This is a genomic window from Sorangium sp. So ce363 (genome assembly GCF_051520435.1).
In the GTDB taxonomy this organism is placed as follows: domain Bacteria; phylum Myxococcota_A; class Polyangia; order Polyangiales; family Polyangiaceae; genus Sorangium; species Sorangium cellulosum_B.
The window spans coordinates 10213592-10271262 of the sequence record NZ_CP150333.1 but is presented as its reverse complement, the minus strand read 5'-3'; the positions used below and the strand labels follow the sequence as shown (position 1 = coordinate 10271262).

46 protein-coding genes (1 of these 46 cut by a window edge) are annotated in these 57671 nt (G+C 71.6%); 32 read left to right on the top strand and 14 right to left on the bottom strand.

Features of this window, described 5'->3' with window-relative positions; all coding sequences use genetic code 11:
- On the top strand, positions 1-140 hold the end of the coding sequence (rpsI, locus tag WMF12_RS38600) for a 30S ribosomal protein S9 (protein WP_437711475.1). 253 nt of this gene lie to the left of the window's left edge; only the last 140 of its 393 coding nucleotides appear in the window; its start codon lies beyond the left edge, outside the window; it ends in the stop codon at positions 138-140.
- A gap of 180 nt (positions 141-320) precedes the next feature.
- On the opposite strand, the gene WMF12_RS38595 is transcribed toward rpsI, so the two are convergent.
- Positions 321-2426, bottom strand: coding sequence for a peptidoglycan DD-metalloendopeptidase family protein (locus tag WMF12_RS38595; RefSeq protein ID WP_437853251.1), 2106 nt, complete (start codon positions 2424-2426; stop codon positions 321-323).
- Between the two features lie 117 nt (positions 2427-2543).
- Between WMF12_RS38595 and WMF12_RS38590 the strand changes: the two genes are divergently transcribed.
- Positions 2544-3416: a tetratricopeptide repeat protein gene (locus WMF12_RS38590; protein ID WP_437853249.1), complete on the top strand. Its 873-nt coding sequence runs from the start codon at positions 2544-2546 to the stop codon at positions 3414-3416.
- A 3-nt stretch (positions 3417-3419) separates the two neighbouring features.
- Positions 3420-4676: a DUF2062 domain-containing protein gene (locus WMF12_RS38585; RefSeq protein WP_437853247.1), complete on the top strand. Its 1257-nt coding sequence runs from the start codon at positions 3420-3422 to the stop codon at positions 4674-4676.
- A 1228-nt stretch (positions 4677-5904) separates the two neighbouring features.
- Here the strand turns inward: WMF12_RS38585 and WMF12_RS38580 are convergent.
- Positions 5905-6357, bottom strand: coding sequence for a DNA-binding protein (locus WMF12_RS38580; protein ID WP_272102708.1), 453 nt, complete (start codon positions 6355-6357; stop codon positions 5905-5907).
- Positions 6358-6871: 514 nt separating this feature from the next.
- Complete coding sequence (locus WMF12_RS38575; RefSeq protein WP_437741715.1) at positions 6872-7003, bottom strand: hypothetical protein; 132 nt, start codon at positions 7001-7003, stop codon at positions 6872-6874.
- A 1723-nt stretch (positions 7004-8726) separates the two neighbouring features.
- Here WMF12_RS38575 and uvrC point away from each other — a divergent pair.
- The 3 genes from uvrC to WMF12_RS38560 all read left to right on the top strand — a co-directional run bounded on the left by uvrC (position 8727) and on the right by WMF12_RS38560 (position 14408).
- Positions 8727-10955: an excinuclease ABC subunit UvrC gene (uvrC, locus tag WMF12_RS38570; protein WP_437853245.1), complete on the top strand. Its 2229-nt coding sequence runs from the start codon at positions 8727-8729 to the stop codon at positions 10953-10955.
- A 281-nt stretch (positions 10956-11236) separates the two neighbouring features.
- Entirely contained in the window at positions 11237-12574 is a 1338-nt protein-coding gene (locus WMF12_RS38565) for a serine/threonine-protein kinase (RefSeq protein WP_437853242.1), read from the top strand.
- A 64-nt stretch (positions 12575-12638) separates the two neighbouring features.
- Positions 12639-14408: a VanW family protein gene (locus WMF12_RS38560; RefSeq protein ID WP_437853240.1), complete on the top strand. Its 1770-nt coding sequence runs from the start codon at positions 12639-12641 to the stop codon at positions 14406-14408.
- 85 nt (positions 14409-14493) lie between these two features.
- Here the strand turns inward: WMF12_RS38560 and WMF12_RS38555 are convergent, their stop codons facing one another.
- Positions 14494-15522, bottom strand: a complete 1029-nt coding sequence (locus tag WMF12_RS38555) for a tryptophan--tRNA ligase (protein WP_437853238.1) — start codon at positions 15520-15522, stop codon at positions 14494-14496.
- A gap of 325 nt (positions 15523-15847) precedes the next feature.
- Here WMF12_RS38555 and coaBC point away from each other — a divergent pair, with 325 nt between their 5' ends.
- Together coaBC and WMF12_RS38545 are read left to right on the top strand one after the other, a co-directional pair.
- Complete coding sequence (coaBC, locus tag WMF12_RS38550) at positions 15848-17197, top strand: bifunctional phosphopantothenoylcysteine decarboxylase/phosphopantothenate--cysteine ligase CoaBC (protein ID WP_437853236.1); 1350 nt, start codon at positions 15848-15850, stop codon at positions 17195-17197.
- Positions 17194-17997, top strand: coding sequence for a CPBP family intramembrane glutamic endopeptidase (locus WMF12_RS38545; protein WP_437853234.1), 804 nt, complete (start codon positions 17194-17196; stop codon positions 17995-17997). The genes coaBC and WMF12_RS38545 overlap by 4 nt, the downstream gene beginning before the upstream one ends.
- Before the next feature lie 22 nt (positions 17998-18019).
- On the opposite strand, the gene WMF12_RS38540 is transcribed toward WMF12_RS38545, so the two are convergent.
- The 4 genes from WMF12_RS38540 to WMF12_RS38525 all read right to left on the bottom strand — a co-directional run bounded on the left by WMF12_RS38540 (position 18020) and on the right by WMF12_RS38525 (position 23032).
- On the bottom strand, positions 18020-18769 hold the full coding sequence (locus WMF12_RS38540; protein WP_437295193.1) for a YebC/PmpR family DNA-binding transcriptional regulator: 750 nt from the start codon (positions 18767-18769) through the stop codon (positions 18020-18022).
- Positions 18770-19077: 308 nt separating this feature from the next.
- Complete coding sequence (locus WMF12_RS38535) at positions 19078-20292, bottom strand: ammonium transporter (RefSeq protein ID WP_437853232.1); 1215 nt, start codon at positions 20290-20292, stop codon at positions 19078-19080.
- A gap of 141 nt (positions 20293-20433) precedes the next feature.
- Positions 20434-20880: a universal stress protein gene (locus WMF12_RS38530; RefSeq protein ID WP_437853230.1), complete on the bottom strand. Its 447-nt coding sequence runs from the start codon at positions 20878-20880 to the stop codon at positions 20434-20436.
- A complete protein-coding gene (locus WMF12_RS38525; protein ID WP_437853229.1) occupies positions 20855-23032 on the bottom strand; it encodes a DUF2079 domain-containing protein in 2178 nt (725 codons plus the stop codon). Before WMF12_RS38525 ends, WMF12_RS38530 begins: the two co-directional genes overlap by 26 nt.
- 147 nt (positions 23033-23179) lie before the next feature.
- Here WMF12_RS38525 and WMF12_RS38520 point away from each other — a divergent pair, with 147 nt between their 5' ends.
- Positions 23180-23818 (top strand): hypothetical protein, encoded by a 639-nt coding sequence (locus WMF12_RS38520; RefSeq protein ID WP_437741705.1) that lies wholly within the window; start codon positions 23180-23182, stop codon positions 23816-23818.
- A gap of 61 nt (positions 23819-23879) precedes the next feature.
- Here WMF12_RS38520 and WMF12_RS38515 read toward each other — a convergent pair whose 3' ends face one another.
- From WMF12_RS38515 to WMF12_RS38505, 3 genes are all read right to left on the bottom strand, one after another.
- Positions 23880-24863 (bottom strand): lysylphosphatidylglycerol synthase transmembrane domain-containing protein, encoded by a 984-nt coding sequence (locus tag WMF12_RS38515; protein WP_437853227.1) that lies wholly within the window; start codon positions 24861-24863, stop codon positions 23880-23882.
- 112 nt (positions 24864-24975) lie between these two features.
- Positions 24976-25941, bottom strand: a complete 966-nt coding sequence (locus WMF12_RS38510; protein ID WP_437873940.1) for a glycosyltransferase family 2 protein — start codon at positions 25939-25941, stop codon at positions 24976-24978.
- Positions 25942-26509: 568 nt separating this feature from the next.
- The gene (locus WMF12_RS38505; protein ID WP_437853221.1) at positions 26510-27337 is read right to left on the bottom strand and encodes a hypothetical protein; all 828 of its coding nucleotides are present in this window, start codon (positions 27335-27337) and stop codon (positions 26510-26512) included.
- A 363-nt stretch (positions 27338-27700) separates the two neighbouring features.
- Between WMF12_RS38505 and WMF12_RS38500 the strand changes: the two genes are divergently transcribed.
- The 16 genes from WMF12_RS38500 to WMF12_RS38425 all read left to right on the top strand — a co-directional run bounded on the left by WMF12_RS38500 (position 27701) and on the right by WMF12_RS38425 (position 45239).
- Positions 27701-29662: a serine/threonine-protein kinase gene (locus WMF12_RS38500; RefSeq protein ID WP_437853219.1), complete on the top strand. Its 1962-nt coding sequence runs from the start codon at positions 27701-27703 to the stop codon at positions 29660-29662.
- A gap of 47 nt (positions 29663-29709) precedes the next feature.
- On the top strand, positions 29710-30009 hold the full coding sequence (locus WMF12_RS38495) for a hypothetical protein (protein WP_437853217.1): 300 nt from the start codon (positions 29710-29712) through the stop codon (positions 30007-30009).
- A complete protein-coding gene (locus tag WMF12_RS38490) occupies positions 30006-30830 on the top strand; it encodes a sigma-70 family RNA polymerase sigma factor (protein WP_437853215.1) in 825 nt (274 codons plus the stop codon). Before WMF12_RS38495 ends, WMF12_RS38490 begins: the two co-directional genes overlap by 4 nt.
- 27 nt (positions 30831-30857) lie before the next feature.
- Positions 30858-31820 carry a hypothetical protein gene (locus WMF12_RS38485; RefSeq protein WP_437853213.1) on the top strand — a complete coding sequence of 321 codons (963 nt, stop codon included), beginning with the start codon at positions 30858-30860 and terminating at the stop codon, positions 31818-31820.
- Between the two features lie 32 nt (positions 31821-31852).
- Positions 31853-32968 carry a hypothetical protein gene (locus WMF12_RS38480; protein WP_437853212.1) on the top strand — a complete coding sequence of 372 codons (1116 nt, stop codon included), beginning with the start codon at positions 31853-31855 and terminating at the stop codon, positions 32966-32968.
- A gap of 25 nt (positions 32969-32993) precedes the next feature.
- Positions 32994-34541 carry a PGRS family protein gene (locus WMF12_RS38475; protein ID WP_437853210.1) on the top strand — a complete coding sequence of 516 codons (1548 nt, stop codon included), beginning with the start codon at positions 32994-32996 and terminating at the stop codon, positions 34539-34541.
- Positions 34542-34742: 201 nt separating this feature from the next.
- Positions 34743-35888 (top strand): hypothetical protein, encoded by a 1146-nt coding sequence (locus tag WMF12_RS38470; RefSeq protein WP_437853208.1) that lies wholly within the window; start codon positions 34743-34745, stop codon positions 35886-35888.
- Positions 35889-35908: 20 nt separating this feature from the next.
- On the top strand, positions 35909-37468 hold the full coding sequence (locus WMF12_RS38465) for a PGRS family protein (RefSeq protein WP_437853207.1): 1560 nt from the start codon (positions 35909-35911) through the stop codon (positions 37466-37468).
- 201 nt (positions 37469-37669) lie between these two features.
- On the top strand, positions 37670-38746 hold the full coding sequence (locus WMF12_RS38460) for a hypothetical protein (protein WP_437853205.1): 1077 nt from the start codon (positions 37670-37672) through the stop codon (positions 38744-38746).
- A 17-nt stretch (positions 38747-38763) separates the two neighbouring features.
- Complete coding sequence (locus WMF12_RS38455) at positions 38764-40323, top strand: PGRS family protein (RefSeq protein ID WP_437853203.1); 1560 nt, start codon at positions 38764-38766, stop codon at positions 40321-40323.
- Positions 40324-40529: 206 nt separating this feature from the next.
- Entirely contained in the window at positions 40530-40853 is a 324-nt protein-coding gene (locus WMF12_RS38450) for a hypothetical protein (protein WP_437853201.1), read from the top strand.
- Between the two features lie 138 nt (positions 40854-40991).
- On the top strand, positions 40992-41342 hold the full coding sequence (locus tag WMF12_RS38445) for a hypothetical protein (RefSeq protein ID WP_437853200.1): 351 nt from the start codon (positions 40992-40994) through the stop codon (positions 41340-41342).
- Between the two features lie 308 nt (positions 41343-41650).
- Positions 41651-42427: a PP2C family protein-serine/threonine phosphatase gene (locus tag WMF12_RS38440; protein WP_437853198.1), complete on the top strand. Its 777-nt coding sequence runs from the start codon at positions 41651-41653 to the stop codon at positions 42425-42427.
- Position 42428: 1 nt separating this feature from the next.
- Positions 42429-43148, top strand: a complete 720-nt coding sequence (locus WMF12_RS38435) for a PEGA domain-containing protein (protein WP_437853196.1) — start codon at positions 42429-42431, stop codon at positions 43146-43148.
- A gap of 550 nt (positions 43149-43698) precedes the next feature.
- On the top strand, positions 43699-43950 hold the full coding sequence (locus tag WMF12_RS38430; protein WP_437853194.1) for a hypothetical protein: 252 nt from the start codon (positions 43699-43701) through the stop codon (positions 43948-43950).
- 545 nt (positions 43951-44495) lie between these two features.
- The gene (locus WMF12_RS38425) at positions 44496-45239 is read left to right on the top strand and encodes a DUF434 domain-containing protein (protein WP_437853192.1); all 744 of its coding nucleotides are present in this window, start codon (positions 44496-44498) and stop codon (positions 45237-45239) included.
- 16 nt (positions 45240-45255) lie between these two features.
- Here WMF12_RS38425 and WMF12_RS38420 read toward each other — a convergent pair whose 3' ends face one another.
- Positions 45256-46215: an NAD-dependent epimerase/dehydratase family protein gene (locus WMF12_RS38420; protein WP_437853190.1), complete on the bottom strand. Its 960-nt coding sequence runs from the start codon at positions 46213-46215 to the stop codon at positions 45256-45258.
- Positions 46216-46850: 635 nt separating this feature from the next.
- On the opposite strand from WMF12_RS38420, the gene WMF12_RS38415 reads away from it, so the two are divergent.
- Entirely contained in the window at positions 46851-47921 is a 1071-nt protein-coding gene (locus tag WMF12_RS38415) for a sulfate/molybdate ABC transporter ATP-binding protein (protein ID WP_437741684.1), read from the top strand.
- Positions 47922-47972: 51 nt separating this feature from the next.
- Positions 47973-48929 carry a cysteine synthase A gene (cysK, locus tag WMF12_RS38410; RefSeq protein ID WP_437741683.1) on the top strand — a complete coding sequence of 319 codons (957 nt, stop codon included), beginning with the start codon at positions 47973-47975 and terminating at the stop codon, positions 48927-48929.
- A gap of 4 nt (positions 48930-48933) precedes the next feature.
- Here the strand turns inward: cysK and WMF12_RS38405 are convergent, their stop codons facing one another.
- Together WMF12_RS38405 and WMF12_RS38400 are read right to left on the bottom strand one after the other, a co-directional pair.
- On the bottom strand, positions 48934-49092 hold the full coding sequence (locus tag WMF12_RS38405) for a hypothetical protein (protein ID WP_437853188.1): 159 nt from the start codon (positions 49090-49092) through the stop codon (positions 48934-48936).
- Between the two features lie 240 nt (positions 49093-49332).
- The gene (locus WMF12_RS38400) at positions 49333-49866 is read right to left on the bottom strand and encodes a hypothetical protein (protein WP_437853186.1); all 534 of its coding nucleotides are present in this window, start codon (positions 49864-49866) and stop codon (positions 49333-49335) included.
- An 89-nt stretch (positions 49867-49955) separates the two neighbouring features.
- On the opposite strand from WMF12_RS38400, the gene WMF12_RS38395 reads away from it, so the two are divergent.
- From WMF12_RS38395 to WMF12_RS38375, 5 genes are all read left to right on the top strand, one after another.
- Positions 49956-51020: an AAA family ATPase gene (locus WMF12_RS38395; protein WP_437873939.1), complete on the top strand. Its 1065-nt coding sequence runs from the start codon at positions 49956-49958 to the stop codon at positions 51018-51020.
- The gene (locus WMF12_RS38390) at positions 51017-53155 is read left to right on the top strand and encodes a hypothetical protein (protein WP_437853184.1); all 2139 of its coding nucleotides are present in this window, start codon (positions 51017-51019) and stop codon (positions 53153-53155) included. Before WMF12_RS38395 ends, WMF12_RS38390 begins: the two co-directional genes overlap by 4 nt.
- Complete coding sequence (locus WMF12_RS38385) at positions 53152-54390, top strand: ATP-binding cassette domain-containing protein (protein WP_437853182.1); 1239 nt, start codon at positions 53152-53154, stop codon at positions 54388-54390. The genes WMF12_RS38390 and WMF12_RS38385 overlap by 4 nt, the downstream gene beginning before the upstream one ends.
- Complete coding sequence (locus WMF12_RS38380) at positions 54387-56138, top strand: ABC transporter permease (RefSeq protein WP_437853180.1); 1752 nt, start codon at positions 54387-54389, stop codon at positions 56136-56138. The genes WMF12_RS38385 and WMF12_RS38380 overlap by 4 nt, the downstream gene beginning before the upstream one ends.
- Positions 56139-56433: 295 nt before the next feature.
- Positions 56434-57627: a serine/threonine-protein kinase gene (locus tag WMF12_RS38375; protein WP_437853178.1), complete on the top strand. Its 1194-nt coding sequence runs from the start codon at positions 56434-56436 to the stop codon at positions 57625-57627.
- Positions 57628-57671: the final 44 nt, after the last annotated feature.

Sequence of the window (57671 nt, the reverse complement as noted above, 5' to 3'; positions counted from 1 at the left end):
GCGCCCTCTGCGAGCTCGATCCGGAGCGCAGGCCGTCGCTCAAGCGCGCGGGCTTCCTCACGCGCGACGCGCGCAAGAAGGAGCGCAAGAAGTACGGCCAGCCCGGCGCCCGCAAGCGCTTCCAGTACTCGAAGCGGTAGCAGGCCTGGGCCGCCGCCCATCGGGATGGACGGCATGGCAAGGACATCGAGGACGCGAGGGTTTCCCCCTCCGCGTCCTCTGTGCGTTTTGTCTGCCCGATGCCGCGAAGGCGCCGAGGACGGGACAGCTTGTCCCTCGGCGTCTCTTCTCATCGAGCGGACCCCTCGGCCCGCTCGGCGTCACATCGCTTCCGGCGGGCTCTTGAGATCGGCGCCTTCGATGAGCTCGCCCTCGTCGTCCCCGGCGCCTTCCGGCGGCTGCGCTTCTTGCTCGTTCGGTCCGCTCGGTCCGACGTCCGGTGCCGCGGCGGCCGCGGCGGCCGAGGCCTCGCTGCCGGTGGCCGCGAGCGGCGGCGAGGGAGGCTCTGCCGCCTCCGGCTTCGCCGGTTCGGGCGGCGGCTCGGGCAGCGGGATGGCGTCGAGCCGCTTGTCGAGCGCTTCCTTCGCCGCGGCGAACGCCGCGCGATCGACGCCGGGCATCACGCGCTCTCCATCGAGCTGGAGCGTCTCGGCATCGAAGTACTTGCCGTCCCTCTTCGCGCTGAAGTGAAGGTGAGGGCCCGTCGAGCGGCCCGTCGACCCGACGTAGCCGACGAGCTGGTGGGTACCCACCTTCATGCCCGCCTTGATCCCGGGGGCATACCTCGACAGGTGCGCATAGCCGGTGGTGACCCCGTTCGCGTGCGTCACCGTGACCAGGTTGCCACTCGGACCCGCCGGACCGACCCAGTCGACCACGCCGCGGTACGCCGAGTACACCGGCGTTCCCATCGGCGCGCCGAAGTCCGTCCCGTTGTGGGGCATCCTCTTCTTCAGCACCGGGTGCATCCGCTGCGGGTTGAACCTCGACGTCACGGGCGCGCCCGGGACCGGCGCGCGCCAGCCGCCGGCGTGCGGCTGCCGGCCGCGCTCATCGAACGTGCCGCGGGCCTCTTGCCCCTTGAAATCGTAGATGCGCACCGGCTTCTCCGCGGGATCCGCGGGCCGGTACTCGAGCGCGATGACCTTCTTGTACCGGGAGAACATCCCGAGCGCCGTCTCTTCGACGGCGATCAGCCGGACCGTGCTCCCTTCCTCGAAGCTCTCCGTCGAGAGGCGCCCGTTCAGCGCGTCGTCGATCACGTCGAGCACGCCGGGCTCCAGGCCCCCCGCCCGGATCGCGTTGGCGAGATCCTTCCCCACGTAGAAGGAGGCGACGACCTCCTCCTCGGCGATCTTCATGTCGAGCGTGGCGCCCGTGAGCAGCCCGGCCGCGTCGTCCCTCGCCTGGTAGATCTCACTCGCCGAGACCTCGTACTCGAAGGCGCGGACGCGGCGCGTGGAGCGATCCATCGCGACCGTGAACCGGTCCTTGCGGCCGCACTTGTCGAACTTCCGCAGCCCGTCGAAGGCCTTCATGATCCGGTAGATCTGCGCCTTCGGTACGCCCTTGTCGTCGAGCGCCGCGATGAACGACCGGCGGTCCATCACGTCGCTCACCAGGAGCACGGAAGGATCCTTCCCAAGCTCGGAGATCCGCCATGGGCCGGGCAGCGGGGTGCGCTGCTTGGTCTTCACCTCGGGCACGGAGGACGGCCTGGCGGTCCCGTCCGTACCTGCTGCCGAGGTCGCCGGGCTCGCCGCGACCAGCGCGCGCTCGTCGCGCACCGGGACGCCCTGGATCAGCAGCGCGATGAGCGAGGTGAGCGTCGCGAGGCCGAAGATGCCGCCGAAGACCGCGGTCATGCGCGGCGACAGGTGCGGTCCTGGAGGGGGCCGGCTGAGGCCGGGTGGAAGCCGCGGGCCGTCCGTCGAACCGGGGCCCGCGTGGGGACCGCCGTCCATGAGCGATGGCGTCCGCAGGGGCTGCACGCGCGGATCGCTGCCGCGCGACCAGGGCGCCGATGCGCGCCCGCGAGAAGAAGGAGGAGGGAGCTGCGGCGGCCACGTCGACGCGGCGCGCGCGCGAAGCTCGCTGCTGCGCGACCAGGGAGCGGCCGGAGCGCCCTCGCCCCGGCGATTGCCCTGAAGCGGCGCCGTCAGCGGCGGCGTGGCCGGTCTGCTGGGGGCGTCGAGCGCGTCATCCGCGACGTCCGCGACGTCCTCGGCCGCGCTGATGCGCACGATCTCCGCGCGCGGCGCGTCCTGCGGGACAGCAGCTCCGGGCTCCACGCGCGGCGCGTCTTGCGGGACAGCGGCGCCAGGCTCCGCCGCGCTGCCGGCCTCTCCGCTCCGCCCCCTGGCGCGGTCCTCGGCGTCCGGCGCTCCGGAGGCCTCGAGCGGGTTCTGGGGTACTGCACTCGGCACGCCGACGTGCGTACCAAGGCATCGACGGGGTTGCAACCGCGCGACTCCCCGGCCGACGCAAGGGTTGCGCGGAAGGCGGATCCCATCGTACGCCGGTCGCGTAAGCTGACGGGCCTGATGGACGACCGGCTGAAGCAACTTCTGGTTCTCGGCAGGGAGCACTACGAGCGGCGCGAGTACGATCTCGCGGAGCACGCCCTGCGGCAGATCATCGAGAAAACCGACCGCTTCGCGGACGTCTACAACATGCTCGGCGTCATTCTCCACGAACGCGGTGATTTCCTCGCGGCCGAGGCCCACTTCGAGCGCGCGGTGCAGCTCAACGCGCACTACACGGAAGCGCTGCTGAACCTCGCCGTCACCTACAACGACCTCGGCAAATACGAGGCCGCGCGGCAGGTCTACTCTCGCATCCGCCGCGGCGAGGGGGGAGGCGGCATCCTCGACCCGTTCGCGCGCGGCAAGATCGCCAACATGCACGCCGATCTCGCGCAGGCCTATGCCGACGCCGGTTGCGCGCAGGAAGCGATCGCCGAGCTCACGCGGGCTGTGGCGCTGTGTCCGACGTTCGTGGATCTTCAGCTGCGCCTCGGGACGATGTACCGCGACGCCGGGAATCTGGCGCTCGCTCGCGAGCATTACGCCGCCGCGCGCGACGCGAACCCGAAGTACGCACCAGCGCGCGTGCTGCTCGGGGTCGCGCTGCTCTCCCTTGGCGCGCCCGATCAGGCGAGCGCCGAGTGGCGCGAGGCGCTCGCGATCGATCCCGACAACAGGACGGCGAAGATGTACCTTCGCACGCTGGAGGCGCAGCGGAGCAGGCGCGCTGCGGGCGCTGTGTCAGGCGAGCCGGCGCCGGCCCCCGCGGCGGGCGGTACGTGGGACGCGCTCGACGAGGCGACACCCACGACCGTGAGCGACATCCTCTCCAAGACGACGGCCGATGCAGCAGGTGAGACGGATCGTGCTGCACGGGAAAGCAAACCCTGAACGTTGGCGAATTACTCTCTCCTCCGAGAGGAGGCGCGCCGCGCGTGGCGTGAGCTCCGTGGCAGCGAGCTGTCCGCCGGCCGGACCGCTGTGGCGGTCGCGATCGGCCTGTTCATCGGGTCGCAGCCGATCTTCGGCTGCCACACGCCGCTCGTGCTCCTCCTCTGCCTGTGGTTCCGTCTGGATGCAGCGATTGCTTGGGTCGCTGCGAATATCTCCAACCCCTTGTTCGCGCCAGCGCTGCTCACGGCGGAGGTCCAGGTCGGAGCGTACCTCCGTACGGGTCGCTGGCTGCGCCTTTACGAAAAGATGAGCTGGGCGCAAGCGCTTTCGGACTTCCCCGAGTACATGTTCCTCGGCGCCCCGGTGGTCGGGCTCGCGCTCGCGGCGCTCGGCGGCGGCCTGATCTTCGTCCTCGTCACGCTGAAGCGGCGCCGCGCTCCCTCGCAGCAGAGCAGCAGGATGGAGCCGTATCGGCTCCCCGGGGATGCGCCGCCGTGGGTCCACGCGGTCGAGCGCGTCGCCGGGAGGTACAGCCCGCCTGAGGGCGCCACGCCGGCGCAGCGTACCCGCTTTCACTATGTCCGCTTCAAGCTGCTCGGCGACCCCATCGCCCGGTTGATTGCCGACATCGCAGGCGACCGCCCCGGCGCGCTCGGGGAGGTCCTCGATATCGGGACCGGGGCTGGCCAGCTCCCGATTCTCCTGCTCGAGCTGGGGAGGGCCGAGCGCGCGCGTGGGTTCGACTGGGACCGAGCCAAGATAGAGGACGCCCGGCGCGCGGCCGGCGAGGGCTCCGGCGCATCTCTCCCGCGCTCGTCCGGGTCGTCCGGCCCGCCCGGCCCGCAGCGCGCGGCCCACGCCCGCCCTCCGCTGGACGCCGAGTTCTGGTGCGCAGATGCGCGCGAGGCCGAGCTCGGAACTGCAGACACCGTGCTGCTCATCGACCTGCTCCACTACTTCCGCGTGGAAGAGCAGGACGCGATCCTGCGGCGCGCGGCGGCCGCGGTTCGTCCGGGCGGGCGCCTGCTCGTCCGCGAGGCGGACACGGACCGCGGCTTGAGGAGCTCGATCACGCTCCTTGAGGAGCGTGTCTTCACCGCGCTTCGATTCAACCGGGGCGAGCGTGTGCGCTTCCGTCCCGCCCGAGAGATCGCGGCGCTCCTCGAGCAGCTCGGCTTCTCCTGCGAGACGGTGCCCGCCTGGGGGAAAACGCCCTTCTCGAATGTCCTCATCGTCGGGAGCCGAGCCCAGCGCTGAGCCCGAGTCGCCGTTCCCCGGAGCTCTCATCCTCCCACCGCCGTCACCGCGCCCCGAGCGTCAGCGGTCGTTGCCGGGGTGTCCGATCCGGCGTGCGGCCTCTTGTGCATCGCCCAGTTTTTCGATCACCGCGGATGGTTAGAACCTGTCCAGTCGGTTGTCGCGTTGGTCTCGCGGCTCCTTTCGGACCATGAGCCGCGCTATCGGGTGGAACGACCGCCCTGATGGCACAGACCATGCTTGTCCCACGGGCTTGGCGGCGGAGCGCGCTGTCCATGTCCCTTCCTGATCGCTAGAGGCCGATAGGCCTCCGGTGGCTCCTCCTTGCCAGGCGTCCGGCTCGCCCACATTGCAAGCCCGCACTATCCGCCTGGGGCGTCCTGTCCAGGTGTCCGTGAAGGTGCGTTGAGCTTCGGGCCGGCCAGGTCCAGTGCGGCTCCGAGGGCGCCGCGTGATCGTCGAGAAGGGCGCCGGATGGGCGGAGCGGGTCAGGCGTTCACAGCAACGACGCTTGCGCGGCGCCGATCGTGCTCTGCCATGTCGGCAGTCCCGGCCACGCTCACGGCCCCACGGAGCGAGCACCGCCGGGCGGGAGTCCGGCCCTGGATGACCGGACTCCTGCGCCGCGTCGCGCCGGTGACGCTCCCTTTCGTTTCCCTTGGAGCTCCGCCCCGCTTCACGCCCCAGCGTCCGCTTCGAGGCCGCGTCATCGCCACGTGACAGGAGACCCGACGCGATCGCTGATGCACGAAACTAGATGTGGTGGTCCTTCGATGATGCCCCACGATATGTTGGGGGCTCAGGGGGTCATGACGTGGTGGTCTCTCCCGATCCGAGGTCGACAAGAGCACGGGCATGGCGGCTCGGTAACCCAGCGTCCTGGGCACCAGAGCGGACATGTGTGCACAGACGCGATCGCGGAGCGCCGCCGCCTGTGTCGTGTCACCAGGCGGATCCGCTCAGCAGCGGTCGGGCGGCAGTTGACGCGCCTTACGCCCGGATTTCTCCGTCGTCCTACGAGGAGACGACATGGCTTGGCGGGACTTCCTGAGGGGCATCCAGCGGCGTGTACGGCTGCGGAGCTTGCTCCGCTCCGAGGTGCGACGTCTCCGCGCCTGCCGGGATAGCTCCCGGCTCGCCGCGATTTCCCCTGCTGGGCTTGCGGGAAGGCGGGACGTCGACCTCGGTCGGTTTGGCCGGACCCTTCTGGAGAGCGTCGATGCCGGCTTCAGCGGGAAAAGTACTTGGTAGCCCGCTTCTCTCCTTTCGACGTGATCTTCTTCTCGACGAGCAGCTTCCGAATCGGGAGGGTCAGCTCCTTCGTGGTGGTGCCCAGATCCTTGGCGATCTGCTCGACGCCCTGGCCGCTGTTGCTCCGGATGTGCTCCAGGACCTTCTGCGTCATGGCGGCGAGCTCTTCCTTCGAGCGCTTCTCGCCCTTCTTGCGGGTGGGCTTCGCAGCGCGAGCGGGGCGACCGACCGCCTTCTTGACCTCCGCAGGCTGCTGGGGAGCGGCCTTGGCTCGACCCACCTTGCGCGGCGCGGCGGCCGCAGCGACCGGCTGGCCCTCGCCTCGCAGGGCGTTGGCGACGGCCTCGAGAGCCGCTTTGCGGACAAGTCCGCTCAGCTGAGAGACGAATGCATCAACGTGGCTTTTGATCTCGGTTTCGACGTTGTTCATTGGATCTCGCGTCCCATGAATAGCTAGAGTTGTCAACTGCTGAACAGCACCTTGCTTGAAAATAATTCGAGAGGTGTCCCCTCAACGTGCGTCAAGAACCCGCGCTCGCCACCTCCCCGTCGGGTCATCGGATGCTGGGGGCGACCGGTCGAGCCGGACTCCAGCCACCTCGTCTCCCTGGCGACGTCGCGCCGCGAAGCCAGGCTTCGCCCCAACCCAAGAGGGTGCGATGGACAGCGCCGTGCTCCTCTCTGCACCGCGCTCCCGCTTTGGATGCCGCGGCGCGCGTGCCGTGGGCAGCCCCGTAACCGAGGGGAGCCAGCGACATTCCCATGAAGATCTGCTTTCCTGTGCTCCGGACACACGCGCCCCACCGCGCAGCGGCCGAAGCGGGCGCCTGACCGAGGGACCGTGGAGGAGCCCGACCCCCCGGGTGGAGCGCCCGCGATAAGGAAAGGTGTCATGGCCGAGGTCGCCGTTCCAGGCGACCCCGGTGAGCTGGAGCGGCAGCCTTTCACTTCTGCACTCCACCCTGCTCCGGCGGCGTAACCGTATGCCCGAGCTCTCGTCTCCCGACCGAGCCGCTCTCCGGGATCGACCGCAACGTGTCGGCCACCGAGCCGCCCTCCGGCGGTGTCGACGTCATGAGGGCTACCCCACCCACCTGCCAGGACATCCCCCTGGCTGATCGGCGCGGCGGCCCGACGCGGTTGCTCCCACCCACGTTGCAGCCCCCAGGCCATGTCGCCTCCGGTCTGGCTGCGTCTTTTTGCGGCTGTGCTGGAGCTGCCCAGCCTCCGGCCGAGTCTCCCAAACCGCTCGCCGTGCCCGAGCTCCGACGGCCGCCCCGGCAAGCCGGAAGTCGTCCTGCGGGAGGCCACGAGGCCGCCGCTCCTGCTCAGCCGCTCATCCTGATTCAGGGGGTGACACTCGTGCTGGGCACCAGGGTGACGCTCGCCCGCGGCTCGCCCCCGTGCGAGGGGGCAGAGCTCACCGTCGCCGCCGAGGGCGACATCGATCCCCCGAGCGGGGCGGTGGTGATGGACGCTGGTGGACAGTTCGTCACTCCTCGGCTGTTCGACGCGCACTCCCACCTCGGGGGCCGCCCGACACCAGGCGCGGCGGCGCACCTGGACGGCAGCGAACGAAAACCAGACACGGGGCCGGTGGCGCCGCAGGCTCAGTTCGCCGATGCCTTCTGGCCCCAGGACCCGGGTATCGAACGGGCAGTCGCTGGTGGTGTTACGACCATACAAGTCCTTTCGGGTTCAGGCAACCTGATTAGAGGGTGCGCGGTAACGATGGAGCTCCGACCGGGCATCGGTCCTCCCATCCGCCCTCCGAGCTTCCTCCGAGCTTCCTCCCAGGTTCCTCCCTGATTCCTGCCAGATGCTTCCCAGACGCTCGCCACCGTGGCGCCCGGCGGGCTGAAAGTGGCTTGCGGGGAGAGCCCGAAGCGCAGCTACGGCGGGGACAAGCGGGCACCGATGGCCGGTACGGGCAACCTCGCTCTCCAGCGGGCGACCTCTCTCAAGGCCAGGAAGCTCCAGACGGACTGGGCGCGATGGAGCGACCGGGAGTCGCGCCGGATTGCGACCGAGGCGAAGACGCCGTCGTCCGCCAGGCCACGAGGCAGGAGCGCTCGACACCCGAGACCTCCTCCCGCGAAGATCCTGCCGTCGAGCCTACTGCCTGCTCGAGGGCGTGTCTCGCGTCGACGTGGGCGCGGCGCGCCATCACCGCAGTCGCCAGCGCCGCCTCCTACACGGGCGATCGCGCGACGTGTGACGGCGGCGCACCGTGATCGGGTGGCCTCACGAGAGCGGCGCGTCAACACGCGGCGCGCGCGGCTCACGTGATCAGGGCGCTCGCGCGCGCTGCGCGGCTCACGTGATCAGGGCGCTCGCGCGCGCTGCGCGGCTCACGTGATCAGGGCGCTCGCGCGCGCTGCGCGGCTCACGTGATCACGGCGCTGCGTGGCTCACGTGATCAGCCCGCCCGCATGCGCCTCGCGCGGCTCACGTGATCACGACGCCCGCGTGCGCGCGCCGACGGCAACGCGGTGCGCGACGGACTCCGCCCCGCCGCGCGGTGGTGATCGCCCGCAGTCCGGCCGGCGCGTTCGTGTCGTCTTCGCTTCGGCTCGAACCTGTCCTCGCGAACGTCGCGGTCGGGTCGGGCGACTCGCCCGACATCTCGACCTGGGCGTTCTGCCCCGTCGCACCGAGGCGAGCGGCGCCGCGTCACATGACGGCGTTTTTCTAGATGTAAAGGAGAACCGGCGCGGGCCGCGTCGGCCGCTCTCCACGGGAGCAGCCGTGATCGCGGCGCTTGCTGCCGGCGCGCGCGACTTCTAGATCGTTCCGGCCGTGGTCAACCCGAGCGCCAAGCAGGATCCCGAAGCCCTCCTCGCCGCCAAGCTCGCGTCGCTCCCGACGACGCCGGGCTGCTATCTGTTCATCGACAAGGCCGGCGCCGTCGTCTACGTCGGCAAGGCGAAGAGCCTGCGCTCGCGCGTCCGCAGCTACTTTCAGGAGAGCGGGAGCGACGCCAGGTACTTCATCCCGATACTCCGGAAGATCGTGGCCGATCTGGAGACGGTGGTGACCGCGACCGAGAAGGAAGCGGCCGTACTGGAGAACGAGCTCGTCAAGCAGCACAAGCCGCGGTTCAACGTCAAGCTGCGTGACGACAAGGACTTCCTTTGCCTCAAGCTCGACACGCAGAAGGCGTGGCCGATGCTCGAGACGGTCCGCCGTCCCGCCCCGGACAAGGCGCGCTATTTCGGGCCCTACCACTCGGCGACGAGCGCGCGGCGGACGCTCCACCTGGTCAACAAGCACTTCCAGCTCCGCACCTGCTCCGATACCGAGATGGCGTCGCGCCGGCGTCCCTGCCTGCAGTACCAGATCAAGCGTTGCCTCGCGCCCTGCGTGATGGATGTGGACCGGGAGCTCTATTCGGAGATGGTCCGCTCGGTCGCGCTCTTCCTCGAAGGGCGCCACGACGAGCTCACGGGCGAGCTCACCACGCGAATGCGGGACGCGTCGCGGGAGCTCGAGTTCGAGCGCGCTGCCATCTACCGCGATCAGCTCCGGGCGGTCGAGGCCGTCCGCGAGGCCCAGCGCGTCGTCTACGTGAAGGACGTCGATCAAGACGTGGTGGGCATCTACCGCGAGGGGACGCTCGTGGAGGTCGAAGTGATCTTGGTGCGGAGGGGGCGCGTGACAGACACGCTGTCCTTCTCGCTCCGCAACATGGAGCTGCCGGACGACGAGGTGCTCGGCGGCTTCTTGAACGAGTACTATGGCGTCGCGTCCACCACGATCCCCGATGAGGTCCTCGTGCCGGTGTTGCCCGACGGCGCGGAGGGTGTTGCGGAGTGGCTCGGCGATCGGCGGGGCCGCAAGGTGGCGCTCTTCGTGCCTCAGCGCGGGCCCCGCGTCGATCTGCTCAAGATGGCGAGCGAGAACGCGGCTCACGCGTTCCGGGAGAAGCAGCGGAGCTCCGACGATCTCGAGGCCCGGCTCGAGGAGATCAGGGAGCGCCTTCGTCTCCCGACGCTCCCGCGTCGCATCGAGTGCTGCGACATCTCGCATCTCGGCGGCGGCGACACGGTGGGATCGATCGTGGCGCTCCTCGATGGTCAGCCGGACAAGAAGCGCTACCGCAGCTTCAACGTGAAGAGCGTGGCCGACGGCGACGACTACGCCGCGATGTACGAGGTGCTCTCACGGCGCTTCCGCCGCGGAAAGGCCGCCCGGCAGGCGAGCCCCGCGTCCACCGCAGACAGCGAGGCCGCCCTCGGCGCCGAAGGCGCGCCCGAGAGCGACGTGATGGAGGGCGTCACCGAGAGCGACATGATGGAGAGCGATCCGGCGGAGAGCGACGCGCTCGAGAGCGATGCGACGGAGGGCGACCTGGCTGACGAGGACATCGGCTCGGCAACAGCGAGCGACGCTCCGCCGGAGACGGAAGGGACGCCGGTGTCCGCTGCCGCGGAGCGAGAGAGCGCCGCCTCGGGGGGTGATGTGTCGAGGCGCGCCGAGGCCGGCGGAGGCGAGTGGGATCTTCCAGATCTGTTCGTCGTCGATGGTGGGCGCGGCCAGCTTCAGGTGGCGCTGTCGGCGGCGCGCGATCTCGGCCTGCACGGTCTCCCGATCGTCGGTCTGGCGAAGGAGCGGGAGACGCAGACCGGAGAGAAGCTCGTCGACCGCGTCTACCTGCCTGGCCAGAAGAACGGTATCCCGCTCCGATCCACGAGCTCCGCCCTCTTCTTCCTGGCGCGCGCGCGCGACGAGGCGCACCGCTTCGCAAACCACGCACGCAAGCGGCTCGGCAAGGCGCGGCGCCTCCGGTCCGAGATCGAGGACATCCCGGGGCTTGGCAGCGCGGTGAGGACGGCGCTCCTCCGGGAGCTCGGTTCCATGGAAGGAGTTCGTCGCGCGACCGACGCTCAGATCCTGGCGGTGACAGGGGTCACCAAGCGACACCTGTCAGCGCTGCGCAAGGTCATCCCGTCTCCCGAGTCCTCGCAGCCCGACGCGCCGGCCGAGGACACCGGTGATCTCTCCAAGGCACGGGGGCTCACGCGCTGAGCGCGACCGGCCCGTTCCGCGATGGATCGGTGAAAGATCACGCTGCGACCTGAACGGCGTTCCGGGTTGAGCGCCAAGGCGTTCTCTGCGACGATCCGAACACCAGGCGCCCGGTCGCATTCCGGACGCACGCGGTCATTTTTCGATCAAGAGCACCACCTGGCACACCGAGCGCTTCGTGCGGACCCGACTTCGTGGGCGGGCCGCGGCGGGCCGCGCTCGGGGGGCTCGATTCCCGGCGGGCGCTGCCTCGCTCCGGGGTTACGCGGCACGTGAGCACCATGGGAGAAGTACGCGCTGGCCACACGCTCGGTCGCTATGAGCTCCTCGTCCCCATCGCGCTCGGGGGCATGGCCTCGGTGTGGGCCGCTCGAACGGGCGGCCAGCTCCCCAGGATCGTCGCCGTCAAGCTGCTGCGCGCCGAGCTGAGCGACGATCCCGACTTCGAGGCGATGTTCCTCGACGAGGCCACCCTGGTCTCGCAGATCCATCACCCGAACGTCGCGGAGACCATCGATGTGGGCGAGGAGGACGGCGTCCTCTACCAGGTGATGGAGCTCATCGACGGCGAGCCGCTCAACCTGGTTCTCCGCGAGAGCAAGGCGCGCGGCGGTCTGCCGCTCCCCTTCGCGCTCCGCATCGTGGCCGAGGCGGCCCTCGGCCTGCACGCCGCGCACGAACTGCGCGGCCGCGACGGCAAGCCCGTCGGCCTCGTCCACCGCGACGTCTCGCCGCAAAACATCCTGGTCGGATACGACGGGTCGGTGAAGATCCTCGACTTCGGCGTCGCCAAGGCCGCCTCGAACCTGCAGCGAACCCAGGTCGGCCAGGTGAAGGGCAAGTACGCGTACATGTCGCCGGAGCAGGCGGGCAGCGAGCCCATCGATCGGCGCACCGATGTGTTCACGCTCGGGATCGTCTTCTATCAGCTCGTGACGGGCAAGCACCCCTTCCACGCCGAGAACGATCCTGCGACGGTGCGCCGCATCTGCGACAAGGCGGCAGCCGAGCCGCCGCGGACCCTCGTCCCGTCGCTCCCGGAGGACGTCGGGCGCATCATCATGAGGATGCTCGCGAAGCCGAGGGATGAGCGCTTCGCCACGATGGCCGAGCTGCGCCAGTCCATCGAGCAGCTGTCGCCAGCGACGCCCATCGCCACCTCGGATGAGCTCGCTGTGCTGATGCAGCAGATGCTCGGCCCGCGTGGTGAGCGGCGGCGCGCCGCGATCCAGGAGGCCATGCAGATCGCGCGCGAGCGCGCGATCGACTTCGACTATCCGCAGTCACAGCAGAGCTCGCCGCAAGCCGCCGCTCAGCCCGGGCGCGCGAGCGCAGAGCGCGGCGCCGGCCCACCGCAGGGCGCTCGGCCGGCGCCGCCGACGTCCGACGAGGGCCGCGCGCGGCGCTGGCTCGTCCCCGCGACCGTCGGCCTCGTGGTCCTCGTGGTGCTCGCGGGCGCGCTCCTCCTGCGCTCCTCGCCGCACGGCGGCCCGCCGCGCCAGCGGGGCTCTCTGCTCGTGCCCAGGGCGGGCTCGATCAAGGAGCCGCTCCTCAGGGCCGCGCGCGCCGCATCGAAGGCGCCGCGCGGCGGCTCCGATGTGACGCGGGCCGCACCGTAGCCGCGCCGCGCGCCCGCGTTCGCTTGACGGTTCGGGCAACGCTTCTCAAGATGGCCGCCCTCGCATGGATCTTCGCCGCTCGCCGGAGCTCTGGCGGTTCGCCGCGCTGGTGGCGATCTTCGTCACGAGCGGCCTGGCCATCACCTACCTCGTGCTGCCGCCCCCGCCGGACGACGGCCCCAAGCCCCCGCCGGTCCTCCGCGTGGCGCAGGTGCCGGTGCCGACGGGCGGCGACGTGGTGGCGAACGCGCTCGACCTCGTGCGCCGCTACGCCACCGGGGAGATCCGGATCGTGCTCCCCGACGGCTCCGCGCGCGCGCTCCGCCGCAACGATCTCGGCGTCGAGATCAACCGGGTCCGCCTCGCCGAGTTCGTGCGCGAGGCGCTCCGCCCCGAGAGCGCGCTCCGCCGCGCGCACGAGCGGGCCGGCGATGGCGACAAGAGCGACGAGGACGCGCCGCTCGACATCCCGATCCCGCTCCTCCTCGACTCCGAGCGGGCGATCAGCAAGCTGCTCGACCTGAAGGTCGAGCTCGACGCGCCCGCGGTCGACGCGTATGTCGACCTCGAGGGGAAGCAGCTCAAGCCCGAGAAGATCGGGTATCGGCTGGACGTCTACGGCACGCTCGCGCGCATCGACGCCGCCCTCCGGGCGGGCGAGGACACCGCGCAGGCCAGCGTCGAGACGATCGCGCCGAAGCTCGTCGCCGAGCAGCTCGGCAACGTCAAGTTCGATCAGGTGCTCGGCTACTTCGAGACGCGCTACGCGACCGGCGCGAGATCCAAGGAGAGGACGTACAACCTCAGGCTCGCGGCGTCCAAGCTCGACGGCGTGGTCGTCATGCCGGGCGAGATCTTCGACTTCAACGAGACGGTCGGCCCGCGCGACGAGGCGCACGGGTACCGCGTCGCTCCGGTCATCGCCCAGGGAGAGCTCGTCGACGGGCTCGGCGGCGGGACCTGCCAGATCTCGGGCACGCTCCACGGCGCCGCGTTCTTCGCGGGGCTCGAGATCGTCGAGCGCTACCCGCACTCCCGCCCGAGCTACTACATCAAGCTCGGCCTCGACGCGACCGTCGTCTACCCGACGATCAACTACCGCTTCAGGAACCCGTTCGACTTCCCGATCGTGCTTCACGAGACGGTGGCCGGCGGCGTCGTGCGCGCCGAGATCCTCGGGCCCTCGCGCAAGCTCACGGTCACGTACTTCCGTCGCATCGACGAGGTCGTCCCGTTCGAGGAGCTGGAGCGCCCGACGCCGAAGCTGCCCGAAGGGACGCGGGCGCTCGCTCAGCGCGGCATCCCCGGCTTCAAGACGACGAGCTCGCGGGTCGTCCGCGACGGCGCCTACGCGGTGCGGGAGAAGTGGAGCGACAGCTACCCGCCGACCGCGCAGATCGTCCATGTCGGGAGCGGCCCGCGCGACCCCGAGGCCAAGACGGCCGACGACAATCACCCCGAGTACGTGGCGGACGAGTACCTCGTCGTGACGCAGGGGCCGGACGTCCGCACGCCAGGCGTGACCGGCCCGGAGCCGGGCGGCGGCACCGTCGAGAGCCGCGAGCCCGGGCTCACGGGCGAGCGCGGCTGGACCGAGCGCGCGGGGTTCGGCACGTTCCGCGCGAAGGGGGAGGAGCGCGCCGAAGGGGAAGGCGGCCGCGCGCGCGGCGAGGACGCGCCGCCCGCCGAGGGGATCGCCGTCGCGCAGGCCCCGGGCGCGGCGGCGCCGGAAGCCCGTGGCCAGCGGGACCCCGCGGGGGACGAGGCGAAGGGCGGCAAGGGCAAGAAGCGACGCCAGAACCAGAAGAAGACGACGACGAGCGACGGCGGCTGAGCGGGCGGCTTCGAACGGAGCCGGCGGCGGCGCTCGCCGCGCGCTGGCCGCGGCGAGCTCCGCTCGTCCTCCGCTGCCGCGGCCTTCAGCGAGCGCCGATCGCCCGGCGCACCTCGTGGAGCGTCGGGCCCGCGAGCGCCCGCGCGCGCTGGGCGCCTTCCAGGAGCAGGGCATCGACGCGGGCCGGGTTGGCCATGAGATCGGCGTAGCGGCGCCGCGGCTCCTCGAGCGCGCGGTTCAGCACCTCGAACACGGCCTCTTTCGCCTCGCCCCAGCCGATGCCGCTCTGGTAGCGGCCGCGGAGCGCCTTCGCCTCTTCGGGCGTGGCGAACTCCCGGTAGAGGTGGAAGAGCGGCGAGGTGTTCGGATCCTTCGGCTCGCTCGGGGGCGACGAGTCCGTCTTGTACTTGAAGATCGTCTTGCGCAGCTTCTCCGGCGGCAGGAAGAGCGCGATGGTGTTGTCGTAGCTCTTGCTCATCTTACGGCCGTCGAGGCCCGGGATCACCGCCGTCTCGGCGCTGATGCGCGCCTCGGGCAGGACGAGGGTCGGGCCGTAGATCGCGTTGAAGCGCTGCGCGATATCGCGGGCGATCTCGATGTGCTGGACCTGGTCCTTGCCCACCGGCACGACATTCGTCTTGAACAGGAGGATGTCGGCCGCCATCAGCACCGGATAGCCATAGAGGCCCATGTTGATCCCGGCGTCGAGGTCGTCGCTGTCCTCGGCGCCCGCGGCGCTCGACGCCCCGGCCCGGGACTCCATGTTCTTGGCGACAGCGGCCTTGTAGGCGTGGGCGCGGTTCATGAGCCCCTTCGCTGTGAAGCAGGAGAGGATCCAGCTGAGCTCGAAGATCTCCGGAACGTCGGATTGCCTGTAGAAGATGACCTTCTCTGGATCGAGGCCGAGCGCGAGCCACGTCGCGGCGACCTCGTGGACCAGGCTCCGGAGCTTCTGCGCGTCGTGGATGACGTTGAGCGCGTGATAGTCCGCGACGAAGTAGAGCGCGTTCGACGCGGTTCCTGCGAGCGCGAGCGCCGGCTTGATTGCCCCTACGAAGTTGCCGAGGTGCGGCGTTCCGGTGGGCTTGATGCCGGTGAGGACGGTGCTTGCCATCGTTGTCGTGTTCCTCTGAGGGAGCTCATCCCATTACGCGCTCCCGGCGGGTGATGCCACTGCCACGCCCCAAAAACAGCGGGGTTTCTTGCTGCGCGGGCGCGTTGGCGCGTGTCGGCGCGCGCGCGGTGGGGCGCGTTGGCGCGTGTCGGCGCGCGCGCGGTGGTGCGCGCGTGCGCGCCAGCACGAGCTCGCTGCCTGCAGCGCGGCCCCGGATCATCCGCCCGCGGCGCAGCGTGTACCGTGTCGTGGCCGTGTACGATCGGCGATTTTCGTGCCACGGTGGACGCCGGACCGACCCCCGACCCACGCTGGCACCTGCGCCATGTCTGGCCGAACGCCGTCATCTCCCGCACCTCGCCCCGAGGCCTCCGCCCCGTCGCCCGCTGGCCAAGCCCCCGAAGGCGCGCGGCCGACCGTCGCGCTCGCCGTCTCGGGCAGCATCGCCGCGTACAAGGCCGCCGAGGTGGCCCGGCTGTTGATCCAGGGCGGCGCGCGCGTGCTCCCGATCATGACGCGCGCGGCGCAACAGTTCCTCGGGCCCATGACGCTGAGCGGGCTCTGCGGCGAGCCGGTGCGCGACACCATGTGGGATCCCGGCTTCGCGGGCGAGCTGCACGTCGCGCTCGCCGCCGAGGCCGACCTCGTGCTGCTCGCGCCCGCGACCGCCGACGTGATCGCCCGCCTCGCCGCGGGGCGCGCCGACGACCTCGTGACGGCGCTCGCCCTGTGCGCGCGGGGGCCGGTGCTCGCCGCGCCGGCGATGCACCCCCGCATGTGGGCTCACCCCGCGACGGCGCGGAACGTCGCCACGCTCGAGGCCGACGGGCGCGTGCAGCTCGTCGGCCCGGTCTTCGGCGAGGTCGCCTCGGGCGAGCGCGGCCTCGGGCGCATGGCCGAGCCCGCGGCGATCGCGGCCGCGGCGTTCTCACAGCTCGCCCCGCGCGACCTCGCGGGTCTCCGCGTCGTCGTCACCGCGGGCCCCACGCTCGAGGACCTCGATCCCGTGCGCTTCCTCGGCAACCGGTCGACCGGCAAGATGGGCTTCGCCGTGGCGGAGCGGGCCGCGGCGCGGGGCGCGCAGGTCACGCTCATCGCCGGCCCCGTATCGCTCTCCACGCCGCCGGGCGCGCGCCGGGTCGACGTGCGCGGCGCGCTCTCGATGCGCGGCGCGCTCTGGCAGGCGCTCGGCGAGGACCTGCGCGGCGCCGACGCGCTCATCATGACGGCCGCCGTGTCCGACTACCGCCCGGCCGAGCAGCACGCGACCAAGCTGAAGCGGACGCCCGACCTCGCGTCGCTCCCGCTCGTGCCGAACCCTGATTTGCTCGCGGAGATCGGCGCGGCGCGCGGCGGCCTGGCGGACGCTGCCGGCGCCGACGGAGCGCGCTCGCCGGTGCTCGTCGGGTTCGCGGTCGAGACCGCCACGGACGAGGGGGTCATCGCCTATGCGCGGCACAAGCTCGCGAGCAAGCGCGTCGACATGATCGTCGCCAACCACGCGGCGGACTCGTTCGGCCGGGACGACAACCGCGCCACGATCGTGACCCGCGACGCCGCCGACGCGCTCGGCGTGTTGCCCAAGCCGGCGCTCGCGGACCGCATCCTCGACCGGGTCTTGCAATTGTGTTGGACGAGTCGGACGAGTCCGACGGGTCAGGCGAGCGCGCGATGATCCCGGGCGAAGACCGCGCCGCGGCTCCTTCCGCCGCGGCTCCTCCGGCTGCCTCTGGCTCGGCCGCCCCTGCCTCGTCGCGCGATCCGCGGGCGATCGATCCGCGCGATCCGCCGCGCTCTTCGCGCCGGGAGGCCGCGCTCATCGCCGCGTCCGTCACCGCCTGCGTCGCGCTCGCCGTCTCGTTCGCGTTCGATCCCGGTCGCGCGGGCGCGCCTGCCATGCTCGCGGCGCTCTGCGCGCTCTACGCCGTCCTCACGGCGATCACCGTGATGTGGCTCCGCCGGCGCGGCGAGCTCCGCGCGGCGCTCCGCCCCCTGTCCGGCGATCTCGCGCGCGGCGCCCTGGTCGCGGCGGGGCTCTACGGGCTCGCCATGGCGGTGCAGCTGCTGCTCGCCCCGCGGGGCTCGCCTCGCGAGGCGTGGGTCCTTCGCCTGTACCTCCAGCTCGGCGACCCCTCGGCCGACGCGCGCGTGTTCGTCGGCGCGCTCGTCTTCGTCATCGCCGCGCTGGAGGAGATCGTCTGGCGCGGGCTCGTCCTGCGCGCCCTGGAGGGGCCGCTCGACCGGGGCGCCGCGTGGCTGCTGTCGAGCGCGCTGTTCGCCGCCGCGCACGCCCCCACGCTGTTCCTGCTCGGCGATCCGGTGGCCGGGCCGAACCCGCTGCTCGTCGCGGCGGGCTTCGGCTGCTCGATCGTGTGGGGTCGCGTGGTGCACCGGACCGGGCGCCTGGCGCCGGCGGTCTTCGCCCACGCGTTCTTCTCGTGGGCGATCGTGAGCTTCCCGATCTGGCGGCCGTGACGGGCTCGCGCCTGCCGCGGGATCAGCCCTCGAGCTTCGCGAGCTCCTCGTCGGGGACGTCGAAATCGGCGTAGACGTTCTGCACGTCGTCGTGGTCGTCGAGCGAGTCGACGAGGTTCAGGCAGACCTCGGCGTCGCGGCCCGCGACCTCTTTCTTGTTCTTGGGGACGTAGCCCGCGGAGTTCGACTTCACCGCGATCTTCGCGTCCTCGAGGGCCTTCACGACGGTGTCCATCACGTCGACGCTGGAGAGCACCTGCCACTCCTCTCCCTGGTCGCTGTAGTCGTCGGCGCCCGCGCCCACGGCGGTGTCCATCAGCTGATCCTCCGTCGCCGCGTCCTTCGCGAGGAGGATGATCCCCTTCCTCTCGAAGGCCCACTGCGCGGAGCCGCCGGCGCCGAGCTGCCCGTTGTTCTTCTCGAAGATCTTCCGGATCTCGGCGACGGTGCGGTTCCGGTTGTCGGTCATCGCCTCGCAGAGGAACAGCGTCCCGCCGGGCCCTGTCCCTTCGTAGAGGATCTCCTCGTAGTTCGCGCCCTCGATCTCGCCGGTGCCGCGCTGGATGGCGCGCTTGATCGTGTCGGCGGGCATCGCCTGGCCCTTGGCGTCGTTGATCGCCTTACGGAGGCGCGGGTTGCCGTTCGGGTCTCCGCCGCCCATGCGCGAGGCGACGGTGATCTCCTTGATGAGCTTCGTGAAGAGCTTGCCGCGCTTCGCGTCGAGCGCGCCCTTCTTGCGCTTGATGGTGGCCCACTTGGAATGGCCGCTCATGCCTGTCTGCTCCGTGATGACGGGGCGCTCGCTCGCGGCGCGCGCCCAGGGGGAAGGTTCGGCGCAAGATGGAGCACCGTTCGGTTCGAGCGTAGAAACCGTCAGGGCGCCGGGAGCGCCAAGAGATTGTCGAGCTCTCCTGGCGCTCTCGGCGCCTTTCGGTTCGAACCGTCCGTCGCTCTAGCGGTGCGCCCCGGGGGAGGCAACAGCGACGGCACCCCCGGCCGCGCGGTTCCCTCCTCACCGGGAGGACGAGCGCGGCCGGGAGCCCTTGTCGACCTGGGTCTGTGGCTGCCCCCTCTGTGTCGCTACAGCGCGTAACCGGTCTCGCCGTGCTCGGTTGCGTCGAGGCCCTCGCGCTCGTCGCTCTCGGGCACGCGCAGGCCGATCAGCTTGTCGACCAGCTTGAGGAGCACGAAGGTCACGATCGCGGCGTACAGGCCGACGGCCGCGATGCCGACCAGCTGCGGGACCATCTGCCCCGGGTTGCCGGCGATCACGCCGTCACGGCCGGCCTCGTTCAGGGCCTTCTCGGCGAAGACGCCGGTGAGGACCGCGCCGAGGAGGCCGCCCACGCCGTGGACGCCGAACGCGTCGAGCGAGTCGTCGTAGCGCAGGCGCTCCTTCGAGACGACCGCCGCATAACACACCACGCCCGCGAGCAGGCCGATCACGACGGCGGCCCACGGCGCCACGAACCCGGCCGCGGGCGTGATCCCGACGAGCCCGGCCACGATGCCGGACGCCACGCCGAGCGCGGTCGGCTTGCCTCGCTGCGCCCACTCGACGAGGAGCCACGCCGCGCCGCCCGCCGCCGCCGCGAGGTGCGTGTCGAGCAGCGCCAGCGCCGCGAGCCCGCCCGACGTCAGCGCGCTGCCGGCGTTGAAGCCGAACCACCCGAACCACAGGATGCCCGTGCCCGTCAGGGTCATCGTCAGGTTGTGCGGCACGTGCCGCTCGTGCGGATATCCCGTGCGCTTGCCCAGCACGAGCGCACAGATCAGCGCCGAGATGCCCGCCGCGAGGTGAACCACGGTGCCGCCCGCGAAGTCGAGCGCGCCCATCTCGAAGAGCCAGCCCTTCTCCGCCCACACCCAGTGCGCCACCGGGTCATAGACGAGCGTGGACCAGAGCAGGATGAAGACCAGGTACGCCGAGAACCGCATCCGCTCGGCGAACGCCCCCGCGATGAGCGCGGGCGTGATCACCGCGAACATCATCTGGAACGCCGCGAACGCGAGGTGCGGCACCGTGCCGCGCTCCACCATCGCGATCCCGCGCAGACCGACAAAGTCGAACCCGCCGATGAGCCCACCCTGCGAGGTCCCGAACGAGAGCGAGTACCCGATGGCCACCCACTGCACCGAGATCACCGCGAGCGCGGCGAACGAGTGCATGAGCGTCGCGAGCACGTTCTTGCGGCGCACCATGCCGCCGTAGAACAGGGCGAGGCCCGGCGTCATGAAAAGGACGAGGGCTGTCGATGCGAGGAGCCAGGCCGTATCCCCAGTGTCGATCTTCATGGCACGGGCGTAACGTGCCCAATGTTTCAACGAGGTTTCGTCGTCGCGGCAGGACGCATTTGACAGGAAGTCGGGAAATTTCTAACGCCCGATCTGGCGGCGCCCGACACCGGATCCGATCGTTTCGTGATGTCACATACATCAGGCCGGTTGTGGTCCGCGTACCGACAGGACCGGGACCTTTGCCGATCTCACCACCCGCTGCGCCACGCTGCCGAGCAGCGCCCGCGCGACCGCCCCGCGCGCGTGCGTCCCGATCACGATCATGTCGGCGCCGATCTCGTCCGCGAGGCGACAGATCTCCTCGTCGGGGACGCCGGCGCGCAGCACGCCCGAGATCTCGACGCCGGGCGTGGCGCGCCGGCGCTCGAGCACCTGATCGAGGCTCCGCTGCGCCGCATCGGCGATGCGGGCGGCGTCCTCGGCCGAGGGGATCAGGGACGAGCCTTCCGGGAAGCTGTAGACGGGCACGCTGTACACGTGCGCGACGACGATCTTCGCGGACAGCTTGCGGGCGAGCTCGATCGCCGTGTCGAGGGCGATCTCGGAGGTCGCGTTGAAGTCATGGGCCAGGAGGAGGGTCTTCATCTTGCTCCGCGGTGGTGGAGGGCGCAGGCGGCGCGCCGCCGCCCTTTCGGTCCGGCTTTCGTAGCTCCGGGGGCGGGTCTCCGGTAGGGGGCTCGTCGGAGGCCGCCGGGGCCGGCGGCTGCGCCTTCGACGGCGGCTTCACCCGCTTGAACAGCGCCAGCTTCTTCAGCCGGCTGAGCTCCTCGAGCTCGCCGCGCTTCACCGCCGCGTTGTGGCGCTCCAGGTCCTTGCCCTTGAGCTCCCCCTCGTCGAGCAGCACGTACTGGACGGTCGCGGCGCGGTCGCCCGGATAGAAATAGGCCTCCTTCCGGTTCGACACGTGCGGTCCCATCTTGCTCGTCGCGCCGACGATGGCGCTTTTCGGGATCGCCTCCACCTGCTTCCGGACCCAGGCGTAGGTCGCCTCCTGGTCGGGCGTCAGCTTGCGCGCCACGCGGGAGAAGCCGCCCCTGAACGACGCGTTCTCGACGAGGCCGCCGAACTTCCACGACATCAGCGCGGCCGCCACGATCATGGCGGCGAGCAGCGCGCGCGACAGGCGCCGCCCGTCGAGCCCGTAGTACGCGGCCGGCCCGGAGCCCTCGATCCGCTTGAGCGCGATCGGCGTCAGCACGAACGCGATGGGGAAGAGGATCGACGAGTACTGGAAGTGGATCGAGAACACCGCGTCGCGGGAGGCGAGCAGGCAGAACAGGAGCCCGTAGGCCAGCATCCAGCGCCCGGGCTTGGCGAGGAAGGGCAGGAAGCAGAGGGGGACGAAGAGCTGGAGCAGGAAGATGATCTTCGGCTCCTCCAGCAGGACCTTGAGCGCGAAGACAGGGTTCGTGAGGAGGGAGACGAGCATGCCGCCGAGCCCGCTCCGGTTCGGCATGAGCTCCTCGTAGTAATAGGCGAACGAATAAGCGTCCTTGCCGGACATGATGATGCCCGCCGACGTCATGAAGAACAGCTTCACGATGACGAAGTAGACGAGGCTCGTCGCGATGGTCACCCAGCCGAGGCGGGTCCTGCCCGGGCGCCGGTCGAAGATGGCGTAGAGCCCGATGAAGCACATCAGCAGGGAGACGTCCTCCCGGCAGAGCAGCAGCACGGCGAGGGTGACCCAGTACAGCCTGTCCCTGCCGGTCTCGTAGAAGTAGAGGAGCCAGACGACGAGCGGCGAGATCAGCGCGAGCGAGTGGAACTCGTACATGTTCGCGCCGTGCAGGGCCGGATAGATGGCCCAGACGGCGGCGAGCAGGAGCGCCTTGCCGCGGTGATCGAGCTTGTCGCGCGCGAGCAGGTACACGGGCACGACGCCGGCGCCGAGCCACGCGGACTGGAGGATGAGGAGGAACTCCGCCCTCGGGTAGATGAGGTAGAGCGGCGAGAGCAGGATGAGGATCGGGTCGAAGTGCGCGGAGCCGTGGTAACCGGCCTTGAGCCAGGAGCAGCCGAGCGGCCGTCCGTGGATCGTCTGGTAGAAGATGTTGTCGTAGTACCCGAGGTCGGGCGTCCTGGTGTGCAGCGCGTGGTGGTTGGTGATCGCGAGCCGGGAGAAGAAGAGCGTGTAGCCCGTCCACATCGCGATCAGGGCCAGCGGCGGGAGCCACCGCGCGACCGTCGCGAGCGCGCGGCCTCCGCGAGCGGGCGCGCCATCGAGCTCGGACGCATCGTCGAGCCCGGGCGAGAGCCGCGCGCGGCGGCCCCAGGCGTAGGCGCCGGCGCACGTGGCCACAGCGGCGAGGGCGGCGAAGAAGATCGTGCTCTTCGGGCTGTCCTTCTCGATGTTCGGGAGCTTGAGCGCGGCGACGAACGGGAGCGCGAGCAGGGGGATCAGGGCGCGGTTGAGGCGGCCCACGGTGCTCACGAAGTCCCACGAGCGGGTGCGGGCCCGCCGCGCCAGCATCACGAGGAAGTAGGCGAGCCCGACCCCCACGATGGCGGCGACGGCGCCGCCGGCCATCCAGCGGCGCTCCACCTCGGTCAGCTTGTTCGTGTCGAGCTGCGCGTGCCGGCTCGGGTGGGTGAAGACCCAGGCCGTCACGGCGATGCTCATGCCGTAGAGGATCGGCCACGGCGCCAGGGTCAAGGCGGCGCGTGCGAGCCGCTCGAGGGCGCCGTCGAGCTTGGCGAGCGCGCTGTTCAGCCTGGTGCGGTGGTTCTCTAGCATAGGTGAGGCGGGTCCTCGGCTACTTGACCCCACCCCCCGCTGTCAAGGAGCGGGGGGAACATCGCGAAAGGACGCGGAAGGGCGTGTAACGACGCGAGGGCGCGGGAAGGGCAGGGCGCCACGCGCGGCCCGCGGTAGAATGGCGCCATGTCGCACTACCGGGATCATCTCGATGCGGCTCGCGCGCGCATCGAAACCCTCGAAGCCAAGCTGAAGGAGCGGGATGCGGCGCTCGCCGCCCGGGACGCGGAGATCGCGGAGATCCGTGCGGAGGTCGAGCGGTTGCGTGACGGATCGAACGATGATGGGCCGCCCGACGGGCCGCTCGGCCGGGGCGGTGGGCAGCGGGCCCTGCTGGTGGCGCTCGCGGTGTGCAGCTTCGCCACCGCGACGGGCTATGCGATGGTGCGCCCCTCGCACTGCCTGCAGCGCGGCGGGGCGTACCCCCCCTCTGCCGAGGTGTCGCTGCGCTCTCACGAGGGGTACGACACCTGGTCGAGCCGGGTCGACGGGGCGCGCGTCCGGGTGGGCAAGGCCGCGGGCGCGGCGCTCGAGCACGGCCGTGTCCGGGCGAAGCGCTGCTGGCAGCCAGACGGGCCGAGCGGGGAGGGGAGCGTGACCGTGACCTTCGCGCCGAGCGGCGAGGCCCACGTGGCGCTGGACGGGGCGCCCTTCGCCGGGACCGAGGTCGGCGCGTGCGTGGTCGACGCGTTCCGAGCCGCCGCGGCGCGGGTGCCGGCCTTCGAGGGGGAGCCTCTTCGGCTCACGACCCCGATCTCGCTCTGAGTCGATCGAAGGAGATCGTCGCTCGCGCTCGCCCCTGCGGGCGACGCAGGAGCTCGGGGCGCTAGCCGGATCGGGAGGTGGATGGGGCCGGGGAGGTGGGCGGGGGGGCCAGCTGCCAGCTCACGAAACCGACGGCGACGACGACGAGGTAGATGACGGCGAAGACCAGCAGGCCGAAGCTGACGCCGTGCTCGGCGGTGAAGCCGAGCGAAGGGAATACGAGGGAGAAGAAGAGCTCTCGGACACCTACGCCGGCGATCGAGATCGGCAAGAGACCGAGCAGGTTCGCGATGGCGAGCAAGCAGGTGACGTCGAAGAGCGAGAGCGGTACGCCAAGGGCGCGCGCGATGAGGTAGCCCTGCGCGAAGTTGACGACGAACGTCGCCACCGTGACCGGGAGCGTGAAGAGGAGCCCGCGCCCGACATGAGCGCGCAGCGCGACCAGGAAGCGGCTCGCCGCGCCGGGCTCCGCGCTCTCCGACGGATCCTTCGCGAGCTTGCGCGAGAAGGCGGGCAGCAGCCGCTCGGCCAGCCCGGGGATGAGCAACACGAGGGGCGCAAGGACCGTGAGGGCGATTCCACCCCACGTCAGCCAGGCCAGGCGGCCGGCGATCACCGCGCTGTAACGGGCGACGCCGACCGCGACGAACGCGGCGAGCACGTAGAGATCACACAGCCTGTCCATCACGACGGTGGCCAGCCCCTCCGCGTAAGGCACGCCGAGGTCGTGGCGCAGGTAGCGGATCCGGAGCAGGTCGCCGACCCGCCCGGGGGTCAGCATGCCAACGTAGAGCGACGTCGCGTAGGCGCTCCACGCACGCCGAAGCGGATAGACGATGCCCCGGGCGCGCAGCAGCGCGTCCCAGCGGACCACCTTGAGGTGGATGTTGAGGACGTTCAGCGCCGCCGCGAGCGCGAGCGGGCCAGCCGAGGCCGATACGACCGCGCCGAGCACCGCGTCCCGGTCGTCCATGCGCACGACCACGAGGACGAGCAAGAGCGGGCCAATCAGGCGGACGAGGGCGCGCAGGGCGGTGCGGCTCACGACGGCAAACCCCGGCCGCGCGCTCAGCGCGGCGCCGTGGAGCAGAGGGCCTGAAGAGAGGGGAGGCGCCCGGACGCGGGGACCAAGGACCGATCGAGGCGAGGCTCGGAGATCACTCGAACTCCTCGCGGATGGGCGGCTCGTCTGCCAGGTGGCGCTGCTGCATCTGGAAAGTGAGGAACTCGCCGATGAAACCCATCGAGAAGAACTGGATGCCGAGGAGGATCATCAGCACGCCGAGGAGGAGCAGCGGCCGGTCTCCGATCTTGTGACCGAGCAGCCAGAGGAACGTCAAATACGCGTTGATGGTCACGCCGGTCGCAGCGAAGACCAGGCCGATGAGGCCGAAGAGGTGCATCGGCTTCTTCGAGTAGCGCGTCAGGAACATGACGCTGAGCAGGTCGAAGAAGCCGCGCAGGATGCGCTCCAGTCCGTAGCGCGAGGCGCCGTACTTGCGAGCGTGATGGCGCACCGGGATCTCCGTGACGCGGAAGCCTTGCCAGGCGGCGAGCGCCGGGATGTACCGGAAGAGATCTCCGTAGATCGGGATGGTGCGCAGCACCTCGCGACGGTAAGCCTTGAAGCCACAGTTCATGTCATGGAGCTTCACGCCCGTGACCGCGCGGACGGTCCCGTTGAAGATCCGGGACAGGACGAGGCGATTGGCGGGGTCGAGGCGGTTGACCTTCCAGCCCACCACGACGTCGAGGCCCTCCTCGACCTTGGCGATGAAGCTCGGCAGATCGGCCGGGTCGTCCTGGAGATCGGCATCCATCGTGACGACCACGACGCCCCTCGCCTTGCGGAACCCGGCCGTGAGCGCCGTCGCCTTGCCGAAGTTCTTCCGCAGCCGGATCCCCTTCACGACCGGGTTCTCCGCGCGGATCCTGGAGATGACGCCCCAGCTGTCGTCCGTGCTGCCGTCGTCCACGAAGATGAGCTCGTAGGAGAAGCGCCCTTTCAAGGCCTGATCCACCCGCTGCGCGAGCTCCGTCAGGCTCTCCGCCTCGTTCAGCCCCGGGACGACCACCGAGACGTGCGGCGCCGCCGAGGCGGCCGGCGCGATGGAAGGCGCCATGAGGCTCGGGCGAGGATCGAAGGCGGAGAGCCCGAACGTGGCCCGGTCCTCCGGAGCCTCGTGAGGGGCAGGTGTGGGGGGTTGGTCCACAATCACGGCGGCGGAGGATAGCAGAACGTCACGAGAAGGCGCGGTTCCGTCCGAGAACGCGCTGCAAGCGCGACGGCAACGAGGGCAGGACGTGCTGCCGGTTACCCGCAGGGGGAGAGGGCAAGGGCCGCAGCGACCCGGCAGGGGAGAGGGCAAGGGCCGCAGCGACCCGGCAGGGGAGAGGGCAAGGGCCGCAGCGACCCGGCAGGGGAGAGGGCAAGGGCCGCAGCGACCCGGCAGGGGAGAGGGCAAGGGCCGCAGCGACCCGGCAGGGGAGAGGGCAAGGGCCGCAGCGACCCGGCAGGCGTTCGGGCAAGGGCTGCGGAGACCTGGCAGGGGTTCGGGCAAGGGCTGCGGAGACCTGGCAGGGGTTCGGGCAAGGGCTGCGGAGACCTGGCAGGGGTTCGGGCAAGGGCTGCTGGGGGTGGCGGAGGCAGGGCGGCGCACGCTCGCCGGCCCCCTGCGCTCCTCCGCCGGCTCAGCCGGGCGTGCTCTCTTCTGCCTTGGTCTCCGCGGCGTCCTCTTCTTCAGCCGGCGCGGCCTCCTCCTCCTCCTCCGGTGCGGCGGCCGCCGGCGCGCGCTGCGGGCTGCGCTCGAGGAGGGCGAGGAACGGCGCGTGGAGCGCCTCGAGGAGCTCGCGGTGCTTGCCGGTCGGCGTGTGCTCGATGAGCCAGCCGATCTCGCCGTGGATGGCGTTGAACGCCTGCGTACACGCGACCACCGCCTCCCGGATGCGCTTCGACCGCGCGACCGCGCGCTTCTGGCCGGAGCTCCGGCCGAGCCCCTTGGCGAGCGCCTCGGTCGCCTCTTCGATGCGCTTCAGGTACGCGCCGGCGCCGACCTTCTTCACGTCGGCGGCGAGCGGCGCCTTGCCCGCGACCGCGACCTGGTGCCAGCCGTAATCGACCTCGGCGTCGTACGTGTACCGGGTCTGCTCGGTGCCCGCCCCCGCGAGCAGGGCGCCGCGGAGCCGCACCGCCGCGTCGCGCTGCGCTGGATCCTTGCTCTCGGCCGCCGAGGCCAGGAAGAGGTGCAGCGCCCGCTGGGCAGTGTCCCACTCCGTGTCGAGCTCGGCGAGCGCCGCGGCCGAGGCGACGCCGAGCGCCTCGTCGAGCGCCCGAATGCTCCAGAGCGCGCGCGCCTTCCAGATCACCGGCTTCGGCGCTTCGAGCAGGAGCGCCGCCGGGACGCGGTTCGGGACATCGTACTTGTCGATCGAGACGCCCTTCCACGCTCCCTGCTCGAGATCCCGCGCGAACGCGCTGAACGCCTTGTCGGTGACGAAGCTGTATCCATAGGCTGCCATCGTTCTCTTCTCCGATCCTCCCCCAGGAAACTGGGCATTTTAGCGGGGCGGGCGCGCGCGTTCGCAACCGCTTTGCGCAAAGGGTCCTGTCGGAACCGTGCTCGGCGCGGCCATTGGCCAGAGGCCATTGGCCATTGGCCATTGGCCATTGGCCATTGGCCGGAGGCCAGTGGCCGTGGGCCAGCGGGCATGCGAGGGCCGCCGGGACGTGGGCGCCTGGTGGTCGGCGGTCGCGTCGTTTTCGAAGGGGGAGACGTCGATCGGGTGAGCACTCCGGCGGCGCCGTACCGACATGGGTAGGCGACGGCAGCGCCTCCAGAGGAGGGGCGCTCGCCCGAGAGGCACCCGCCCATGGACAACGCGATGCTCCCTCTCACGGAACCCACGAGGCGGCCGGCCTTCGTCACGGCGCCGCCGGCCGTCACGGCGGCGCTGGCCGTCACGGCGGACCTGCCCGCCGCCGCGCTGGCCGTCACCGAGGCGTTCCCGCCGCAGCAGCCCGCGGATAGCGTGGGCGCCGGGAAGGAGCGGGAGAGCGCCGTGAGCGACGCCGACGAGCCGATCGAGCGGCAGGTGTTCCAGCCGGGTCAGGTCTTTCACCAGATGGAGATCGTGCGCTTCGTGGGCGCCGGGTACTCCGGCGAGGTGTACGAGGTCCGCCACCGGATCACCGGCGCGCGGTGCGCCCTCAAGATGATGCACCTGCGCGACCGGAAGGACGCCAGGAAGGCCGAGAGGAGCCTGGCCGAGGCCCACGGGACGTTCGGGATCCAGCACGCCAACGTGGTCGAGGTCTTCGACATCGGCTGCGAGGCGGACGGCACGGCGTGGATGCTCATGGAGTTCCTCGACGGGCCGACGCTGACCACCATCCTGGAGCGCCAGGGGAGGCTGTCGCCGCTGTTCGCGCTGCACGTCGCGCTCGAGGCCGCGTGGGGGCTCGACGCGGCGCACGAGAACCAGATCATCCACCGCGACGTGAAGCCGGACAACATCGTCTTCACCGCGGACGGGATGGTGAAGGTCGTCGATTTCTCGATCGCGAAGGTCATCCCCTACGAGATGCGGACGACCCAGCGCAACGTGCGCCTCGGGACGGCCGCGTACATGGCGCCCGAGAACCTCGCCGGGAACGAGGCGGACGCGCGCTTCGACGTGTACTCGCTGGGGCTCGTGCTCTGGGAGATGATGGCCGGCCGCCACCCGTTCCGCGACGCGTTCGACGACCGGACGAAGCTCGTGAACTGGCAGTTCTTCGTGGACCCCGCGCCGCTGTCGGACGTGGCGGGGCTGCCGGCGTACGTGGACGAGGTGATCCGGCGCGCGACGGCGAAGCAGCCGGCGGCGCGGTACCTGTCGATGGCCGAGATGGCGCAGGGCATGATCGCGCTGCGCAGGCGCCTCGAGCAGGACGAGGCGGAGGGCCGGATCTCGCTGGCGACGCCGCCCGGCGAGCCGCCGGTCCCGGGCCGGCCGGGGCGGCGCGCGGTCTACCGGGCGCCGGTGACGGGGCCGACGCTCGAGGTGCCGCGGGGGGAGCCGTCGGCCAGGGTGGTGGTGGCGTCGCCGGCGCCGGCGGTGGGGCCCGGCGGGACGGCGCCGATGGATCTGGAGAGCGTCCGGGCGGCGGCGTTCGGGCCTGGACCGTGGCCGGCGGGCCGCGAGGGGGACGGGCGCGCGCCGGGCAGCCAAGGGAGGACGGCGCGGGGGACGGAGATCATGGAGGTGACGGAGCGCCCGTCGCCGTCCGGTCCGCCGCCGGGGTCGTCCCGGCCGCCCGCGGTGCGCACGACGAGCCCGATGCTCCGGCTGCTGGCCGCGGAGGGCGAGCACGGGTCGGGGGAGCGGGGAGTGGGAGCGCGCGCCGGGCGCGAGGTGCGCATGGCGCCGTGGATGCTGATCGCGCTGGTGCTCGCCTCCTCGGCGGCGAGCGCGCTGGCCGTGAGGTGGCTCGCGCCGCCGGGCACGCCCGCGACCTCGGCGGAGGATGCCGGCGCAACCGCGGCTATCAGCGCAACGGCGGCTGCCGGCGCAACGGCGGCTGCCAGCGCAACGCCGGTCGGAGCGGCGGAGGGCGCAACCTCGGTCGGAGCGGAGGGCGCAACCTCGGTCGGAGCGGAGGGCGCAACCTCGGTCGGAGCGGAGGGCGCAACCTCGGTCAGGCCGGCAAGCCCGGCCAGGCCGGCGGCGGCAGCGGGCGCAACCTCGGTCAGGCCGGCCGTCAGGACGGCAACCCCGGTCGGGTCGGCGCGCCGGCCAGCGGCGACGGCCAAGCCGGGGCGGCAGGGGGCCGCGCCGCCCTTCGGAGACGCACCGATTTTTTAGGGATGTGGAGGGCGAAGCGCTGGAGCGCGCGCGGAGAGGAGGCCGGAATGTCACAGGACGATCGAAACGACGAGCAGCGGCTGCGCGCGGAGCGCGTGGTGGCGGAGACGATCGAGCGGAGCCTCGCGCCGTACCGCGGGCTCGTGCCGGAGGCGATGCTGGCGCAGCTGCGCGAGGCGATGGAGGACGAGCTCGTCAAGAACCCCTACTCCGTCGCGCTGTTGCGCCAGCTGATGGCGCGGCCGGTGCCGTCGTCGAGCGGGGAGGTGCCGTGCGAGGGCGCGCCGGCGGAGCGTGGCCACGACCGCAAGGGGGGCGCCGCGGGCGGCGGGAGGGAGGGCGCGTGACCGGCGAGGGCGAGGGCAAAGACGCCGAGGTGCTGCCGTTGCTCACGCCGAGGCAGCGGGCGCTGGTCGAGCGCGCGCTGCCGATGGTCGAGGCCCAGGCCCGCTGGTACGCGCGCAGGTACGCGGGGCTTGTCGACCGGGACGAGCTCGCCGCGGCGGGCTCGGCGGCCGTGGTGGAGGCGGTGCGCCGGTACGACGAGGCGCAGGGCGTCTCGTTCGAGGGGTACGCGCGCGCGCGGATGGACGGCAGCATGCTGGACCTGATCCGCGCGGAGACGCAGGCGCGGCGGCGCGACGTGGCGATGCGGCGCGCGATGGCGGCGCTGTCGGAGCACCACCAGGGCGGGTTCGACCTCTTGCGGGACGGCCCGGAGGAGATCCAGGGCCGGCTCCAGGAGTTCTGCGACGCGCTGGCGACGGTGGGGGTCGTGGCGGGGGTGGCGGCGATGCGGCGGCCGGTGTCCGACGAGGAAGCGGCCGAGCGCGTGGCGTACGTGGGGGCGATCCGGGCGCTGGGGGAGGCGTTCGCCGAGCTGCCCGAGGACGAGCAGCGGGCGCTCGGGGCGGTGTTCGTGGACGGGATGGACATGCGCGAGGCGGAGGCGTTCCTCGGGGTGCCGTACATCACGGTGCGGCGGCGGCTGGAGCGTGGCCGGGAGCGGCTGCGCAAGGCGCTGGTGAAGCGCGGGGTGCGGGCGATGCCGCAGCCGCGGAGCGAGCCCGGGATCGCGCCGGTGCTGCGCGGGGTGCGGGGCGATGGGCCGGCGGGTGGAGGCGCAGGAGGCGAGGGGAAGCGAGGACCCGGGTCGCGCGGGCGGTAGGCCGCGCGGGTGGCAGGGAGCGAGGCGATGGCGAAGCAGGACGGCGGAGCGGCGGGCGTGCCCCGGGCGATCCAGGGCGACGGAGAGGACGCGGCGAAGGCCTACGCGGTGGGCGAGGTCGCGCCGACGCCGCTGCACCCGACGGTGGAGATGGAGCGGGTCCACATCGAGGATCCGCGGCGGGTGCCGCCGCCGCGGGAGGGCGGGAGGCGGGGCGGCGGGGCGCGCAACCCGGAGCAGCGCGCGCCGCTCGCGGACGTGGGGGCGCCGAGCGTGTCGATGCCGGAGGGGCTGGCGGTGACGAAGCGGCAGCCGATCGTGATCGACAGCGAGATCCTCGCGGAGTGGCACGGGGGGCGGGGCGGGAGCGAGGAGAGGGGGAGCGAGGGGGCGGGGAGGGGCGAGGCGGCGGGGAGCGAGGCGACCGGGAGAGACGAGGCGACTGGGAGCGAGGGAACGGGGCGTAAGGCGCCGCGGCTCGCGGAGGTCGCGGCGGCGCGGCGCACGGAGCGGCGGGCGGGCCGGCAGCGCGCGGCGTGGGTGCTGGCGATGGGCGTCCTCTTGGCGATCGGGGTGACGGTGCTGCGATCCGTGTGGGGAGCGGGCGGCGGTGCGGGAGAGGAGGCGCGCGGCGCAGGCGAGGCCGCGGAGGGCGAGGAGAAGGCAGGCGCGCCGGGTGCAGCGATGGCCAGCGCTCCGGCAGTGAGCGCGTCGGAGGGGCCGTTCACAGCGCCGGGCGGATCTGCGGCCTCGGTGCCGACGACGCCGCCCGTGGAAGGATCGTCGGGAGCAGCGACCAGCTCCCAGCAGGACAGGTCGGGCAGGCCGGCGGCGTCGGCGGCGTCGCAGGGCGCTGCGCCGAGGGCGCGCGCTGGCAGCTCCGCGATGCCGACGCGGCAGGCGCCGAGCGCGCCGGCGGGCGCGGCGCCGGCGAGGGAGAGGCAGGGCGCGCCGCCGCCGAGCCCCTACGACACGCCGAACTTCGATTGAGCCGCCAGGATGGATCGACGATGGGAGACGCAATGAGGAAACGGACGATGCTCTTGACGGGCGCGGCGCTCTGCGCGCTGTCCGCCTGCTCCCTGGCGCCTGCGACGGCCCTGGCGCAGCCCGCGCCGCCGGCCGCAGCGGCGAGCGCCGACGACGAGGGCCGCGGCGACAACGCCCGCGCGACGCAGCTCTACCGGGAGGGGAACGATGCGTTCAAGCAGAAGAGGTGGTCCGACGCGGAGCTGCTGTACCTGAAGGCGTGGGCGCTTGTGAGGTCGTTCGACATCGCGGCGAACCTCGGTGAGGTGCAGATCCAGCTGAAGAAGCCGCGGTCGGCGGCGACGTTCCTCGCGTTCGCGCTGAGGACGGCGCCGCCGTCGACGAAGCCGGAGCAGATCGCGCGGATCCGGCACTTCCTCGACGAAGCGAAGGCGCAGGTGGGGGTGCTGCGCGTGCGGGTGAAGAACGTGGCGGACGCGGAGGTGCTCGTGGACGGCGAGCGCGTGCCGGAGGACGCGGTGAAGCACGAGGTGTACGTGGAGCCCGGGGAGCGCACGCTGGTGATCCGGCGAGCGGGGTACGAGGACGAGGTGATGCGGCTGATCGCGGCGGCGGGGGTGACGGAGACGGTGATGCCGGAGCTGAAGCCGAAGGCGGTGAAGGCGCCGGAGACGACGGGGCCGGAGGCGAAGGCGCCGGCGGTGATGGCGCCGATGCCGCGGAAAGCCGGGTGGTCGTCTCCGCCAACGGTGCCGGCGCGACCGGAAGGGCCGAGGACGGCGGTGCTGATCGGTGGTGCGGCGACAGCGGGGGCGGCTGCGATTGCGGGGGTGGTACTCACATTCCTAGCGAACGCGAACGGCAGCGATGCAGACACAGAGCGAAGCCGCTTGCGCAGCGCCGGTGGCACGGGTGCGTGCGGGGCTTCCGATCCGCGGGCAGGATGTCGTGAGCTGAGCGAATCTGTAGACGACCGCTATGCATTCAGTAACGCGGCGTTCTGGAGTTTCGCCAGCGCAGGAGCCGTCGGGGTTGGGACGCTCGTCTACGGGCTCGCTACTCGCCGTTCAGTGCCGGACCGACACGTGCATGTGACACCCATCGTCCGAGCCAGCAGCCTGGGGATTGTCGTGGGCGGTGTGCTCTGACCAGGCGCCGCGGAGAGAAATGATCATGCATCGAACTGCTTGCTGGGCTTGGGTGTTGCTGGTGGGGCCAACCGTCACGGGGTTAGGTTGCTTTCCGTACACGATGCCGGAGGACTGCACGATCAAGCTCCTCTGTGATGGCGGCGCTGGCGGCACCGGTGGTGGGACGCCCGCCGTCTGCGTGCCGAGCGAGAACCCCATGGCGGTGGACGACACGTGCGGGGTGTTCGTGTCGTCGTTGGGGAGCGACGAGAACACTGCGACGAAAGAGGCGCCGATGAAGACGCTGGGGGCGGCGCTAGCGCTGGCGGAGAAGAATGAGAAGCGTCGGGTGTACGCGTGCGCGGAGACGTTCGAGGAAGCAGTGGAGGTCACGCAGGGCGTGACGATCTACGGAGGGCTCGACTGCGCGAGCGGATGGGGCTGGGCCGGCGAGCAGCGCAAGACGGTGCTGACGGCGGAGGCAGGAGAGATCCCGCTGGTGGTGCGCGGTGGGGGCGTCGAGGCGACCGTGCGCGTGGAGGACGTGCACGTGCTGGCGCGCGGGATCGAGCCGGATGACGTGGAACTCGCGGGAGCGTCGTCGATCGCGGCGGTGGCGGAAGAGGTGAACGTGGAGCTCGCGCGGTGCGTGCTGGAGGCGGGGGATGCGGCTGCGGGAGCCGAGGGAGCCGCGTACGAGACGAGCGCGATGGGGGGAGCCGAGGGAAAGAGCGGCGGCGAGGCATGTTCGGCGGAGATCGTCGTACCAGGCGGGAGCGTGAAGAACGACTGCGGCACGCCGGAAGACGCGAGCGATGACTCGCGCGGAGGGTCAGGCGGAAACGGCGAAGCGGACACGGGCCTCCTCGGGATTCCCGGTGCTCCGGAGAATTTGACGAACGGAGGCAAAGGCGAAGGTGCGGCGGTGTGCACCGATGGGACCGCAGGCGCGAACGGCTCCGAGGGGGGGCCTGGTGCGGGAACCACCGGTCTCGGCGAGATCAGCGCCAGCGGTTTCATCGGCGCCGCCGGCCGCGATGGCGAGAAGGGCGGCACTGCGCAAGGCGGCGGCGGAGGTGGCGGAGCGAAGGGCGGCGCCGGCACAGACAAGTGCCCGAATGAAGCATCGGCCGGCGGAGCGAGCGGCGGCTCTGGAGGCGCGGGCGGTTGCGGAGGAGCCGGTGGGAGAGGCGGCGGTGCGGGAGGATCGAGCATCGCGCTGATCAGCCTGAACGCGGCGCTGAACTTCGAGGACGTGAAGCTGAAGACAGGGCGCGGCGGAGCAGGCGGCAAGGGTGGAGCCGGACAGGAAGGCGGCGAAGGCGGAGCCGGGGGCCTCGGCGGCAAGAAAGCCGAAAGTGCGACGGCGCTCAACGATGCGTGCGCGGGTGGTCCCGGTGGCAAGGGAGGCCCAGGCGGTCAAGGAGGCGGCGGTCGCGGTGGGCACGCGCTGGGGATTGCGTTCAAGGGCGCGACGCCGCCGGTGCAAGGGGCGGTGATCGAGCTGGGCGAAGCGGGCACCGGCGGGCCGGGGGCGAAGGCGGAGGGCGAGGGAGCTGCGGGCGTGAAGGCCGAGGTGCAGGCGTTCTGATGTGACGCTGTGAGCGACGCGGCTGCGGCGGAGCGTGAGCCGCAGCCGCGGAGCGGCGTGGGACGGAGGAGACGACGAACGGGACGGCGCGCTGAGGCAGGCGCGACGAACGGCGGACGTGTGCGCACGGCAGGACACCGAGCGCGGCGGGCGAGGAGCGAGCGCGTGGATGGCGGACGTTGCGTGGAAGAGGGAGCGACCGTGAGGCGAGAGCTGCAAGCGGGATCGCTGGCGATGTCGGTGCTGCTCGGGAGCACGGCAGCGACGACGAGCGTCCGTGGCGAGGAGGGAGCGGTGACGGGGCCGAGCGAGGAGAGCGAGCGTGAGCGCGCGGTGCGCGACTTCGAGGAAGGCCGCCGGGCGCATCTGGCGGGCCATTTGGAGGAAGCGGAGCTCTTGTACCTGCGGGCGTGGGCGCGGCTGAAGTCGTTCGACATCGCGGTGAACCTCGGACAGGTGCAGCTGCGGCTGAACAAGCCTGCGTCGGCGGCGAAGCACCTTGCGTACGGGGTGCGGACGGTGGGTCCTGAGATCGAGCCGGAGCGGCTTGCGCGGATGGAGGCGCTGCTGTCGGCGGCGAAGGCGCAGGTGGGGACGCTGCGCGTGCGGGTGAAGAACGTTGCGGACGCGGAGCTGTTCGTGGACGGCGAGCGCGTGCCGGAGGACGCGGTGAGGCACGAGGTGTACGTGGAGCCCGGGGAGCGCACGCTGGTGATCCGGCGGGCGGGGTACGAGGACGAGGTGATGCGGGTGGTGGCGGCGGCGGGGGTGACGGAGACGGTGATGCCGGAGCTGAAGCCGAAGGCGGTGAAGGCGCAGGAGCCGACGGTGGCGGGGGCGGCGGGGCAGGGGACGGCGGGGGCGAAGGCGCCGGGGAATGGGGGCGCCGCAGGCGTGAAGGGCGCAGCGGCGAGCGGGGCGAGGAAGACGAAGGTGCCCGCGGCGGGGGCGAGGGTGGAGGAGCGGAGCTGGGTGCCGGTGATCGCGCTGGGGGTCGCGAGCGCGGTGGGGCTCGGCGTGGCGGTGGGGTTCACGGTGGCGTCGAACGGAGCGAAGGCGGATGGCGAGGCTCAGCAGGCTGCAATCTGGAACGCCCCCGGAGCATGCGTGGACGCCGTGAGCGCCTACGCGGATGTGTGCAAAGAGCTTCGGAAGGCGGCATCGCGTACCGACACGTTCGCAAACGCTGCGCGTGTGGCCTACGTGGCATCGGGCGTCCTGGCTCTCACTGCGGTGTCCTACGCCCTCTGGCCGCACGACAAGGGCAGCGGAGCCGCCGGGCGTGTGCTGGCGGTTCCGCGGCTTCACGCGTCCGGTGCCGAAATCATCCTGGCAGGCGCATGGTAACGAGCGAGGAAGCAATGAGAGTGCGACGAACCCGCAGGCTGCTTGGTGCATTGGGGATCGCTGCCTTCATTAGCGGCTGTGATGCCGTGTGGAGCAACCTGGAGGAGGACTGCTCCTTCACTCTGATGTGTGAGGAGTACCGGGGGCGATGGAGGATCAACGAGACGCCGCTCAAATGCGTACCAAGCGAGAACGCCGGCGCGGTGGTGGACGACGCGTGCGGCGTGTTCGTGTCAGCGTCCGGGGACGACGGGAACGCTGCGACGAAGGCGGCGCCGGTGAAGACGCTGGGGGCGGCGCTGGCGCTGGCGGAGAAGAATGAGAAGCGGCGGGTGTACGCGTGCGCGGAGACGTTCGAGGAAGCAGTGGAGGTCACGCAGGGCGTGACGATCTACGGGGGGCTCGACTGCGCGAGCGGATGGGGCTGGGCCGGCGAGCAGCGCAAGACGGTGCTGACGGCGAGTGCAGGAGAGATCCCGCTGGTGGTGCGCAGCGGTGGAACCGAGGCGAAGGTGCGCGTGGAGGACGTGCACGTGCAGGCGCGCGGGATCGATCCGGAGGACGTCGCGCTCGCGGGAGCGTCGTCGATCGCGGCGGTCGCGGAAGCCGTGAACGTGGAGCTGGCGCGGTGCGTGCTGGAGGCGGGCGATGCGGCGGCGGGACTCGAGGGAGCTGCGTACGAGACGAGCGCGACGGGGGGAGCCGAGGGAAACAGCGGCAACGCGGCATGCACGGAAAACTTTGTCGATCCCGGTGCGAGCCCGATGAACGACTGCGGCACGCCGGAGGACGCGAGCGATGATTCGTCGGGCGGCTTGGGCGGCGTAGGGGCAGCGGGCACCGGGGGGGCCGGGTCGAAAGGTACGCCAGGTGCGAAGCTGAACGGCGGCACGGGAGAAGAGGAAGCGCCGACGGTGTGCAGCGAAGGGATGTCGGGAGAGAACGGCACCGACGGCATGCCCGGCGCGGGGGCGAGCGGCCTCGGAGAGGTCAGCGCTTCGGGTTACGTCGGCGCCGCCGGCCGCGATGGCGAGAAGGGCGGCACGGCGCAAGGCGGAGGCGGAGGAGGCGGGGCGAAGGGCGGCGCGGGCGCAGACAAGTGTCCGAACGAAGCGTCGGCCGGCGGCGCGAGCGGCGGCTCTGGAGGTGCGGGCGGTTGCGGCGGAGCCGGTGGGCGAGGCGGCGGCGCGGGCGGTTCGAGCATCGCGTTGATCAGCCTGAACGCGGAGCTGAGCTTCGAGGACGTGACGCTGAAGACGGGGCGCGGTGGTGCGGGCGGCAAGGGCGGCGCTGGCCAGGAGGGCGGTGCTGGAGGGGCCGGCGGTCCGGGCGGAAAGAAGCTCGAAAGCGCGACCGGGCTGAATGACGCATGCGCGGGCGGAGCTGGCGGTACGGGAGGCCCAGGCGGTCAAGGAGGCGGCGGTCGCGGCGGTCACGCGCTGGGGATCGCGTACACGGGCGCGGCGCCGCCGGTGCAAGGAGCGACGGTGGAGCTGGGCGAAGCGGGCATCGGCGGCCCCGGAGCGAGCGCGGAGGGGGAGGGAGCTGCGGGCGTGAAGGCCGAGGTGCAGGCGTTCTGACGTGAGGTCGTGAGCGCTGCTGCTGCGGCGGAGCATGAGCCGCAGCCGCCGCGTGGCGCTGGGCGACGAGGACGAAGGACGGGACGGCGCGCTGGAGCTGGCGCGACGAACGGCGGATGTGTGCGCGCGGCGAGACGCCGAGCGCGGCGAACGAGGCGCGGGCATGTGGGTGGCGGACATTGCGAGAGTGAGGAAGCGACCGTGAGGCGAGAGCTGCAGGCAGGGTGGCTGGCGATGTCGGTGTTGCTCGGAAGCGCGGCGGCGACGACGAGCGCGCGCGGAGAGGAGCAAGCGGCGGCGAGGCCGAGCGCGGAGAGCGAGCGTGACCGCGCGGTGCGTGACTTCGAGGACGGCCGTAGCGCGCACGCGGCTGGCCGGCTGGAGGATGCGGAACTCGCGTACCTGCGGGCGTGGGCCCGGCTGAAGACGTACGACATCGCGGCGAACCTCGGGCAGGTGCAGCTACAGCTGAACAAGCCCGCGTCCGCGGCGAAGCACCTTGCGTACGGGGTGCGCGCGGCGGGGCCGGAGATCGAGGCGGAGCGGCTTGCGCGGATGCTGGCGCTGCTCGACGAGGCGACGAAGCAGGTGGGGACGCTGCGCGTGCGGGTGAAGAACGTGGCGGACGCGGAGGTGTTCGTGGACGGAGAGCGCGTGCCGGCGGAGGAGGTGAAGCACGAGATCTACGTGGATCCCGGGCAGCACCTGCTGGTGATCCGGCGCGCGGGGTACGAGGACGCGGTGAGGCCGCTGGCGACGACGCCGGGGGCGACGGAGGAGATCACGATCGACCTGAAACCGAAGGCGGCGACGGCGCGGGGGGCTGTCGGCGCGCCGGTGAACGGGGAGGCGAACACGAAGGCGCCCGCGGCGGGGGCGCAGGCCGACGAGCCGCGGAGCTGGGTGCCGGCGATCGCCCTGGGCGCGGCGAGCGTGGTGGGGCTCGGGGTGGGGGTCGGCTTCACGCTGGCCTCGAACGCGGCGAGCGCGGACGCTCGCGCGCAGCGCGAGGCCATCCTGAGGGTCGGTCCTGGATGCTTGGACGCACCGAGGGCGCTCGCCGATCGGTGCGCGCAGCTCGCCCGCACCACGGCGCGCAGCGATCGGCTCCGTGACGTCGCCGGGGTGACGTACATCGCATCGGGCACCGTCGCGCTGGCGGCCCTGGCCGTTGCGCTGTGGCCACGCACGGGATCAGCGCCGGGGAGCGCTGTTGGCGTCGTCCCCGATCTGCGCGCCAACACGGCCGGAGTGTTGCTCGTGGGGGCGTGGCAATGAGCTCGCATGGAGGAGAGATGGGACGTCGTGCAGCGTTCTGGGCTGTGGGTGCGGTGGGCGTCGCGCTCGTCGCCGCGGGGTGCGAAGCGCCGTGGGGACACCTGGGGGATGACTGCGAGGGCACGCTCACGTGCGTGCGCCACGACTGGCTGAGATACGATGGACGTACGCCTGCCGCGTGCGTGCCGAGCGAGAACGCGAGCGCGGTGGACGACGCGTGCGGCGCATTCGTGTCGGCGTCCGGGAGCGACGAGAACGCGGCGACGAAGGCGGCGCCGGTGAAGACGTTTCGTGTGGCGCTGGCGCTGGCGGAGGAGAACAGGACGCGGCGGGTGTACGCGTGCGCGGAGACGTTCGACGAAGCGGTGGAGGTGACGCAGGGCGTGACGATCTACGGCGGGCTGGACTGCGCGAACGGGTGGGGCTGGGCCGGAGAGACGAGGAAGACGGTGCTGACGGCGGGGGCCGGAGAGATCCCGCTGGTGGTGCGCGGGGGCGGAGGTGAGGCGAGCGTGCGGGGGGAGGACGTGCACGTGCGGGCGCGCGGGATCGAGCCGGGGGACGCGTCCCTCGCGGGCATGTCGTCGATCGCGGCGGTGGTGGAAGAGGCGAGCGTGGCGCTCGCGCGGTGCGTCCTGGAGGCGGGGGACGCGGCGCCGGGAGCGGACGGAGCCGCGTACGAGACGCGTGCCAAGAGGGGTGAGGAAGGGACGCCTGGCGGCGAGGCGTGCTCGGACGACTTCGTGATTGGCGGCGTGTCCGTCAAGAACGACTGCGGCACGCCTGAGGATGCGAGCGACGATTCTTACGGGGGTTGGGGCGGCAACGCCGAGGTGGATTTCGCCGGCGGCGGTGACGTCGGCTCGCCTTGCCGTGCCACGAACGGAGGCGGGGGAGAGGAGAATCGGCGGCTCTGCCGTGCCGGCGGCGAGGGTGCCTTTCTCAACGTTGGCAGCCCGGGCACGGGCGCCACGGGGCTGGGCGAGATCAGCGCCGCCGGCTACGCCGGCGTTGCTGGGCGCAACGGCGCGAAGGGCCTCACGGCGCAAGGAGGCGGAGGCGGCGGCGCAGCGAAGGGCGGCGCGGGCGAGGGCAAGTGCGCGTCGGCGGAGTCGGCCGGCGGCGCGAGCGGCGGCTCTGGCGGCGCCGGCGGTTGCGGCGGTGCGGGTGGCCGGGGTGGCGGAGCCGGCGGGTCGAGCATCGCGCTGATCAGCCTGAACGCGATGGTGAGCTTCGAGCGGGTGACGCTGAAGACGGGCCGAGGCGGAGCCGGAGGCCGAGGCGGAGCCGGGCAGGAAGGCGGCGAAGGAGGAGCCGGCGGTCCCGGTGGCAAGAGACCCGAAGGCGCGACGATGCTGCACGACGCGTGCGGCGGAGGCGCCGGAGGCAAGGGAGGCGCGGGCGGCCCCGGCGGCGGAGGCAGGGGCGGGCACGCGATCGGGATTGCGTACAAGGGCAGGGCGCCCTCGACAATAGGCGCGACGATCGAGCTGGGCGAAGCGGGCGCAGGCGGCGTGGGAGCGACCGCGGAGGCGCAGGGCGCGGGCGGTGTGAGGGCCGAGGTGCAGGCGTTCTGAGGTGAGGTGGTGCGCTCTGCGGCTGCGGCGGAGCACGAGCCGCAGCCGCGGAGCGGCGTGAGGACGAAGGGGACGAAGGACGGGACGGCGCGCCGTGGCAGGGGCGACGAAGGGCGGACGTGTGCGCGCGGCGAGAGGCCGAGCGCGACCCGCGAACGAGGAGCGAGCACGTGGATGGCGGGCGTTGCGACGGCGAAGGAGCGACGGTGAAGCGAGAGCTGCACGCAGGGTGGCTGGCGATGTCGGATGTCCAGGCGGAGTTCGCGCAGGTGGACGGGACGGCGGGCGATGGGATGGACGGCGCACAGGGCGAGACGCCTGCGGAGGCGGCGCTGGCGGTCGAGGCGGCCACGCCGTGGGCATCGCCTATGCGGTGGCTCCGGGCGAAGGTCCGGCGGTGCAGTTCACCCCCCGGCACGGCCGGCGACGGCGGCAGCGCCGCGCCCGGCGGTCCGCCGGAGAGCGCCGGGGCGCTTGGGGCGAGCGGGGTGTGCTGGAACTTCGCGACCGGCGAGAGCTGCGGACAGTGAGGCAGATCATGTCATCCCGTGAGAATCTCAGACGCCCAAAGGCAAGTAAGCGTGATGTCGATGATTTTCGCGAGGGAACCATGGGCGAGCAGCTTCGTCGACGGCAGAATGGGCGGCCTCATCCGAGAAGGAGCGCCCATGTCCAAACGTCGGCCGATCAACACCACCAACATGCCCCGCTCGGGAAACGTGATCCACGTGAGCGCGCGGGAGATGTGGGAGCTCGCGTGGTTGCGGAAGCTGGGGCTCGAGGACGTCGAGTGGGACGCGGGGCGCTTCTGCGAGGAGTGCAGAGCGGAGCGAGCCGCTCAGCGGGAAGACGTGGAGGACATCGCGCCGCCCTCCGGGATGCGGTTCTACTTCCTGATACCGGGCGGCGAAGACACCACGCCGTCCGCCAACGCTCCACGGACGCGCAGCGAGAGCGACGGCAAGCCGACGCCTCTGACGCTCGCGCGGCCGCGTCGTCCGGACTCAACGGAAAACTGATCGACGGGCGCGTGAGCGCCGTGCGCGCTCCGATGACCCACGGCAGCGCCGCGGTGCGCGGCCCCGGAGAACGGACCGGGCGCCCTGCCATCGCAGCGCGCCAGCGAGTCCGCTCGTCCTCGCGACGGGCGCGGGTGATGGATTCTCGTGTGCGGCGTGGTGCTGGCGGCGCTGCGGCTGCGCTGAGGTAGCGACGTAGCGAAGGCCGCGTGAAGCGCGGCCTGATCAATCGAGAGGAACGCGCGCCGCGATGCGCGGCGCGCCTTGGCTCGGCTCGTCCTGAGGACGAGCGCGCGAGGAGGACGATCGTGTACCCACAGCTCGCCATCGAGGCGGCAGCGCACTCGGACGTGGGCCGGCGCCGCAGCCACAACGAGGACAGCTTCGCGGCGCTGCCGTGCCTGGGGCTCTTCATGGTCGCCGACGGCCTGGGCGGCAACGCGGCCGGAGAAGTCGCGTCCCGCATGGCGATCGAGGTGGTCAAGAGCTGCTTCGAGGTGGACGAGGATCTCGAGGAGACGTGGCCGTACGGCACGGGGAGCTCGCACGACCGGGACGAGGTGCGGCTGGTGATGAGCGTGCGGCGCGCGAACCGGGCGATTTACGAGGCGAGCCAGAAGAAAGAGGAGGTGCGCGGCATGGCGACGACGTTCGCGGGCGTGCTGCTCGGAGCGGGGATGGCGTACATCGCGCACGTGGGCGACTCGCGCGTCTACCGGATGCGCGGCGGCAAGCTGGAGCGGCTGACGCGGGACCACACGCTGCTGGAGGAACTCCTGAGCGAGGGCGACGGTGCGCTGGCGGCGCTGGAGGCGCTGAACGGCCGAGCCGACGCGGTGACGCGCGCGCTTGGGTGCGACAAGAGCGTGGAGATCGAGTCGCGCGTGGAGGCGACGCGGCCGGGCGACGTGTTCCTCGTCTGCTCGGATGGGCTGTGGGGCCCGGTGCCGGAGGCGCGGATCGAGGGGGTGCTGGGGAGGCACCGGGACCTGAGCCTGGCAGCGAGCCTGCTGGTCGACATCGCCAACGAGCACGGCGGACCGGACAACGTCACGTGCGTGCTGGCACGCCTCGGAGGCGGTTGACATGCGCGGTGATGACGCGCAGGTGCGAACCGCTGAGCACCGACGGGGGGTGGGCATCGCTCATCCCGCCTCTCCTCTCTACGGCGTTGCCGTGACGGCCGCTGGCGTTTCTCTTGCCGGATGCTTCCTCAGACCAGCAGATGTCACGGTCGATCCAACGCACCTGTCCTGGTACCGGCCCGAAGTGTCCGCCACGAGGACGGTACCGCAGCAGCGCGCCGGGGTGTTGCTGAAGGAGGCGCTGGCGAAGTTGGCGGCGGTCTGGGTGGAGACGGAGCCGGAAGGCGCGGAGGTGACGGTCGACGGAGCCGTGCTGGGCTGGACGCCGCTCGCGCTCCCCGTGTTTCTGGAGCCCGGCCAGCACGTGATAGGGGCACAGCTGAACGGGTACATGGCGGCGCGGGAGACGATCATGGCGACCGCAGGGCATACGCTTCGCGTCACGCTGCAGCTGGCGCCGGTTCGCGTGGTGATGCCGGTTTCGGTGAGCGGGCCGGGCACGGAAGGGCCGCCGGCCGCGAGCGCGGCGCCTCCGGCGAAGCTGCAAGAGACCACCGCGGCGCCGCCCGCAGCGCGGAGCTGGGTATCTTGTGATAGCGCTCGGCGTGGGAATGACCGGCTTCGCTGCGTTATCCAACGCACAGCGTCACCGGGGTCCCAGAGAAAAAAATGCAGCCGACGGACGATTGTGCAGCGAACCAGGGCCGCTCACCGGAACTAGAAAGGTAGAGGAGACCGGAAACGGCTCGGCAGGGCGACCGGCAGACCACCAGCGCAACGCGGAGGGGGCCATCACGCCGGTGGGTTGGCCGAGGGACAGCTGGATCGTCTTCAACCCCCGCGCTCGGCGCGCAGTCCAGGAACAGCGACTCCCTCCTCGCCTTTTTCTCTTGAGAATTGTCGCATGATTCGCTCCCTGGCGGAGCGCTCGCATGCTCGTCAGCGCCGGCAGATGCGGGCGCTTCTGGTGTCACCGACAGCCGTCGTCTCGCTGCGAGCGCGCGCTGTCTTGCCGCCGGCGCCCGTTGTCCTGCCTCGCGAGGCCGTTGTCTTGCCGCTGGGACGCGCTGTCTTGCCCCGCGAGGCCGCTGTCTTGCCGCTGGGACGCGCTGGCACGCCTCGGGAGCAGGTGACGGGCGCGGCGATGACGCGCTGCTGCCTCCCGTCGCAGGCGCACCTGGACCCGAGCGTGTGCGTGTGCGGCGAGATGGCGCTTGGTGAACGGTTTCGTCAGCGGCAGAATGAGCGCCCTCGTCTCAGGAGGAGCGCTCGTGGCCAAGCGTCGGGGGTTCAGCGGCAACGGCACGCGTCGTTCGGGCAACGTGATTCACGTGAGCCCGAGGCTCCTGTGGGAGCTCGCGTGGCTGCGGAAGCTGGGTCTCGAGGATGTCGACTGGGATCCAGAGCTCTGTTGCCCGCACTGCAGAGCAGAGCGAGCCGCTCGATGGGAGCCGGTGGAGGACCTCGCGCCGCCCTCCGGGACGTGGCCCAAGTTCCTGCGGGACGACGACGAGCGCGAATGATCGAAGGGCGCCGCTGCAAGGGCGCCCGTTCATGAGAGCACGCAAGCGCGGAGAGGACGGCTCGCGCGCGCTGAACCACCGCGGCAGCGTGGTGGCATGCTGCCCACGAAAGAAGCACCCGGCGTCCTGCACCCCAGCGCGCCATGGCTCGGCTCGGCGCACCGACGAGCGGACGAGGAGGACGATCGTGGTCCCCTGGTGAGAAATTCGGGGAGCTCGGAGGAATGCGATCGGCAGAGGAGCTCGAACACAGCGGGCCGTGATTTCCGGAATGGAGGTGACGAAATGACAAGACAAAACACGCGTCAACACGGTACCGATCATCGTGTCGCGCGGCACCGCGATAAAGAGGCGGGCTGCTCCGCGCTCATGGCATCTCCCTCCCCAGGGTGGGTTGTCCTGGGTTCGGGCGGACGGGCCTTTGATCTGCTGACCCCTTCCGCGTCGAGCAGCGAGCGCGGAGATCCTCCGACGGTCGCTCCAAGCAGCCCCTCAGCAGGTCGTCTATCGCGGCGTGGCAGCGGCGCGCCTTGGAGGCAGGTGACGTGACGGGCGAGCACAGCGGCGCGCCGCGCGGCGGACGCCCGGACGATGAGCGGCTGTTCGGCCCCGATGCCGTCCGGACGCTGCGCGTGGCCTTCGAGGAGGTGACGTGGCTCCTCGGCCGCGGCTATCCGCTGCGCACCGCGATCCGGACCGCCGGCGACCACCACCAGCTGGCCGCACGCCAGCGCCTCGCGCTGCAGCGGGCCGCTTGTTCGGACGCGCAGCGGGCGTCGCGCCTCGCGCGCTGCGCGCCGTCCTCGTCGCTCCAGGGCGCGGAGGCGAACATCGACGGCTTCAACCTGATCATCACCCTGGAGGTGGCGCTCGCGGGCGGGCTGCTCGTGCGCGGGCCGGAGGGGGCGCTGCGCGATCTCGCGGGGCTGCGCGGCAGCTACGCGCCGATCGCGGAGACCGACGCGGCCATCGATCGGATCGGCGACGCGCTGTCCGGCGCCGGCGCGGCGCGCGCGCGCTTCCTCCTCGACGCGGCCATCCCCAGCTCCGGGCGGCTGCGCGCGCGGATCCTGGAGCGGCTCGGGGGCGCGCCCCTCTCGATCGAGGCGACGCTCGTCCCCGATCCCGACCGCCTCCTCGCGGGGGCGGCGGGCGTGATCTCGTCCGACAGCGTCGTCCTCGATCGCTGCGTGCGCTGGGTCAACCTCGCGGACGAGATCGTGGGCGCGCGCGTGCCGGCGGCGCGCGTGGTCGAGCTCGTCCCTCGCGGAGGTGATGCCGGCGCTTGAGGGCGCGGAGCGCCCGTCACCGGCAGAGCCCGAGCCGCCTCGTTTGCCAGGCGACCTGCGCCGCGAGCCCCTCGCGCAGGGGCACCCGGGGCACGTACCGGAGCGCCGCCTGCGCGGCCGCGGTGTCCGCCCAGGTGCGCCGGACGTCGCCGGGCTGCGGCTCTCCCCGCTCGACGCGCACGGGTCCTGCGAGCTCCCCCAGCAGCCCGAGCGCGTCGTTGAGGCTCACCCGCGAGCCACCGCCGATGTTGAACACGCCCACCGCGCCGCCCTCCATGGCGTCGACGTTGGCCTGCACCACGTCGCTCACGTACGTGAAATCGCGCGTCTGCTCGCCGTCGCCGTACACGCGGACCGGCTCGCCCTTCAGCACGGCGGCGATGAACCGGTGAAACGCCATGTCGGGGCGCTGCCTGGGGCCGTACACCGTGAAGTACCGGAGCGAGATCGTGGGCAGGCCGAAGTTGCGCCGGTACAGCTCGCAGAGCTGCTCGGCGGCGAGCTTCGTCACCCCGTAGGGTGAGTGGGGGGCGGTCCGGCTGGATTCGTGCATGGGCACATCCCCCGTGTCGCCGGAGGGGTCGCCGTACACGGAGGAGGACGAGGCATAGACGAGCTTGCGCACCTGGCCATGCGCCCTGGCTGCCTCCAGCAGCCGCTGCGTCGCGAGCACGTTGTCGCGCAGGTAGACCTCGAAGCTCTGTCCCCAGCTCGGGCGCACGCCCGCCTGCGCCGCCTGGTGGAAGACGACCTCGCGGCCCGAGAGCAGCGGGCGGAGATCGTCTGTCGCGAGGTCGGCCGTCGAGAGCGAGAAGTGCGGTTCGCCGCGCAGCCGTGCCAGGTTCCCCTCCTTGAGCTCGCGGGCGTAGTAGTCGGTGAAGCGGTCTACCCCGAGCACCTCGTGCCCGAGCTCGATCAACCGCTCCGCCAGGTGGGAGCCGATGAATCCGGCCACCCCCGTCACCAGACAACGCATCCGCCTTCCGTCCTGGTCCTGCCGCGTCGCGGCCTCGCGTCCTCGTCCAGCCGCGCCGCGGCCTCCGGTCCCGGGCCTGCCGCGTCGCGGCGCGGCGATGCTAGCACCTCGGGCCGTCCGTTGAGTCGGGCAGCAGCCGGCCGCGCGAAGCCCGCCGCGCAGCTGAGCTCGCTCCGGGGTTCGGGAACCGACTGGGGGACCGACCGGGGTTGGAGATCGTGGACCGACCGAGGTTGGGACCGACCGAGGTTGAGGACCGACCGAATCGGCCCCGTGGACCGACCGAGGTTGGGGACCGACCGATCGGCCCAGGACCGGGACCGACCGAGGTTGGGACCGACCGAGGTTGGGACCGACCGAGGTTGAGGACCGACCGAGGTTGAGGACCGACCGAGGTTGAGGACTGACCGACACGGGAGGGGTCGGCCTGAGCACCGGCTCCGCGCTTCCTGCCCTCTGTCAGCCTTCTTGCATCAGCACGCCCCCTTTCTTGCAAATACGCCCACCTTTCCGATGTGTATTTCTGAATCTGGTTGCGCCTACCCGCCCGGCAGGCGACGCTGGTGCGCGCTCGGGCCCCTCGCTTTTTCTGTCCGAGGAGCGATCGAGACGGGTCGGAAGGCTAGCTGTTGCTTATGGGAATTGTTGTCGAGCGGCTCACGAAGCGGTTCGGTCCGAACAAGGTGGTCGATGACGTCTCGTTCGAGATCGAGAGCGGCGCGCTGGTCGCGCTCCTCGGGCCGAGCGGAGGTGGCAAGAGCACCGTCCTGCGCATCATCGCCGGGCTCGAGAGCCCCGACTCCGGCGAGGTCGTCCTGAATGGCAAGAACGCGACCACCACCCGCGTCCAGGACCGGAACATCGGCTTCGTCTTCCAGAACTACGCGCTGTTCAGGCACATGAGCGTGCGCGACAACATCGGCTTCGGCCTCAGCATCCGGAAGCGGCCACGGAAGGAGATCGCGACCACCGTCGACGAGCTCCTCAGCCTCGTGCAGCTCGACGGGCTCGGCGGCAGGTTCCCGCACGAGCTGTCGGGCGGCCAGCGGCAGCGCGTCGCTCTGGCGCGCGCGCTCGCGCCAGGCTCGTCGCTGCTCCTGCTCGACGAGCCGTTCGGGGCGCTCGACGCCAAGGTCCGCCTCGAGCTGCGCGAGTGGATCCGGAGGCTCCACAAGGAGCGAGGGATCACGAGCGTCTTCGTGACCCACGACCAGGAAGAGGCGATGGACCTCGCCGATCGGGTCATCGTGCTGCACAAGGGGCGGGTCGAGCAGATCGGAACCCCGGAGGAGATCTACGACCGGCCGGCGACCGAGTTCGTCGCGAGCTTCGTCGGGTCGATCAACGTGCTCAAGGGGGAGGTGCGCGACGGCCAAGCGGCGCTCGGCACCCTCGCGGTGCACGCCCCCCCCGGGACCGGCGACGGCGCGAGCGTGCACGCCTTCGTACGTCCGCACGACATCGAGGTCCACACCCGGATCGACTCCTCGAAGACGCCCGCCGCCGACGACGCCAGCGTCGCGCGCGTCGAGCGGCTGTCGCGGGTCGGGTGGATGGTCAAGGCGGAGCTCCGCCTCTCCGACGGCCAGCCGCTCTCCGTCGAGCTGACCAAGGATCGCGTCGCCGAGCTCGGCCTGTCCGAGGGGGACAGGGTGCTGGTAAATCTCCGAGACGCCAAGATCTTCGTGCAAGATTACTCCATCTAGCCCGCTGGCCGGCGCTCCCGTCTGGCCAACGGCCATCACGGGAGGCGGCACGTGGCTTCAATCTTCGACGACATCGCGGCGACGATCGGGCGCACCCCCCTCGTCCGCCTGAGCTCTGCGGGCAAGGGGCTGCGCGCCGAGCTGATCGGCAAGGTCGAGAGCCGGAACCCCGGCGGCAGCGTCAAGGATCGTATCGGCCTCGCGATGGTCGAGGACGCGGAGCGGCAGGGCAAGCTGAAGACCGGGAGCGTCCTCGTCGAGCCGACGAGCGGCAACACGGGCCTCGCGCTGGCGATGATCGCCGCGGCGAAGGGCTACCGGCTGATCCTCACGATGCCCGAGTCGATGAGCCCGGAGCGGATCGCGCTGCTCCGGGCCTTCGGGGTCGAGGTGCTGCTGACGCCCGGGTCGCTCATGGTGCAGGCCGTCGCGCGGGCGCGCCAGATCGTGGAAGAGACGCCCGGCGCGGTGATGCTCCAGCAGTTCGAGAACCCGGCGAACCCCGCCGCGCACCGCGTGACGACCGCGCGCGAGATCTGGGAGGACACGGACGGGACGGTCGACGTCGTGGTCGCCGGCGTGGGGACCGGCGGGACGATCACCGGCGTGGGCGAGGTGCTCAAGCAGAAGAAGCCGGGCGTGAAGATGATCGCGGTCGAGCCCAGGAACGCGGCCGTGCTGAGCGGCGGCCGCGTGGGCGCGCACCTGATCCAGGGCATCGGCGCGGGCTTCGTCCCGAAGATCCTCAGGCGCGAGCTCATCGACGAGGTGGTGCCCGTGTCCGAGGACGAGTCGTTCGACGCCGCGCGCCGGCTCGCCAAGACCGAGGGCATCCTCGTCGGCATCTCCGGCGGGGCGGCGATGGCGGCGGCGCTGTCGATCGCGGCGCGCGACGAGATGCAGGGAAAGAGGATCGTGGTGATCCTTCCCGACGGCGGGGAGCGGTACGTCACCTCGCCGCTCTTCAAGGAGCTCGTCGGCTGCGCTCGCGCGGCCGTGCCCCGCTGAACCGCTAGGGAAGGCAGCCGCACATCGGGTCACCTTCCCTGCAGAAGCACTCCGTCTTCTTGGGCGCTTGCGGCGCCGCCGGCCTCGCGGCCTTGACCTGGAGGGCCTCCCGGTCGCGCCTCGCCCGCGAGAACAGAACCGAGCTCTCCTGGATCTCGGCCATGACGGATCGACCTCCTTGCCGGCGCCGGGGTGCGGAGCGCACGGCGCACGCCGACGAGCGCGGCTCCAGCGGATGAACTCCGCTTCTCCGGCCTCGCTCTCACGCGCGGTGTGCTCTCGGTTTGCCAGTTGGACCGAGCGACGAGATGGAAGCCTGGATGGCTGAGGAGCCGAACGGGACGGGCGCAGGGAAAGCGCCGCGAGGGGTATGGAGTGATGCGGGGCGCCGCGAGCGGCGCGATCACTCGATGCGGACGGCGACGAGGACCTTCATCCACACCCCTTCGGGCGGGATCGTCTTCGTCAGATCGACCTTGCCTTCCCAGTCGACGTGCACCGTGTAATCGCCGCTCTCGTCGTCCTTGTAGAAGAAGGGCCGGATGTCGTCGTGATAGACCCGATCGAGCGGGACGATGCGCTCCCCGGTAGGCATCGGCGCCTTCTTGGCGACGACGGTCGACTTGCCGTCGACGACGGCCGAGGCGGATACGCTCTTGAGGAAGGTGAGGTCCGGCACGTTGTCGTCGCGTGCTTCCAGCCGGATGTACATGAGCTCGGCCCTGTCGACGGAGCTCGGGTCCTCCGAGACGGAGAGCTCGCTCCATCCGGAGAAGGTCGACTGCGAGGTGGGCTTCACGAGGAACTTGGTCTCCACCTCATGCTCACCGACGACCGAGGCACAGGCGCTCGCGCCGAGCGACAGCACCACGATGAGCGCCGCGCCGCTGCGCGCGGCAAGGCAGAGCGAAGCGAGCCCACGGCGACAGGTCAACATAAGCATCCTCATTCGCAAGACATAGCATGGCGAGCTCCGATCGACGCGCGGGGCGCGGCCGGCTATCGTCGTCGGCCGAGGGCGACCAGATGGCGGCGGAATCAGGCGCGGGTATTGACGGCGGGCAGGGCACGGCCCCTGCGTCCTTCGAGGCGAGGCTCGAGCTCGCCCAGCGGACGAGCGCGCGGCTGCGAGAGGCGATCGGGCAGGCCGTGGTCGGGCAGGACGACGTCATCGAGCAGACGCTCTGGGGGATCCTCGCGGGAGGGCACGTCCTCCTCGAGGGGGCGCCCGGGCTGGGCAAGACGCTCCTCGTCAGGACCATCGCCGGCTGCCTGGATCTCGCGTTCTCGCGCATCCAGTTCACCCCGGATCTCATGCCGAGCGACGTGACCGGCACGAACGTGCTCGTCGCGTCGGCGGACGGCTCGCGCCACTTCTCGCTGCACAAGGGGCCGATCTTCGGGCAGGTGATCCTGGCCGACGAGATCAACCGGGCGACGCCGAAGACGCAGAGCGCGCTGCTCGAGGCCATGCAGGAGCACGCGTGCACCATCGCGGGCACGCGGTACGCGATGGAGGAGCCGTTCTTCGTGCTGGCCACCGAGAACCCGATCGAGATGGAAGGGACTTACCCGCTGCCGGAGGCGCAGCTCGATCGGTTCTTGCTCAAGGTGCTCGTGCCGAGCCCGACCGAGGATGAAATGACCGAGATCCTCGCCCGGACCACGGGCCACGATCGCGGGCCGCCGCCGCGGGTGCTCACCCGCGACGACGTGCTCTCGCTGCGATCGCTCTGCCGCGACATCGCGGTCGCCGAGCCCGTCATGCGGTACGCGTCGCGGCTCACCCGGGCGAGCGATCCGGCCGCCGAGGGGGCGCCCGAGATCGTGCGGAGGTCGCTCCGGTTCGGCGCCGGCGTGCGCGGCGCGCAGTCGCTGGTGCTGGCCGCGAAGGCCGTGGCGCTGCTCCAGGGAAGGGCGCACGTCGCCTTCGCCGACGTGCAGCGGGTCGCCAAGCCGGTGCTCCGCCACCGGATGATCCGGTCCTTCGAGGGCGAGGCGGAGGGGATCACGACGGATCAGGTGATCGCGGCGCTCCTCTCCGCGATCGAGGCGCGGCCCGAGCCCGTGGCGCAGGCGATCCGGCGATGAGGCGCGTGCAGGAGCCGCGGGGGCAGGCGATCCGGAGCGGGTCGCTGAGGAGAGGCGCGAAGGGCCTTGCGGGGGCGGCGTCGCTCGCGGCGCTCTTCTCGGCGGGGCCCGCGTTCGGGCAGGCGCCGCCCCTGTCGACCGCGACGGCGCTCGTCGTCGACGTGGCGCCCGTGCTCGGGACGAGCGGCGGGATGCCCTGGGGCTGGAACCAGGTCGTCGTGCGCATCCAGAACAACGGCGTCCGGGCGGCCAGGGGTGAGGTCGAGGTCGAGTCGAAGCGCTACTCCGATGACCGCGTCTTCGTCGCGTCGGCGCCGTACGCCGTCGGGGCTGGCGCGTCGGTCGACGTGCGCGTGCCGGTGCACGTATCGCCTTTCGGCGACGTGCAGGTGCGGGCGCTCGATGAGGGCGGAGCGCAGGTGTCATCGCAGGGGCTCTCGTCGACCTCGCAACACGCGGTGGTGCTCTTCGACGTCAGCGAGAGGTCGCTGCTCCGCGGGGGCCTCCACGACGCGCCGATCGCGCCGCTGTACATATCGACCAGCCGCGCGCCCGGGGGGACGCCGAGCCCTGTCCTCTGGGTCGGGCAACCTCGCTTCGACAGCGCGACCGGCGACCCGCTGCTGCCCGACCGGGCGGCCCTGTACAACGCGGCGGACGCCGTGCTCATGCGCACCGACACGCTGTCCAGGCTGGGCGGCTCCGAGCTCGAGGCGCTCGCCGGCTTCGTCCTCTCCGGCGGCACGCTGGCGCTGTCCGTCGCCCGCCCCGAGGATCTGCGGCACCCGACGCTCGCGGCGTTCGTCGGCGGCGAGGTCGCGAGGGCGGCCATCGCGCCGCCCACCCTCGCGGAGATCGCGCCGCCCGGCGGCTCCAGCGGCTTTGGCAAGCAGGGCAACGTGCTCCTGCCCGCGCCGAGCGCGACCCCCGCGGTGGCCGAGTCGCTCTGCGGCTGGTCGGGCGGCAACCTGCGCGGGAGCGCGTATGGCAGCTCGGCGTTCTACGGCCTCGGCGAGGTGCACCTGCTCGCCTTCGACCCCACGCGCTCGCCCGCGGCCAGCGACCCGTGGGTGAAGATCCGGGTGGCCGATCTCGCTCGCCGAGCCTACGACCGTCGCTCCACGGTCGCCTTCCGCCCGGGGGAGGATGCGATGGGCGTCGACCTCGATCCGGTGCGGCGGGAGCTCGATCCGAACGAGAGCTCCCGCTGGGCGATCGGGGTCTCCGCGCTGCTGCTCTGCATCTACGCGGTGCTCGCCGGTCCGATCAATTTCTCGCGCGCCGCGCGGCAGGGGAGGCCGCTCCGCGCGCTGTGGCACTTGCCGGTGCTCTCTGCGGTCACGTTCGCGATGATCGTCGGCGTGGGCTTGCTCGCGAAGGGGGTGCGCGGCCGGGCGCGCCACCTCACGCTGATCGAGGCGGGGGCCGGCATGACGAAGGGGGCGGTGCGCCGGTTCCGGGGCTTCTTCGTCGCCAGCGCGGAGGAGCTCACGGTCCGCACGACCGACGCGAGCGGCGTGATCAGCACGGCGGTGGTCGCCGAGCTCTCGGAGCGGCGCGACCGGCTGCTCGTGGACCGCGACGGGGCGCGGCTGACGAAGGTCGCGGCGCTCCCCTGGCAGACGGTGATCGTGCGTGAGGACGGGGCCGCGTCGCTCGGGGACGGGATCGCGATCGTCGCCGATCCGAGCGGCGACGTCGTGGTGAGCAACCGGAGCGGCCGCGACCTCCGGGGCGGCGTCCTGTGGCTACCGGAGGGCGCGGCCCGCTACTTCGCCCGCATCGGCGACGGGGAGAGGGTCTCGTCGCGCGCGGGGATCGATCTCGCGGCGCGGAGCGAGGGGCAGGGCTGGCTCTCGCACGCGGGCTTCGGGCGGCGGGTCGGCGGCATGGACGTCCACGACCTCGGCGGGAGGCTGCTGGCTCCGCTCCTCGATCCCGACGCGCCGGGGCTAGGCGCTGCGTGGCTGGCGATCGAGGAGGCGGCCGGCGGATCGGTCGACTGGTTCCCGGCCGGCGTGCCCGTGCTGTTCGGCCAGCTCGACGGCGGCGAGGGGCGCGCGAGCGACTCCGGGTTGCGGATCGACAGCGATCGCGTGCTCGTGCGGGTCGTGGGCTACGGAGGCCGGCCGTGAGCGCGGCGCTCGGCGGCGCTCCGCCCTCCGGGGCGCAGATCGAGCGGCCTCGGCCGACGATCCGCGTCCGGCACCTCTCGCACCGCTTCGGCGCGCTCGACGTGCTGAAGGACGTCACCTTCGACGTGGGCCCCGGCGAGATCTTCGGCTTCATCGGGCCGAACGGCGCGGGCAAGACGACGACGATCCGGGTCATGGCGACCTTGCTGGAGCCCATGGCGGGGCGGGTCGAGATCGACGGCGTCGACGTGACGATCGACCCCGCGGCTGTCCGCCGAAGCATCGGGTACATGCCGGATCACGCCGGCGTCTACGACAGGATCACGGTGCGCGAGTACCTCGAGTTCTTCGCGGACGCCTTCCGGGTGCCGTCGCTCGACGTGGTCGACGCCGTCCTGGAGCTGACCGACCTCGGCAAGATCCAGGACCGGATCGTCGCCACGATGTCGAAGGGGATGAAGCAGCGCCTCCAGCTCGGGAGGATCCTGCTGCACGATCCGAAGGTCCTTATCCTGGACGAGCCGGCGAGCGATCTCGATCCGCGCGCGCGCATCGAGATCCGCGATCTCTTGCTCGAGCTCCGGAGCCTGGGGAAGACGATCTTCCTCTCGTCGCACATCCTCACGGAGCTCTCCGACGTGTGCACGTCGATCGGCATCCTCGAGAAGGGCCGCCTCGTCGTCGCCGGGCCGATCGGGGAGATCGCCGCGCGCCTCGAGGCGGTGCGCGCGGCGCAGGCGCACGGGCACGCGCCGCCGCGCCATGGCGCCGCGCCGGGCGCGTACGGGGCGCAGGCGCATGGACACGCGCCGCCGCGGCACGGACCCGAGGCGGCCACGCCCGACGGCGCGCCGGTGGATCCGGCCGCCGTCGATCGCTCGCAGGCCGGCGGTCCGCCGCCCGGATACGGCCAGCACCCGCCGCACGCCGCTGCGCCGGCGAGCGCGGGGCAGGCGGCCTATCCGGCGCTCTCGCCGATCTCCCGGCGCAAGGTCAAGGTGCGGGTCCTCGGCGATCCCGAGGCAGCGGCCTTCCTGGTCAGGGGCGGGCCGGGGATCACCGACGTCGACATCGTCGCCGGAGCCGTGCACGTCGGTTACGTGGGCACCGACGTGAAGATCGCCGAGATCGTCCAGCACCTCGTGCGCAGCGGCGTCGGCGTGATCGGCGTCGAGCCGGAGCGCAATGAGCTCGAGAGGATCTTCCTGGAGGTCACGCAAGGAGAGGTGCAGTGAGCGTGCAGACTGGCACATCGCCGCCCGCCGGTCCGGCGTCGCAGCGGCTCGTCGATCGGGCGCGGCATCGCGTGGGGCGCATCCTGGGCGAACCGAACCCGATCTGGATCCGCGAGCTCAAGCAGGCGGCGCGCCTCGCACGCACGCCGATCATCCTGCTCGTGCTGGCCGTGCTGATGGCGCTGCTCGTGGCGGCCATCGGCGGCATCGCGGCGAAGGAAATCGCGCCTGCGAAGACGGGCGTGATCCTGTTCCAGGTCTTCTTCTCGCTCGCGTACTTCGTGGTGGCGCTGGTCGGGCCGGCGGTCGCCGCGAACAGCATCGCTTCGGAGCGCGAGGGGCGCACCTGGGAGGCGGTGCTCCTGACGGGCATCCCGCCCGGTGAGATCGCGCGAGGCAAGTTCCTCGCGGCTTACACGGCGATCTCGATGTACGTGGTGATGCTCGCGCCGGTCGGGGCGCTGCCGTTCCTGTTCGGCGGGATCACCGCGATGGAGGTGGTGATCGCCTTCCTGTTCCTCTTCTTGATCGCGCTGCTCAGCGTGGCCTTCGGCCTGGCGATCAGCTCGAAGATGGGGAGCCTGCGCGCGGCGATCCTCGTCACGCTGCTGCTCGCGTTCCCGCTGTCGATCGGCCTGTTCTCGGCGGGTGGCTCGGGGCTCTCGTACGCGGCCCACCTGGCCTGGCCGGAGGTTCCCGAGGGGCCGCCCATCTGGCTCCCGATCGCCTACCAGCGCGCGCCGCTCGGCCTCGATTACGTGCTCTTCCTGATCCTCCTGCCGATCGCGGCGATCGGCATGCCCGCGTGGTTCCTGTACCAGGTGACCGTCTCGAACCTCACGAGCGAGAGCGACGATCGCTCCTCCGGGTTGAAGACGTGGTTCGCGGTCTGCGCGCCCGTGACGACCGCCGCCGTCGCGGTGCCGGCGTTCTCGGTGGACGCCTCCGATCGCCTGCCCGCGATCGTCGCGGGCGTGTGCGCGGCGCTCTCGTTTCTGATCTTCTGCGTGTTCCTCTTTGCCGGAGAGCCGATCGGCCCATCGCGCCGCGTCGAGGTTCACTGGGCTCGGAGCCGCGCCAGCCGGCTGCGTCGCTTCTTCGGCCCCGGCGTGATGCGCTCGGCGTACCTCCTCCTCGCGGTGGGGGTCCCCGCCATCACCGCGCTCTGGATCGTCGGGCACCGGCTGAGCCTCGGCGCGCCCGTCCCGACGCCGGAGATCCATGCGCAGCAGGTCCAGCACGTCGCCGTCTACGCGCTCGCCGTCTACGTGTTCCTCGTCGGGCTCAACGCGTTCCTTCGCGCGCGGATCGCCTCGCCCCTGGTCACGCGGGCGCTGCTCCTGACGCTGCTCTTCACGATCGCGGTCGGCCCATGGATCGTCGCCGCCATCGCCGGCCTCGTCGCGGAGCTCGACACGAGCGAGAGCGCTCTCCTCGTCGCGGCCCCGTCGCCGTTCTATGCGTTCGTGATGCTCTCCAAGGCCGATCAGGGCGACGCGGGGTCGTCTGTCATCGCCGCCGGGTACACGGCCGCAGCTGGCTGGGTCGCCGTCGGGCTCGGCCTGCTCTCCGCGGCCCGCGCGCGCTGCGCTGCCGTCGTCGCGCAACGCGAGGCAGCCTTCGCCGAGACGGACGCGCTCCTCGCCCGGGAAGACGAGGCGGCGCTCGCGGCGGAGCAGGCAGCGCCGCCGCACGCGGCCACGCCCGAGCACGCGGAGCCAGGGAGCGCCGCGGGCACCGCCGCCTGATCACGGGGGCATGATCGCGACGCGCTCCGAAATCGTACGTGCACGTCTCTTTGTGTGGAAATTTGGAACGCGTCAGGGGAATGCGTCAGGATGCGCTCCGCGCGGATCTGTCGAAATCTTGAGCGTCCCGTGGCGAGCATGTGAGAAGAGCGCTCGCGCGCTCGAGGTCCGGGAGCGAGAGGGGATCTCGATTCCTCGCGTCGTGTGACGACGGCGGCACCACCTCGACCCGCAGAGGATGGCCTTGCCTTCGCACGAAGACTGCCGATGCGCGGCGCCTGAGCTGAGCGATACCTTGCTGGATGGAACGCCGTACCGGCCCGTGCGCCGGCTCGGGCGAGGGGGAATGGGCGAGGTGATCGAGGCGGCGCACGTGGGCCTCGACAAGCCGGTGGTGGTGAAGCTCTTGCACCGCGACCTGAACCGCGAGCCGCGGCTCGTGGAGCGGATGCGCGTCGAGGCGCAGTCGCTGGCGCGGCTCGCCCACCCGAACCTGGTGACCGTCACCGATTTCGGGCGGACCGCCGAGGGGAGGACGTTCCTCGTCATGGAGCGGCTCTACGGCCGGACGATGCGCGAGGAGCTCGCGGCGCGCGGCGCGCTGCCTGCGATGGAGGCGCTCGATCTCGTGACGCAGACGCTGGCGGGCCTCGCCGCGGCGCACGGCGCGGGCATCGTTCACCGCGACGTGAAGCTCGAGAACCTCTTCGTGTGCGACGCGGATGCGCAGGGTCGGCGCGTGGTGAAGGTGCTCGACTTCGGGATCGCCAAGGTGGTCGCTCCGCGCGGCGACGGGCGCGCGCCGGCGCCGTCGCTCTATCAGACGGAGGAGGGGGTTCTCGTCGGTACGCCGCGCTATCTCTCGCCCGAGCAGGCTTGCGGGCTCGCCGTCGATGCGCGCACCGACGTGTATGCGGCCGGCGTGGTGCTCTACACGCTGGTCGCCGGTCGCGATCCGTTCGAGCATGTGAGGCGCGTCCACGAGCTCGTGCGCGCCCATGCGAGCGAGGTCCCCGCGCCGCCGTCGAGCCACGCGCCACGAGCGGTGCCGCCGGAGCTCGACCGCGCGATCATGAGGGCGCTGGAGAAGAGCCCGGAGCTCCGTTTTCCGGACGCAGCGGCGTTCGCGGCGGAGCTGTCGCGCATCGCCGCGGGGCTTTCGGGAGGGGTGGATGGTGGGTCGGTCATACCGTCCGGGTCGTACTGGCAGCGTACGGCGCCGCTGACGCTGCCGCCGGTCCGGGCGCCGGTGCTCCCACCGACGTTGAGCGCGACCGTGAAGGCGTTCGGCCTCACGGCGCCGTACATGGCAGCGCGGCCCGCCCCAGGGTCTGCGCTGCAGCGGGCCTCGGAGGCGCACAGAAGCAGGCCGCGGCGCGCGCGACGGCCCGCGCGCGCTCAGGCCAGCTGGGCGGCCATGGGATTGCTGGTGGTGAGCGTGGTGCTCTTCGGCTTCACCCTGGCGCTTCTGGTGAGCTTCCTGGGTTGACAGGCGGGTACGGCGTCGTCGCCGCGGATGCCAGGAACGTCACC

Coding starts and splice junctions, on each gene's coding strand:
- WMF12_RS38485 (WP_437853213.1), top strand. CDS start 30,858: ATGGCGAAGCAGGACGGCGGAGCGGCGGGCGTGCCCCGGGCGATCCAG.
- WMF12_RS38415 (WP_437741684.1), top strand. CDS start 46,851: ATGGGAATTGTTGTCGAGCGGCTCACGAAGCGGTTCGGTCCGAACAAG.
- WMF12_RS38445 (WP_437853200.1), top strand. CDS start 40,992: ATGTCCAAACGTCGGCCGATCAACACCACCAACATGCCCCGCTCGGGA.
- coaBC (WP_437853236.1), top strand. CDS start 15,848: ATGTCTGGCCGAACGCCGTCATCTCCCGCACCTCGCCCCGAGGCCTCC.
- WMF12_RS38495 (WP_437853217.1), top strand. CDS start 29,710: ATGTCACAGGACGATCGAAACGACGAGCAGCGGCTGCGCGCGGAGCGC.
- WMF12_RS38545 (WP_437853234.1), top strand. CDS start 17,194: ATGATCCCGGGCGAAGACCGCGCCGCGGCTCCTTCCGCCGCGGCTCCT.
- WMF12_RS38565 (WP_437853242.1), top strand. CDS start 11,237: ATGGGAGAAGTACGCGCTGGCCACACGCTCGGTCGCTATGAGCTCCTC.
- WMF12_RS38435 (WP_437853196.1), top strand. CDS start 42,429: ATGCGCGGTGATGACGCGCAGGTGCGAACCGCTGAGCACCGACGGGGG.
- WMF12_RS38395 (WP_437873939.1), top strand. CDS start 49,956: ATGGCGGCGGAATCAGGCGCGGGTATTGACGGCGGGCAGGGCACGGCC.
- WMF12_RS38535 (WP_437853232.1), bottom strand. CDS start 20,292: ATGAAGATCGACACTGGGGATACGGCCTGGCTCCTCGCATCGACAGCC.
- WMF12_RS38455 (WP_437853203.1), top strand. CDS start 38,764: ATGGGACGTCGTGCAGCGTTCTGGGCTGTGGGTGCGGTGGGCGTCGCG.
- WMF12_RS38575 (WP_437741715.1), bottom strand. CDS start 7,003: ATGACGTCGACACCGCCGGAGGGCGGCTCGGTGGCCGACACGTTGCGG.
- WMF12_RS38580 (WP_272102708.1), bottom strand. CDS start 6,357: ATGAACAACGTCGAAACCGAGATCAAAAGCCACGTTGATGCATTCGTC.
- WMF12_RS38505 (WP_437853221.1), bottom strand. CDS start 27,337: ATGGCAGCCTATGGATACAGCTTCGTCACCGACAAGGCGTTCAGCGCG.
- WMF12_RS38540 (WP_437295193.1), bottom strand. CDS start 18,769: ATGAGCGGCCATTCCAAGTGGGCCACCATCAAGCGCAAGAAGGGCGCG.
- WMF12_RS38510 (WP_437873940.1), bottom strand. CDS start 25,941: ATGGCGCCTTCCATCGCGCCGGCCGCCTCGGCGGCGCCGCACGTCTCG.
- WMF12_RS38500 (WP_437853219.1), top strand. CDS start 27,701: ATGCTCCCTCTCACGGAACCCACGAGGCGGCCGGCCTTCGTCACGGCG.
- WMF12_RS38400 (WP_437853186.1), bottom strand. CDS start 49,866: ATGTTGACCTGTCGCCGTGGGCTCGCTTCGCTCTGCCTTGCCGCGCGC.
- WMF12_RS38530 (WP_437853230.1), bottom strand. CDS start 20,880: ATGAAGACCCTCCTCCTGGCCCATGACTTCAACGCGACCTCCGAGATC.
- WMF12_RS38480 (WP_437853212.1), top strand. CDS start 31,853: ATGAGGAAACGGACGATGCTCTTGACGGGCGCGGCGCTCTGCGCGCTG.
- WMF12_RS38390 (WP_437853184.1), top strand. CDS start 51,017: ATGAGGCGCGTGCAGGAGCCGCGGGGGCAGGCGATCCGGAGCGGGTCG.
- WMF12_RS38520 (WP_437741705.1), top strand. CDS start 23,180: ATGTCGCACTACCGGGATCATCTCGATGCGGCTCGCGCGCGCATCGAA.
- WMF12_RS38560 (WP_437853240.1), top strand. CDS start 12,639: ATGGATCTTCGCCGCTCGCCGGAGCTCTGGCGGTTCGCCGCGCTGGTG.
- WMF12_RS38590 (WP_437853249.1), top strand. CDS start 2,544: ATGGACGACCGGCTGAAGCAACTTCTGGTTCTCGGCAGGGAGCACTAC.
- WMF12_RS38525 (WP_437853229.1), bottom strand. CDS start 23,032: ATGCTAGAGAACCACCGCACCAGGCTGAACAGCGCGCTCGCCAAGCTC.
- WMF12_RS38555 (WP_437853238.1), bottom strand. CDS start 15,522: ATGGCAAGCACCGTCCTCACCGGCATCAAGCCCACCGGAACGCCGCAC.
- WMF12_RS38405 (WP_437853188.1), bottom strand. CDS start 49,092: ATGGCCGAGATCCAGGAGAGCTCGGTTCTGTTCTCGCGGGCGAGGCGC.
- WMF12_RS38475 (WP_437853210.1), top strand. CDS start 32,994: ATGCATCGAACTGCTTGCTGGGCTTGGGTGTTGCTGGTGGGGCCAACC.
- WMF12_RS38420 (WP_437853190.1), bottom strand. CDS start 46,215: ATGCGTTGTCTGGTGACGGGGGTGGCCGGATTCATCGGCTCCCACCTG.